Raw genomic sequence first — 57,671 nt, 5'->3', positions numbered from 1 at the left:
CCTCGACAAAGTATGCGCATTGCCCACATTATTCTTACGCATAAAAACCACAACCAGCTGTTAAGGTTAATTAAAACGTTACAGCATCCACAATTTGATTTTTACGTACATCTTGACGGCAAAGTTGACTTATCAGAATTGGAAGGTTTGAAGGAGTTTCCGAATGTTAAGCTGATAAAGAATAGAATTGCCTGTAATTGGGGCGGCTTTACCATATTACAGGCTGTTTTCAATTCGATAAAAGAGGTTCTGGATTCAGGTGTAAAATACGATTTCATTAATTTACTCAGCGGTCAGGATTATCCGGTCACAAGTCCTGCACAGATTTTTGAATTCCTTCAGCAAAACAAGGGTAAAAATTTCATTTCCTTTGATGCGAAACACAATTCAGAATGGTGGCAAACTGCATCGGACAGGTATGAAAAATATCACTTTACCGATTTTAATTTCAAGGGCCGTTTCTTTGTGGAAAAAGTGCTCAATATGGTCGCCCCGGTGAGGAAGTTTCCGGAGTACACAAAATTATATGGTGGTAATAAGTCGACATGGTGGACAATATCTACGGATTGCGCCGCATTTCTAACCGAAAAATTTAATGATAGTCCGAAAATGCTGCGTTTCCTGAAATACTGCTGGGGAACAGATGAATTTGTGATCCCAACAATGATTATGAATTCGCCATTCAGGGAACAGGTTGTTAATGATAACCTACGATATATTGACTGGTCTGAGGGGAACGCGAATCCTAAACTCTTTGGCCTGTCTGATTTTGAGGATATCCAAAGTTCGAATATGCTATTCGCAAGGAAGTTTGATGAATACCACGACAAGGATATCTTAAATAAGATTGACCAGACTATAGAAACCAGTAACAAATAGAACATTGGAATTTATTAAATCGATCTTCAGACAACAAGTGTTCAAATTCATCCTCGTTGGGGGATTCTGTGCAAGCATTGAGTTTATCACCTTCAATATCCTCATTAAATTCACGCAAATTGAATATCTTGTAGCTAATGTGATTTCAATTATCATTGCAATCATTATCAACTATGTGCTGTCCAGAGCCTTTGTCTTTGAAAAAAGTAAGCACACCAAGAGGAACGAATTTTTATCCTTTATTCTTTTTTCGGTTCTGGCTATTGCCCTCAATCAACTAATTTTATGGTTATTTTTTGAAGTGATCAGACTTGACATTCAACTTTGTAAAGCTTTGGCAATAATCATTGTAGCATTCTTCAACTATCTCACAAAAAAACATATTGTTTTTAAAGCCTGATTTCCGGTCTGGAAATATAATGTTACGACATTATTAAATCTTACACAAAGCCGTTTTGACAGCATTGTTTGAAACGGCCTAAAATGCTAGTTCAGCGACGAACAGCGACTTTAAAGCGACAAACACCTATTTTTTGCATCTGATTTATTACACTGATAAATGGTTTTAGAGTATTAATAAAGCACAGGACTTTCCAGGAAATAATTATATTTGTTTATAAATTAATCTAATCCTAATGGAAAAACTGCGCTCTTGCCTAAAACTCATAAGAATCCCGCAATGGACTAAAAATCTATTCATCTTCCTTCCGGCCTTCTTTGACCTTAAACTTGGTGAGCTAAGCGTAGCATATAACCTTGGGCTTACATTTCTGGGGTTTTCTTTTCTGGCGAGTGCAGTATATGTCTTTAATGACATGCTGGATATTGAAAGTGACAAAATTCACCTCACCAAAAGAAACAGGCCACTGGCAAGTGGTAAAGTAACCAAAAAAGAAGGCGTCTTTCTGATTATCCTTTTGCTGATTCTGGCAACAATAGTTTTTGTTTTGCTGCAGAACACAGTGGCAATGATTATAGCTGGTGTTTATCTTGTTCAGAACATCCTTTACACCATCAAGTTGAAACACATTTCCCTGCTGGACATCATGCTGATCGCTACAGGTTTTGTACTGAGAATTATGATTGGAGGAGAGGCATCAGATACGCATCTGTCCCATTGGATTATTGTAATGACATTGGTACTGGCACTGTTCCTTGCCCTGGCTAAACGCCGCGATGATGTGGCCAATTATGTAGAAACGGGTCAGAAAGCGAGAAAGAATATACAGGGATACAATCTCGAGTTTCTAAATGTTGCCATAACTATGATGGCCACCGCGGTAGTGGTATGTTACGTGATGTACTGTACTTCTCCTGAGATCGTTGCCACATTCGGTGACCATACCTATCTCACTTCATTTTTTGTTATCCTGGGCGTGTTAAGGTACCTGCAATTAACCTTTGTATGGCGGATCAGTGGGAGTCCAACCACTGTATTGCTTGAAAACAGGTTTTTACAAATTATTCTTGTTGGCTGGATTGTTTCCTTTTTCCTAATTATCTATTTAAAAGTCTGATATGAAAGAGGCAGAGAACAAAGTGAAGATTCTATTTTCCATTGGAGGTATTCTGGTCATGACTATCGCTATGACGCTTCTGATTGTAACAATAGGCTTCTTCATCGGTTTAACTGTCTCCAAATGGCAATTTCCGGCGGGATTCGTCCTTTCTGCGACCTTATACTACTTCTTTTGCAGGACATACTACAGAAATCCGGGTACTTACATCAAAGGGGTTGGTATAAGTCTCGCGATCATTCTCAGTTCGATAGTTATTGCAATTAACTTTTATGATGTCTCCTATGACGGGCAATCCTATCACATGGAGGAAATTTACCAGTTAAAAAACGGATGGAATCCCACTGAAGGAGAATTGTCTTCATCCATCAATATGGCTTTATATATTGATCATTATTCCAAAGGTGTAGAGATTCCACAAAGTGCATTATATAGCATCACAGATCGGATTGAGGCTGGAAAAGCCACGAACTTCATGTTATTGTCTGCCTCCTTCTGCCTGACGCTTGGTCTTCTGCTGAGTGGCAAAAGATTATCTGCAATTAAGTGCATCTTCATTAGTTTGTTTGCTACTTTAAATCCTATTGCCGTCAATCAGCTACTAACTACATACGTTGACGGACAACTGGCAATCATGCTATTATGCTTTCTGATTACAGCCACATGGGCCGTGAGAGAAGGAGACAAATTCAGTTTCCTGGTACTCGCCTCGATAATTATCATCACATCAAATATCAAGTTTACCGGTCTTGTATATATTGTGCTGTTCTCATTTGCCTTTCTTGCCTGGCTGGCACTGGTTAATTATCAGAAGGCATTCTTCCAGAAGGCATTTCTGATTACTCTTGTTGCAGGTTTGATCGGTGTATTCATTGTAGGGTACAGCACCTATGTAGAAAACACGATCGTTCATCATCATCCATTCTATCCGCTCATGGGTAAAAACAAGGTAGATATCATGCAGCATAATCTACCGCCCGGCTTTGAGCATTATAGTGCCTCCCACAAATTTTTCCTCTCCTTTTTTGGTCATACGGATAATGTAATGATCGGAAACACAAAAGAGATCCGTCTGAAAATTCCATTTGCCATCAACAAAGATGACATCGTGAACTCATATGCTATCGATACCCGTATTGCTGGTTTTGGTGGACTCTTTTCCGGATTGATGTTGCTTTCAGTCATTTTGCTGACCATCTTACTGACTAAATTTTCCGGACAATGGAGATACAGAAAAAACTGGTTGTACCTGGTCGTTTTAATTATCACATCCGTAATTATCATGCCGGAGTCGTGGTGGGCAAGATATGTCCCCCAGTTTTGGTATATTCCGATTATCATCCTGCTCATTGCTGAATTATATATGGATAATTTCAAAATCTTAAAATTATTTATGTATATATGTCTTACGATAAATATTGGTTTCACCCTACTATCTTTCAGGTTCAACATACTCATGACTCAGATGATCAATGCGCAGCTGAAGGAGATGAAAGATTCAGAACGAACGATATATGTTCAGTTTGACAGTTCGGAATCCAACAGGATACGATTTCAGGAGAAGGGAATTCCATATATTGAACGATACATTGAAAAAAATCCGGCAGCTAAAGCGATCGTCAGCTCAGATGCGATGTATATGATACCTGTAAACCCTGTGGAGTCTGCACAGCCAACTAAATTATAATAGATTTTATGAACGATAAACGAGTAATCGCAGTATTTGACTTTGATGGAACGATAACTACCAGAGATACTCTGCCAGTTTTTATTCGCTTTGCAGTTAGTTTCTCGCATTTATTGAGAGGCAGCCTTTATATGGCTCCTTTTGTGTTACTTTTCAAATTGAAAATCATCCCAAACTACACTGCAAAAGAAAGGCTCTTTAAAACTTTTTTCAAAGGCCTCAGCATAGAGAAGTTTAACGAGCTTTCTGAGAAATTCATTGTGAATATTGAAAAGATCGTAAATCCGGTTGCCTTAGAAAAAATAAGATGGCATCAGCAAATGGGACATGAAGTCATCATCATTAGTGCTTCTGTAGAGAACTGGATTCGTCCCTGGGCAAACAAGTATGGCATAGAAACTGTGCTGGCTACAGGATTACAATTGGATCATCAGATCATTACAGGGAATTTTCTGACTAAAAACTGCCATGGCCCCGAAAAAGTAATCCGCCTTCTGGCAGCATATGCTGATCGGGACAGCTATACATTATACGCCTACGGAGACAGCAATGGCGATCGGGAGCTGTTAGCTGCTGCAGATCATCCTTTCTATCGCAAGTTCTCATAATAAGGCTGACAAAATCACAGATTACCTTTCTTCAGTTCTTCAACTGCGAAGTCCACTGCACGTGCGGTTAAAGCCATATAGGTAAGAGAAGGATTCTGGCTGGCGGACGAAGTCATGCAACTCCCGTCAGTTATAAATACGTTTTTAGCCGCGTGCATTTGATTGTGCCTATTTAAAACGGAAGTTTTGGGATCATGTCCCATTCTGGCCGTTCCCATTTCATGAACTGTGGAGCCACCCGATTTATGATAGTTAAAAACATCAATATCTCTGAAACCTGCCTTTTCCAGCATCTCCGCCGAAGTGTTTTGAATGTCCTTCATCATTTCATGTTCATTATCATTAAATGAGAAATCTATTTTGATCACCGGCAGTCCCCATTTGTCCTTACTGGTCTGGTCGAGACTAATTTTATTATTGTAGTCGGGAAGACACTCGCCCCAGCCTGCCATCCACACCGTCCAGGGTCCGGGAGTAGTTAGCTGCGCTTTAAAGTCGGCACCAAATCCGTTGAGACCATAGACCTTATCGCTCCATTCCTGCCGCTCACCGTGTCCCTGGATGTTATATCCCCTTTTGAATTTCAGATTCTCTCCGTCGCGCAGATTGCGAAATCGTGGTATCAAAAAGCCACTGGGTCTTCTTCCTTTATAATAGAGACCAGTAAAACCATCATGCGCACCACCGGCACCTGCAGTAGAATGATGATCCATCAGGTTATGGCCAACCTGCCCGCTATCATTACCAAAACCATTCGGAAACCTGGAGGAGGTAGAATTTAACAGGATTCCGGCTGTTGCTATTGTCGAAGCATTGACAAAGACTATGTTGGAATAAAATTCATGCATTTCATTGGTCACAGCATCAATAATCCTTACACCCTTCGCACGCTGTTTCTGTTCATCATATAATATTTCTGACACGATAGAAAATGGCCTTAACGTAAGGTTTCCTGTAGCCATTGCTGCAGGAATTGTTGAGCTGTTGCTGCTGAAATATCCGCCAAAGGGACAACCCCGGCTGCAGAGGTTGCGGTACTGACATGGACCACGATTATCCCAGCCCCGGGTGAGGTTGGCAACACGTGCAATAGTAAGTAACCTATCGTGATTATTTTTCCTAATCGACTCCCCAAGATGCTTCTCAATGCAGTTCAATTCCATAGGGGAAAGAAATTCCCCATCCGGTAATTGCGGTAAACCCTCCTTGTTGCCACTGACACCAATAAAAGATTCTACATAGCTGTACCATGGGGCAATATCCTTGTAGCGGATTGGCCAGTCTACCGCTATCCCCTCTTTAGCGTTGGCATCAAAATCGAGATCGCTCAAACGATAGCACTGTCTTCCCCATGTGAGTGACCGGCCTCCTACCTGATACCCTCTAATCCAGGTAAAAGGTTTCTCCTGGATATATGGATGATTGATATCGTCAGCAAAAAAATGTTTATTGGAAGGATCAGAAGAGCTGCTTTGAATTGGATTACGTGTCTGCTCTTCCATAGTATGATTTGGACCATATTTGAAGTCCCAGGGGCTCAGGTTTGCAGTAGGGTAATCCACAATATGTTTTACATCTCTTCCCCGTTCCAGCAGCAGGGTTTTCAATCCTTTCCTGCAAAGTTCCATTGCAGCCCAGCCGCCACTGATGCCAGAACCGATGACAATGGCGTCATAGGTGGAAGATTCTTTGATTTTGTCAGTTATATATATCATTATTTGGTGGCCCAGGATTTTTGATGTAATTGGAGGGGAACACAAGCCTCGAATGAGCCCGGGATATAGTCATAGGCTAAAGCCTTTGTAGCCCCTACCCTTGAGAGACAATATCCTTCAACGGTGAGGCTTTTGATCTTCGAAAAAAAGGATTGTCCCAGAAACTTATTATTGATCTTGTTCAGGATTCTATTGGAGTAAGCGGCATGGTCTGCGAAATGCTGAAGGACAGCATGCTTTTGTTCAAGACTGCAAAACATAAACTCTTTATCATACTTACTGAGCGCGTAGTCTTCCAGATCTTCGAGGCCTTCATAGAATTTGTGCTGCTGCCTTACCGGGTTACAATTTATTAATACATCAATAATATAATGGTCGACACCGGCACTTCTGGCTCCAGGAGTATTCGTTTCCGGAATAATAAGCTCAGCTATCTCGGCGATAATTGCCCGTTTATCCCATATTTTCCCCGGATCTACACGTTTGTTAAGATCGAACCATTTAAATAATGAAAACGACGTGACGCTGATCACACCAAAAGATACTACAGTTTTTAAATATCCTCTTCTATCCACCGCTGCATTGTATTAATTTACCATAAATATATAGCAATATGTGTGAAAAAAAGACTGATCGTGGATTTTTTAACGATTATACCCACGTGAACGGGGATTATCTTTCACATTCATTAATATTTCATATTGCTCAATAAAATTTAGCGCCGAGCTTATGTAATTTTTGTAATACAAATGTCTCAAAATATGGATCACATGCGGCTTTAAGTGCTAATCAGAGAAACTTATGTCATTTTAATGTCATAACTAAAAATACATTGAAACAGCTTTGTGACACAAAGTGCGTGAAAAACATTCCCCAGAACGGGGAAACGTACTTTTTGGGGAATTTTTACTCTTTTCGGGGAATTCCACACATTTCCATGGTACTGATAATCAAGAATATTTGTCTATCCTTGCACTGTAGACACTTAGAAAACGCTTCAAGAACTTAAAATTATGGTAAAGAATAAAGCAATTTACGCAGTACTAATCGGGTCAGTGATGTTGATGTCAGCTTGTAAAAAAGATGGATTCAGAAGAAGAGGCCAGTGGAACCAAACTCCGGAAACTACAACACCGGTTACAACTGAGCCTATAACTACAACACCGGCACCGGCTTCAAGTTACGCTGTTCCCTCAGACGCTACAGTACTTGACCTGGGTACAGGATCGGGATATCTTGTAATTGACGGAAACACATTAAATATTGCCAGCAATACTTTTATCAGAATCAAAGCAGGAAGCTACAAAGGGATTACTATTAAAAACATCCTGGCTAGTACCGCAAAACCAGTGTATATCAAAAACGTAGGTCAGGTAAACATCTCCGAGTTTATGTCCACTGAGAATATTACTAACGTTATCATCGATGGCGACTATACTGCCGGATTAACTTACGGATTCCAGTTTGCCAACATCTCGTACAGAGCAATCACCATGAGTGGAAAAATGTCTGGAGTTGTTTTAAAAAGCATGAGCTTTACAAATGTTGCTGATTACACGATATCTGGTAACAACAATAATGGTTCAGGTTTCGCCTACAGAGGAACTGCTGAAACCAGAACTGATGGATTCAAAATTTTAAATTGCTCATTCACCAACGCAGGAAGCATTATCTTCGGTGGATCATTAAATAAAGACAACGGAGAAGACAGCGGATTTTTCAAAGATGTTGAAATTGCAAATAACCTGTTCCAGAACAGTGCTTATGTAGGTTCGGTTTGTTCATTCTCAAATGTACAGGATTATAATATTCACCACAACGTTGTTAATAACGTAAATACCTCAGCTACCAACCACAATGGTGTATTCATGATGCAGGGCAATGGCTTATTCCACGAGAACAAATTAACTAACTATCAGGGAAATGCAATCAGGATGTGGTTATACTCAAGAGGAACAAGTCCTGCAGTAAGCCAGATCTATAATAATATCTGCTATAACACAAAAAAATACAGCGGATTTGAGCTTCAAGGTTTCGAAAGATACATCATCTCTGGTAAAACAACTTATTCAAATGCTAAAGTTTACAACAATACTGTAGGAAAAATGAATACCAATAAAGACTGGGAAGGTCAGCTTCTGGATCTTTACAATACAGGTGGAACACTTGAGTATTACAACAACCTTGGTTATGAATTGAATACAAACAATTCGGGTATCACCAACATGATCAACAATATGAGTGATGTTAAAATCACTGAATCTAACAATAAATACAGTTCTCTTTACCAGAATGCAGTTGCTAACTTAAGTGCCTTTACCTCACTGTTAGCCGGAATTGGTTCAAGCTTACAATAAGATCTATACAAGACCCTAATCATATACAAAAAAGGCTGCATCATGTGATGCAGCCTTTTTTTTGGCCTGGCCAGGTTGCCTCAGATAAACAGTTTGAATCGCGACTGTATACATCGCATCTGTACTTATAGAAATAGCACAGCAACCGGTTAGTCCAGAGCACAAGGCCAACGCAGGAAAGAGTAGTATGGGGAGTATATCTCATGATCGCTATACAGTAGCTAACCAGTGTGGTTAATCTATTCGATTCCAGGTCTAGCGCTTATCTCTTGAATAGAGTAACTCTCATCTGCCTGATGAAAAGAATGACTTCTTTATAACCAATGACATACATGCTCCAGAAGCTAAACTTCTGATACTTATTCAATGGAGCATATGTAATAAGCACAGCAACAATAGTTGGGAATATACCTGCAATGGCAATGGAATAAACAGAAGGGTAAATCCACACCCCTATTACTATAGCAACTACGTTGACAATCAGCATCACCAGGATTTTGTAAAAGTTAATTTTGGGCAGATGTATCACGTCGAGTGCCAGGGCAAAGAATCGATCTGCAGGATATAATAACCCAAAGATCATAAACAAACGAAACAAATTGGGAGCTTCATTCTGAGAATGTGCAGTTCCGCCCAGAATACTGATGACAGGTTCAGCAAAGATGAGCGCCAGAATTGTAAATGGCAGGAGAACGATCGTCATCATACCTATCAACTTTTTCAGCGTATACATCATTTCACCGTGTTCACCTTTGTTATAGTGATTAGACAAAATGGGCATACCTGTAGATGCGAAACTTAACATCGGAATCTCAATTACCTGCATAAATTTACTACCCAGGTTAAAAATAGCCAAAGCAGCAGGACCGATGAAAAAGTTAATGGCAAAGGTATTTGTTACACTAAACAAATTAGAACCTATATTGGTCCCCATGCTATATTTTCCGAAATGGAAAAGTTCCCAAATCGTCTCACGGTCTGCATATTTTAATGAAAAAATCATGGTCCATTTAAGCATTAGCGTAATCACACTGGACAGTAAGTTAGAGATTCCAAACGCCAGAAGCACCGAAGTGAGGGTGATCCTATCAAAAAAAGCAAGAAGAAAGATCATCAGTGCGAAAGATCCCTGAGTCATGATTTTAAACCATAATAGCCTGCCAAACTGTTTCTCTGCCTGAACGATGCAGTTTGCCATAAAACATGGTAAAGTGACTACAGAAACTAGTGAAAAGTATTTGAGAAATAAGGACAAGCCCCTGTCAGACACATAGCCGGCAATAAAATAAGTTGGAATATTGATCAAGACTGAGGCCGCAGTAATGAAAAGGCCGATAAACCATGCGGATCCTGCTACCTGCCGAGCCCTCTCCATGGTTGTACCTGAATAAAATTTTACGATAGTAATGCTGAGAAACCCTGATCTCAATACATCAATCAAGCCCCAGATAGCCATAAAGAAAATATAAACTCCCATTTCAACCACTGGCAGGGTTCTGTAGAGTATTGCCAGTGTAACCATTCCAAAAACTGACATCAGTCCATTACCCAGAAGTGATAGGAAATGCAGGTTGTTAATGATTAGAAGAGCTTTCTTTTTGATATTAAACATGAAGAGATAGGGAAAGTAATTGGCTCGGGTTTGTATTAGTTACGCGTAATGAAATTGTATTTAAATCGTTTGAGATCTTCTTTGATTCTGGAGGCAACAATGTTGAAGAATGAACCATTTTGAGTGAGCGTTCTTACACCTGTCCAAACCCGGCCCTTTCTGGATTTCATTTGTTTAATTTTACCATATTTCATCAAATCCATGGCAAGCTGACCATCTTCGCCCCTCCTGTTAATGGTGATAAATCCGATCTTCAGTCCATATTCCCTGATGTAACCCATGCTAATTCCAAAGGTATTAAAATAAGGTTGTTTTATATGTCTCAAACTAGCCATAGTATCCTTGAGCTTTTCAAGGATTAATAATTTCCATCGTGGAAAGGTGGATTCTCCAATGAAGGAGTACCTACCGTAGATACAAACAACGTCTTTCTGCGTTAAGACTTTCATCATCTCATCCACCCAGCACGGTGGATAAAAACAATCTGCATCAGCGGTGAGAATATATTTTCCCAGGGCTTCTACCTGTCCTTTCTGACGGGCGGGACCTGCACCTTGTGTAAGCTCATTAAAAGATCTGACATGAAGCTGATCAATCGTATCTTGTGTACGGTCTTTCGAGTTATTGTTGACCACGATAATCTCAAAAGGTATATCTGTTTTCATTTTTGACAAAGTAGCTACACAGCGCAGGATATTGATTTCCTCATTCCAGGCGATCACTACGATACTCACCACCGGAGTTTTACTCTGTACCCTGTCGAGGTCACTATTAATAGCATCAAAAAGCGAGGATGGTACCTCCTCGAATTTTTCAAAAGGATAGAGAAACTGGCCAAGCCAGTCGGGGTTCTTTAAATAACTCATATGTTTATATCCTCTCCCATTTAGCAGTTTCAAAATTATATTGCTTTACTACCCTCGCCGGGTTACCCACAGATACAGAAAACGGTGGTACATCCTTGGTCACTACACTTCCTGCACCAATGACGGCGTGTTTACCTATAGTAACACCAGATGTCACCACACAGTTTGCGCCAATCCACACATCATCCATAATAGTAATGAGATTGGTGATCGTTTTTTGCTCACTTGGAGGTATATCAATAATTTCATAACCATGATTTAAGCCAGAAACAACAATATTCTGAGCCATGATCACATGATTACCAATATTCACCGGGCCAATGACTGTACAACCAATACCTACCACAGATTCATTCCCTATGTAAACATCACCTACACCATTATTGATGGTTGAAAAATCTTCAATAAGACTCTTTTCACCAAGTTGAAAGTTGTTGAATGGAAAAACATCAATTCTTGTCCGGCTCCTGACGATAGATCCTTTACCACGTTTATGCTTAAAAGGATTTACAAATAATCTTACCCAGAGCCTGGGCCTGAAATCATTTGCAGGGATCAGCATCTGATGTGCGATCTTCTTCAGGAATGGATTTGATTTTATTTTTTCAGCTAAGGACATCTTTAGTTTTTTATCACCTGGTTAATGGCTTTATATAATTCGCCGACACTATTTTCCCAGGAATGAGAACGTGCAAGAGCTATCCGTTTGTCAGACCGCTCAGCAGAATTTTCCTGCATTGCATTTTCAATGGCTGTTTGAAATTCATACTTATCAGCCGCAGCATAGACAGTCTCACCAAAAATGCCTACGGCAGGTGTTTTTGTGGCAACTACCGGTTTACCCATCGCAAGATATTCATCAATTTTCCTCGGATAATTGCCAATCGTCACCTGGTTAACCAGCTGAGGGTTGATACATACATCAAAAGCATTAATATACGCGGGCAGATCTTCAGGTTTCTGTGAGCCAAGGAAATGTACATTTGGAATCTGATGCAAAGCACTGTCCCTGAAAACTTCATCTTCAGGACCTACCAGGATCAAATTCCAGTCTGGTCTCTGCTTTGCAATATGAGCAAGCAAGTCAATATCCAGTCTTATACTTTGCAATGCCCCAACGTATCCTATTTTGGGGCCGCTAAGATTTGCAATTGCTGCTATTGGCGGGAAGCTCTCTGTACTGGTAAAAATATCCAGTTCACAGCCTTGTCCAATATAAAATGAACTGTTATTATATTTTTTACAATAATCAGTCAAATACGTTGAATTTGCTACGCAGAGGTCACTTTTACGGATTAGCTCCGGCTCAATTCTTTCCCCATGTTTCTTCCAGTAGTCTACGGCAAGCATATAATCCCTGGAATAATAAATGCTGACAGATGGCTTTAAAAACTCCTTCAGATAAAAGCTTTTGAACATATCGTTATCATTGAAAAGAATAACATCCCTAAAGTTTAATAACGAGATTGCTTTCAAAATAGATTTAGCAAAAAGCCGGTTATTCCTTTTATTGAGTAAATCGAAAATTCCCGGATTATTGATCCAGTTGACTGATTCTATCAACACATCCGGATAAAGTGTCCATAGATTATCTGAAACCGGCACAAGACCATTTTCCTGTCCCTTAATCACATTTCTCCGCCGTATTATAGCCTGAGCATTTCTGTTTCGCAATAAGGTGATTCGGTCTAAAGCAGAATTAACATATAGCACTCTGTTATATTTAGATAATTCAGCCGCAATATTTTTACAATTGCTCCCGATTGCAATGTCCCAGGGCTGCTGACCAACTATAACAATATCTCTTCCTTTTATTATTTCTGACACCGCTTATTTATATAATGCTTATGAATTTACATTGTGTTTTGTAGCTACAGACCTTTTGTTTGCCTGTCTGGCATGTACTAAAGATAATAACTGGAAAAATATAAACTTAGGAATATTGATTAAAGATTTATAAATCCTCGGATCAGTTGCATGATTTTTCAGTGCGATCACAAAACTTAAAATAAATAGTCCAAAAGCTATGATCCAAATTAGCGAATAAACAGGAAATATAAAAATATTCATCAGCGCGCAGAGTCCGGATAACAATATAAATATGAATAAGGGTGGTCTTAACAGGATAATTCCAAATAGAAACTGATTAAAATCGAATCTTTTGACTCCTCTGAGCAGAATATCAAAACCGTATCCAAAGTATTTAAACCAGGTATTGATCCATCGCGAACGTTGATTAACCAGCTGCGCAGAATCTGAAGTTTTCTCGTCATAAACTATCGCGTCTTTGGCAAAAGCGATACGTTTATTCATTCTCAGGATCTGAGCCTGTAATACCTTGTCGAAACCGGCACCAGTGATATCCAGATTATCGAAACAAGCCTTGTAAAGAGCAGTTTTAAACGCCATTCCGGAGCCTGACAGCGTGGCTGATGATCCCAGTTGAAAAAGTACTTCTCCATCATAGAAATGATAGTAAATATCTCTTGCAGCATCAAGGCAGGCATAGGTAGTATTTAAATTTTTTGCAGCCCTTACACCCTGTACAGCTTCATATCCTGCATCAAAGAAAACATTCAGCTCGTTCAGGTAATTTGGATCAGTAAGGTTGTCACTATCAATAATAGTCAGGATCTCATGATCTCTTCTAAAGTTGGCTATAGCATATAAATGTGAGCGCGTATTACTGGCAAGCACCTTCTCAGGCCTCAGCAAAATCACCCTTGGGTCAGTAAAATTTAGCGTGGAAATATCACAGTTGTCGGCAACGATATAAATCAGGTAATTACTGTACTTCACCTGCAGCAGGGAAGCAACAACGGCAGGAAGCAAGGCAGTTTGTTCATATGCTGTTACAATGATCGCATAGTCATATTCTTTATTCGACAGCGTTTTCGGTCTGCTTTTTTTTACAAGTTTGTAGAAAACAAACAGTAGAAAAGGAAGAACGAGATTATACCCGATAATGACCTGAAAAATAATCCAAATAGCTTTTCCCATAAATAACTTTATTATGAAGTTTCATTCTCCTTCGAAAATTCTTCTTTATATCTCTTATGACCTTTGAAGAACCCATAGACAAACAATATCAAACCAGGAAGGACAAATATTTCAAATGGCATAATCTGTATTATATAAGTTGAAGGTCGGTTGATGAAGCAGAGCGCTTCTTTTCATCGTCGGCAATTTCCCGGTCAAACTTTGGCCCCATATAGACCAACGCAAAAGTCAGGCAGGTAACCAATAGCGAGGGCATCGTGTTGATGACCTCATTACCATAGCTACAGAAAAAAATTCCGGCGGTAGTTGAAAATACTGCTATTAATTTTATCTGCAGCTTCTTATTCTGGATCATCCAAATAATTCCACAGCATTTACCGAGAATATACATCATCATACTGAACCAAAGTGTGAGACCGACAATCCCAGTCATGGCCCATATCTTTACCCAGTAACTGTCCGGCTGAATGATGGATAACCATTTATCCTGGTTATAAACCGAATTTACACCCAGTACACCTAGTCCACCTCCGAAAGGTCTTGAGCTCATGTACTCCCTCAGCATACGCTGTGTATTAAAACGTACCATCAAAGAAGGATCATTGGGATCTACAGAACTTCTGAATCGTTGGATCGAATAGATACCACTGCCTATATAAGTGTACTTCAGAACCACGAAGAACATCACCATAAACATTCCCCCAAAAAACAACACTTTGTAATTCTTAGTGAGAAATATGGCAAAGATAGCCGCTACAACAAGTGCGAAGAATGCGCCTCTTGTTCCTGAAACCAGCATGGCATAAACGTAAACTCCTGCGAGCATAAACAGTACCACTTTTTTCCACAGTGTTGAGGTTCCCAGAGCAAGCACAACTGCCATGACCACAAAACTGGCCTCGAAAGCACCAAACTGACCAGCGTCATAAAATGAGAAAGCCCTCATCTTTCCGAAGATCATGTGCGTAACGCCTCCCGGACCATCCAGAAAAGCCTGCTCACCTGGAAATAAACCAATATGAACTTGTTTAATTCCGTTTAATCCAGCGATGAGCACCATTGCAAGCATGATCTTGATGATTACATCAAAGTCTTTTCTGTTTTTTACAATGACAAATGTGAGTGGGATAATAAGAATTGGATATAGAGCTTCAGTACGAATTTCTGTGACCCAGCCTACAATACTCGCTCCTTCAGGATTGATTACTTCAAGTACACTAAAGATAAACCACAGCAGCCACAGAAGACACATATCATTTTTGATAGCCTGCCAATCGTCCTTTTTATAATAAACCAGTGAAGACAGCCAGGTAAGTATCAGGATAACTTCTATACCCATTCCGTATTGAATACCACCTATTTCCCTGCTGAAAAATCCAAGGAGGAAACAATAAGGGATGAGTGTATACAATCCAATTTTTGGATTTCTGAACACAAAAATCAGGTATACAATACCAATGGCAGCAAGTGCGATAATAATTGGTCCAAGGAAATTAAACTCATAGACTGCAACACTGCATAGTAAAGCAACTATAACCCCAAAAACCAAAAACAATATTTGTGATCTTTTCAAAGAAAGATACGTCGATTCCTGCTGCATATTAAATTGCTCTCCCCAATCAAGCCTGGATTTCGCTCAGTCTAACTTTATTGATCACCCAGCCGATAAATCCAGGATGATTTTTCAATAAGGTAACCATATCTTTATCACCGTCAGTCAATTTATTTCCTGCAGCAAATACTGCTATACTTTTCTCAGTAAACGATAGCCATTCCTTAGCTATATTGATGTCAGTCATGCTTTCAATATCAATAATAATGACATCAAACTGTTTTTTCAATACATCAAAACCAGATCTCAGGTTTCTTTCATTCTGAATTTCCAGCAACGATTTATGATGATCAACTTTACTTAATTTAGTAATCAGGTCTTCAACCTTAATCTCCCTGTTAACAAGAAAAGTTTCAAAGTTCTGCGCCCTGGTCAGTTGTTTTGAATCAGATAATACAGGAGCTGCCTGCTCACCACCAATCAACAGAATTTTTTTGCCGGTCATGGCGTATGCATAAGCCAGGTTACCAGCTAAAAACGTTTTTCCTTCACCACCAACAAGACTGGTAACTCCAAGAATTCTGCTATCATCTGCAGACATCAGATCACTGATCTCAAATCGCAGCGATCGGAGTAGCTCTTTATGAATATTATAGTTGTTGTTGGTATCAGTATTATTCCAGATGGTTCTGATTGTTGTATCACCTTCAGGTAGAAGATTTAAGCTACCAACAACTTTAGATTTTGTAGCGTTCGCCAATTGCTGGGTTGTATTGATTGATGAATCTGTAACAAACAGTGCAACTAATACAGATAAACAAACGAAGAACATTGCTATGCCAGAAAGGGCAGTGAAGATGATAACTTTCGAAGTCTCAGGTAATCCAGGTAATCCCAACTGTGCAATCTGCAGTTTTAAACTCATATTTTGCTGAGCCTGCGTGGTATTGATCCTGTTTAATGCTTCAAGGTAATCTTTCGTTGCCATATCTGCATCACGTGTGTAGTTAGAGATATTGGCATCAAAAGGCACCATTGCATTGTATTTTGCGCGTGCTGCTGCCAGCTCATTATCTATAGATCTGACACTTCCGGTTTGCTCTGCAACAGTAGTCTCCAAATTGTATTTCTGAGCCAGTAAAGCCTGTCTGGAAACCTGAGGATCTACCACATATTTATCAGAATTGTTAGCAGAAAGTGCGATCTGAATGTTTGATAACGAATCTACCCTTCTTTTATCCTCCGGCTTAAAATTACCATCAACATATCTTCTGTTTGCTATTTCCAGCTGACTTCTGATATTTACAATTGCCGCATTATCACGCACAACATTTTTTCCCATATTGGGATCATTGCTTCTCAATCTGCTTTCGATATTAGCAATTGCACTCTGGCTGGCTTGTACACTTCTCAACACCTGTGCTTTTCTATCTTCAGCCGCTGTGATCTGCGTAAAGACCAGTTGAGATTGCTTGTCCAGATTCAAAACTCCATTGCTCATTTTGAAATCTTTCAATGCCTGATTTTTCGCGTTCATGTCACGTTCTTTCACCTTCAGAACCGAGTCGAGAACCTCATTACTTTGGCCCTGATTAAAGTTTACATCCAAACCGTAATTACGGATAAACTCAGTACTTAGCGTATTTACCACGAAAGCTGACAATGAAGGATTATCAGAGACAAATTTAACATTGATAAAGTCACTGTTATCACCATGTGTAATTTCAAGGGATTTGTGTATGGCGGCTTCACCATAGCCCATTGAGTTAACGAGATCATAAAGTTTGAACTCGCCTTTGTTATCTGCAGGGCTAACCGGCGTTTTAGCTGCCAGGTTACGACGGAAGAGTTCTGCTACTTTTTTACGATCATCCGCAGAAAGTGAATCTAACTTTTCACTGTATGGCTTAAATGTTTCCTTAGGATTATCTAAATCGTGTAAGATCAGATTATAAGATAAAATAGACATGATCTTTCTCATCTTCATCTGCTCGATGATGTTATCAAATTCCTGACTCATTTTGAAATAATCCAAAGGAGCAGCACCAGCCACCTGTTTAGAAGGGTCGACGATACCTGTTGCTATTTTAGCTTCAGAACTGTATGTCTTTGGTAGCTGTTTAGCCAGGAAATATGTAGCAACGGCTGAGATTAATGGTACCAATATGAGTATCCATTTATAGCGATTCAGTAATTTTAGAAACGATTTTATATCCATTATTTTTTTATTCTTACTATTTAACTTCTGAAAGTTTTTTTCCAATAATTTCTTCCAGTGCGTCTTTGGCATTCATATAATTCACTTCAGCCTGAATCTGATCGGTAGAAGCAGTTGACACTAACATTCTGGAAGCATTATACAAATCCAGAGACAATTCACCTCTTTCAAATTTATGTCTGCTTGTCTCAGAAATATTCTTGTTATCCTGAGCGGTCTGAGTACGGATTTTTAACTGACTTACCGATTGTAAGTATGCATAGTAACGACGCTTAGTTTCAGAAACAGTTGTTAACTGCGTATCTTCATATTGATAACTGGCCACTCTGTAATCAGCTTTTGCTTTCTTCAGGATATAAGGTTTCTGCAGATAGGTACCTAAGTTGAAAGTGATACCAAACTGGAATCCGTTTACTGTGTAAGGATTATTAACATTTAACGCCTGGTTATCATCTGGTCTGTAGAAATAGGAAGCAGTAAATAAGTCCAGGAATGATATTTTGGACATGGCAATACTGGTTTTAACTGATTGCATTTGTGATTCCGAGATTTTCATTCTCGGAAAGTTTTGTTTTGCCAGCGCGATATATTTATCCAGCAAAGGATAATTAACGTCAGACATAATTGAACTCTGTGCAGAAGCCTGCATAGAGAACAGTACAGCGATTAAAAATGAGAGTGCTGATATTTTTTTCATTGATAGATTTATTAATTTGTTTGAGTGTTTTTTATACTTTTTCTTTTTGAAACAATGCAGGGAACGTTTTCAGCATAATACTGATATCAAACCATACCGAATAATTCTTAGCATAGAAGTTATCCAGTTTTTTTCTTTCTGTATCGGACATATCACCTTTTCCCCTTTTACTAATCTGCCATAGTCCTGTTAATCCCGAAGGTCCCAGAAAGCGCATCGACCATTCATTGGATGTTAACATCTCAGCCTCGTATAATGGCAGTGGTCTGTTACCAACCAGTGACATATCCCCTTTGAGCACGTTAAATAGTTGCGGAATCTCATCAAGACTGGAATTTCTAAGGAAATTACCCAACTTGGTAACCCTAGGATCATTCTTGATCTTAACGAAGGCATTTGCTCCACTGCCGTCATCCGCATACTGGTTCAGCGCCGATAGGTCTTTTAACTCCTTATCTGCCCCGGCCCTCATCGATCTGAATTTATAAAAATCGAAGATTTTATATCCTGTACCTACTCTTTTGCTTTTGTAAATCACCGGACCTTTAGAGTCCAGTTTGATACATAATGCAATTAATAATAGAATTGGTGAAGCAAATAATAATATTCCACCAGATGAAACAACATCAAAAATTCTCTTAGTGGTTGGTATCTTGTACTCTTTTTCTTTTTTTATGACCGCTAACTGTTCAATGTTAGGCTTGATCAGCTTAAATTTTATCAAAAAATTCAAACGATCTTTAAGATGATCCATCTCATAAGGATAAAAATACAAATCATGTATCTTTTCTTTGATGGCTCTCGACCTTAACCTAACATCTGGCATATGCCCTAGTAAGACAATAATCAGTCCACTTGTCAGTGGATTGTTTTTAATTTTAGCAATGATCGAAAAAACGAACTCTTCATCACTCACCTCGATCATGATCACGTCCGGAGTCGAGAAAAGAGAAAGCGTGCTTAGATAATTCTCCAGTTTTGAAGTATCTCCCACATGAACCACATTATATTCCTGTCCCAAGATTTCAGCAGATTCCTGCGATAACTCAGTTCCAGAATAAACTAATCTTATTCCTTTGTAGTTGTAATCCATTATTTATAAAAGATAGGGTTTGGTAGTGCAGCCAGAACTTTAACAATTTCGTCTTTTAAACTTTCAGGGTTAAAAGGCTTCGGAAAATAAGCCTCAACTTTAAAAGGCAAATTGGCTACAATATTTTCCAGATCCTCAGCGGCCGAGAGAATAATTACAGGTATCTCACGATAGTAACCGCTAATTTTGATGCTTTTCAAGAAAGACGTTCCGTCAAAATGAGGCATGTGCAGATCCAAAATAATGATATCAGGGAAATTGCCATCTTCAAGCCAAAGATGCGCTTTATATCCACTTTCCATGGCATGAATTTCGTATTGCTTTGATAGAATGAAATTTAGCAACTTTAAAATGCTAGGCTCATCATCAACTATCAAAACTTGCTTTCTCTTAAATGATGCACTTTCCATTATCAAGGTAGGTATTTATGTAAGCGATATTTTATTAAATATAGATATCGGTATAAGGTTTATTATAAATCATTCAACTATTGTAGCTATAAAAATACAATTTATAAATGATTTTCTACTTACGTATTTTCAATAATGTAAGATTTATCAATTCAAAATAGCTTAATCAAATTGCAAACCAGAATTCCGTACAAGGTAAAAATAGAGGAGATAATGGGACAAAAATCCCACAGTATAACATTCAGCAGAAACACCTGCAATCCTTATAAATTTGTACTAATTGGAAATTATATCAGGGAAGTTATTAAGAAGTTATCCACTACATCGGGATATGTACTAACTACTCAAATACGTGATCATTTGAGGGGAAATTTTTCAACTAATTGTAAAAATTAGTCCCCTGCCCCATATATAACTAATGTAATTCAATTCATTCCGTCATTTTATACACTGCCTCTATAATATCTTTATCTATATCAGCATCGAATTTTCTGGCAAACAAACTATCTGAGGTGGTCAATGCATCAAGATCACTTTTCAACAGCGTCTTTGGATGGGATGCATGCGGCTCCCAGGAGGTGTATCGTAAGTTTTCATTCACAAGATTGAGCGGCGAATTGAGCAGGATCGTCTGCAGCCAAATTTCATCTGCACAGTAGGTGTATCTAAAACTCTTCAGAAAAGCAGGATGCTCCGCCAAAAACTTCATCAGATATTGAGTTGCCGGTCTGTTCAGATTTACCCAGTTCCAGCCACCATAATATTTTATAGGATAGAGTTTACGCTTGATACCATACTTTAATTGCATCCTTTGGGTGAAGGAAAGGGCTTTCCTTCTTAGAATTCCCATCAAGTTATCCTTGAAGTCAATACCGAAATAGTACACCAGGCGATCAAACCCTCCCCCCTGTCCTGCCCATTCTTTTTTAGGCATGAGCTCGCTGTTCACAAAACTCAAATCAATATTTTTAGTGATGAAGTCCTTGATGAAAGCATTACTCTTAATTGGCAAATCATGGCCACTAATCAATAGATAGTAATCATAGTCATTCTGGTAAGCAGTTCTGAACAACTCGATCGTCGCTAGGATCTGGATATAACTCCCCCAATTCACGCTATGCCTTTTTACAAAAAAAACATTCTTATAATCATCAAATAAATTAGCATTGATATCCCATTTCACATCTGCATGTATATATACATCGAAATCCCGGCTTAGTCTTTGTACTAATTTCTCCAGTTGCCAAACGTTTTTATGTGCAAGTATCAGAACCGCTGCTTTCATTGATTAAAAAATTGTTATAAGTTGAATTGAAGCTTAATATAACTACGTTGCAATATGAATATTTTGATATCATGATCAGGCATAAGCTCTCATTTTTATTTTACTTTTTTATTTTTCTGGCTTTCTCTGGCTGTCAACGGAAACAAAAGCCTGCCTTGATTAATGGCAAAGAGAGATTATCCGTCAGAGATTATCTTTACCTTCGTAATGGGAAGCCTTTCGGTATTCTCCGCATAGAGTGCAACGACTGCCAAATGATCTATACTGTAAATCATAAAAAATTTACTGTAGATATTAGAGAAGGTAATGAAGACAGATTCATCTATCCAAAGAATAATTCATCTTTAAATACGCTGATCAAATCCAACGACAATCAGGTGATCAGAGTTCTGGCGATCAATGCCAATGGTAAGGTAGTTTCCAATGTACTGGACACATTCATCAGAGATCAGCAAAAATCTGTGACATATAATATGAAATATGTACATAACAAGAATACGTTTCTAGTGGATATATTGAAGAAAAAACACCGAGTTGCAGACTGAATCTGCATAAGGATAAACTTTTATCTTCACCTATGATAATAATTATTTTCTCATTATATTTAAATACTTATACAACTATTTTTCATATTACTAATCAACAGGTTAGAGATTTATTAAAATGACAATACAAGATTCTAATCAGCTCTCAAGGTTATGTTTTTATACCGGTTTTATCATGGTAGCAATACTAGCCGCAACATTTCTCACGACTTCAATATCTTTCTTTCTGAACATCACAATGAGTGGATGGCAATTTCCAATTGGAAGCTTACTGGCCGGATCAATAAGCTACTACTATCTCAAATATGAGGAGAAAGAAGTTCCCCTAAGGATCTATACTATTTTTGGAATCAGTGCGGGTCTTACCCTGCTTTTTGTTGCCTTATCATCCTATTTTTATGATACTTCGTTTGACGGCCAGGCTTACCATATGGAAGCAATGATACAAATGAAAAATGGATGGAATCCTTTTTATGAGTATCTGCCCGCATCAGTGAACCAGTCCATCTGGGTAAATCATTACGCCAAAGGAATGGAAATCGTAAGCGCCGCTATTAACTGCACTTTCGACAATATCGAAGCTGGTAAAGCCGCAAACTTTATGTTATGGGCTTCAAGTTTCTTTTTTACTTTATCATTTGTGATCCGCAATCATTGGGTTGCAATGAGTAAAGGCATCCTTCTGTCCTTGATTATTGCATGTAATCCCATTGTTTTAAATCAACTACTCACCTATTATGTAGATGGTCCAATGGGTGCATTATTGCTATCGCTGATCATCCTGGGTCTTTACATTCTTCAAACACCACGAAATATATACTTCCTGACACTCGCACTAATCATATTTTTTCTGGTCAATGTAAAGTTTACCGCCATTCTATACATTGCCCTGTTTGCTGGAGGATATCTAATCTGGGCATTATGGCACAAAAAAATTGTAATAGCCAAACGCCTTTGGTGGGCCTCATTTGTTGCCGGGCTAATCGCTATCATTTGTGGCTTTAATCCGTATATCACCAACACTGTAAATTTTGGACATCCCTTATACCCCCTGATGGGAAAGGATAAAGTAGACATCATCTACGCCATTAATCTGCCAGCCAGTTTCGAGCATAAAAACGGACTGGAAAGGTTTGTAATTTCATTGTTTTCCCGTACAGATAATATCTACCCCAAAAGTCCCTATCCAATTGATATTAAGATCCCTTTCACTTTTAACAAAGTGGATCTCGCACATGCATCAATGACAGATGCCCGACTCGGGGGCTTTGGTCCCATGTTCAGCGGAATACTATTATTATCATTAGTTTTGGTAATTATTCTATACAGAGTTGCAGGCAAAGAAAAGTTCATTAAGCAGATGAGTTGGCTGTTGGCATTTATCATTATCTCAGTGATTATTATGCCTGAATCCTGGTGGAGCCGCTATATCCCTCAGTTCTGGCTTTTCCCACTCATCATCTTACTGGCAGCAGAAGTACATCTTACAGAAAAGTATCAGATCATGAATAAAGTGCTGTATGCTGCGCTACTGGTTAATCTTATTTTCTGTATTTCCGGCTTTTTCTTCAATTTGCTACTGACTACTAAGATCAACTATCAGCTGGCAGTGATGAAATCTGCTTCACAAACCATCCTTGTGGATCTAGGTGAGTCAAAAAGTAACCGTACGAGGTTTTCTGAGCATAACATTCCATTTAAGGTGGTTAAATTTCATAACACCGGTGTGAACGAAGAATATATTGCGGGATCCCAGGCTTGTTTTATCAGGCCCTCCCAATCAGCTGGTCATCATATTGAAGAACCCTGGATTTTAAGAATAGCAGGAAAATTTCTGCCGTTTATGTGGCAGTATTACGGACGTTAGGACGATGAGCGGATTTTAGCAACCCAGATAGCTTTATACGGATGAAGCCATCCCTTTTGCTGCAGATAAAAGAACAACCCTTCATCAACCCTAAAAGTAAAGAAACCCCGTAAAAAGTTACTTGCATGAGTAGTAACATAGTTTTCCCTGTAGCCAACATCAGTAGTTAACAGTACTTCCTGAATACCGTCTTTTTCTGCCGTTGTAACGGTACAGGGGTCAAAAGCCATTGCATACCTGAAGTCCTTGTTACGGATAAAATTCCATCTGTTCCATTGGATATAACCTTTCCTTCTCAATTTTATTGCCCGTTGTATACTTGGAGATTTTAGAATAGACTGATCATGAAAAAACCGCTGTGCATCTTCTGTTGGAAACAATAAGTAATAATTCTGAGTTGCCGCCTCCGGAAAAGGAACGATCTCAAAAACAGTCATCATCAGCAAACATCCATAAACGCCAAGTTTTTCTTTGGTATTCAGTTCTCCTTTACGATTGATTCTGTTTTGTAAAGCTTCTGCACGGCGGTTATATTGCTTTAAATTAAATGGACTGAGCACACAAAAAAGAAACAATCCCAACAACAAAAACTTGATTGCCTGCCGCTTACTTTTATGGAGAAAATAAATAATGACGCAGGCAGAGAACGCTGCCACCAAAAGATAACAAACGAATAATGTATAGCAGAATGTCCAGACGATCAAAAAAAGATATACAAAAATCAGTAATACAGAAAAAAACCACAGGATAGATAACTTAAAATAGCGCTGCAGAGATTGAGAGTTCATATGGATTTCTTTCAGATCAAGGTATTTTCCTGATTTTACTATGTTTCAAATGTATAAAATTATCTCCAAATACTTCATTTTCATCGATGTACTTGGATAATATTTGAATATCAATAAAATAGCACATAATTTGCGCAATAATGCATAAACCTACATCTCAAATATAAATATGAAATCTCTTTTTTCACATCTGATCTTAATCATTGCCTTTAGCACCGCTGCCTATGCCCAGGACACTACTACACGTTCAGGCGAGCTGCCACCTCTCGTGATCCCTGCTGAACCTGTGCATAAATTTTCACAAACCCCGGCCTCATTGGGAATCTCAGCTAAAACTCAGGCCAGAGTCGCCGCCATCAAAAACCCACCTGTAAATATTGCACTGTTCGCGGTGGACAGGCGCAGTTCAGAACAGCAGGGAAATTCTGATGTCATCATGATTATCAGCATTGATCAGGTTACAAAATCTATAAAAATGTCTTCAATTATGAGAGACACCTATGTGAATATTGAGGGCAAAGGGATGGACAAAATTAATGCTGCCTATGCGATCGGAGGACCACAGCTGGCAATCAAGACTATAAATCAGAATTTCGCAATGGACATCAAAGATTATTTTAATGTTGATTTCTTTACTACGGCAAAAATGATTGATGCCTTAGGCGGAGTTGAGGTGACAGTGAAACCTGAAGAGATTCCCTACCTCAACAATTATTTAAAAGAAATATCAATCATAGACAACATTCCTCCGGATAATGTTGCTCAGCCGGGATATCAGAGACTAACAGGCAAACAAGCGGTAGCTTACACCAGAATCAGAGCTGTAGGACGCGGAGATTTCGAAAGGAATGAAAGACAGAGAACAGTATTGGTTGCCCTCTTCTATAAGATGCAGGGAGGAGGCTCAGCCATGCTGCCGGTATTGATGTCGCAGATTCTTCCTTTTCTGGAAACGAGTATGTCCAGCATGGAGTTATTCGCTATAGGTGGAACGATCTTAAACTCCAAAAGCAAATCTATTGAACAAGCAAGATTTCCATTGGATTCTTCAAGTAAGGGCGTTCGTATTAACAATACGTACTACCTTTCTGCAGATATGCCCAAGACTTCAGAAGCATTGCATAACTTTATCTACAAAGGGATCAAACCGGGAAAATAAAACCCCAGTCGGGAAAAAAGATCTCAACTTGTATGGTGTAACATCTTTAGCTTTCACAAAAACATGGCTGTCACATGCTATATGTGTCTTTTATTTCTAAAAACTTAAAATGGCACAGTGTTGGTCTATGATAAGATGTAACCTAATCTATCTCATCATGAACTCTCAACAACATTACAGCCCCTTCAGTCCTTCAGCAAGAAAATGGTTAATCACCATCGGAACTTTAGCAATTGCATTAACACTTTTTTATGCAATGACTACTGGAGTGGTCTCTAACTTGAACTACTAAATACTCTCCATATATTTTGCATACAGGTTCATTCCATTCGGAATGAACCTGTATGCAAAGATTATCTTAGTGTCTTGCCGGCCACAAAAAATAGTGACCGGAGCAAAAAATCATTTTGTGTCTTACTTGAAAAAGTCGAAGACAGATTCTTTGCACTATGATTTTCGTAATCCATATCATTATGTCCCATATTGATATAAACCATTCGATATTTTACATTCGTCCAGGCTACAGGATAATAACCGCTGTGCCAGATCTCAGATGATTTGGGTCCGGTACCCAGGGGAAAACTCGAGGAATCTATTGAAAGTAATATCCTAATATCCGGGTTAGTACGAAGATCTTCTGACCATCTGTACCATTCGTTAGGTGCAGATATAAAAGTTGCCGCAAGCTTACTGCTTACAGGGTGCTTCCTGTTCTCCACACGTAAAATAGCTGAAGTAGGTTTCCATGTGTTACTATCATAACTACCTGATCCCAGAAACTGTTGATGATACCAATCCCAATCCTGTGGAAAATCAGAAGGCGTTAAAGCAAAAGCCGCAAAATGAAAACCTATCCATCCGCCACCCTTTTCCATATATTGTCGGAATGCTGACCGCTGCGAAGGTTCCTCCGGTCTTGTGTCTAAAAACAGGACCACCTGATATTGTGAAAGAAATGTTGTATTCATATTCTTCCAGTCAGAAGTGGCGTCGTAACTAAACTTATACCTTTTACCCATCTCCGGGAACCAGCGGTTTGCTTCGTTCACATAGCTGATATGTGCCTGATCATTTTTGGCAGTGTAGAATGCAATAACCTTGAATTTTGGCCTGTCAGGCTGAGCATACAATCCAGAAAATAAGAAAGTAAGAAAAATGCCCAGGGCTAAGGAAAATGCAGATCTTTTAAGTCCCATTGCTGTTAGATTTTGTTTCACAAATCTAACAGCAATCTGCTAAAATTCTATTTCTTTTTTAATAGATCAAACAGCAGTTCAGGCTCATTAGTGGTTATAAAATCAGCTTTTTCATCAATCAGCCATTGCATATCCTCTTCTTTATTCACCGTCCAGGCATTGATAGTAATTCCCAGTTCTTTAGCTTTTTTAAACCAGTCGCCTTCTTTATAGATAGTATAAAAATAATCAGCCTGAGCGATATGATCTTCTTTCAATTTTTCAAGTGGAACATCTCCTTTAATATAAGCAAGAAATGCTGTTTTAGCCGACGGATCTAACTCCAGGACTCTCTGAACGGCAGGATAGCTGAAGCTGATGTATTCAACCCAGGCATCAGCTTTTAGTGCTTTTACCATTTTGACTGCTGCATCCGTCAGGGCGATGGTAGTTTCAGGAGTTTTGGCCATCTTGATTTCGAGAATGAGCTTTGTACCCTTTTGCTTCATTCCTTCCTTAAGATAACTCTCAAGAGTAGGGATCTGCTCTCCGTTAGTATGTAACTGTTTTTGAAGTTCGGCATAAGTTGAGGTACCGATTGTCAATCCTTTATATACATCATCATGGTTCACCACAATTACACTGTCTTTCGTAAAATGTACATCAAACTCAGAACCGTAACATTTTAATCTTACAGCCTCCTTTAATGCGGCAATAGAATTTTCAGGAATATTTTTTTTCTTCCAGGCACCGCGGTGAGCGATCACACTGTTATTGTTCCATTTCATTTTTTGTGCATTACTACTATAAGCGACACAAAGAAGCCCGATCAGAAAGAATAATTGTTTCATATCCGGCAAACATAAAGAAACTATATTATTTTTCTAGTGCTGTGAGGTTAACAAATAGCACATAGGCGCAAGAACTATACTAGCCAACATAGAACTTTTCCCTGTATTCACTTGGGGTCATACCTACTGTTTTTCTGAACACCTTCCTGAAAGCTTTCGGGTCATTATAACCCGACTTGTAGATCACCTCTGTCATCTGTTCTACAGTTTGTTCCAATAGTTTTTTTGCGGCTTCGATGCGAGTTTGCTGAAGATATTCAATAGGAGTAATTCCTGTAACCTGTTTAAACCGGCGTACAATATTTCTCCTGCTTGCAGGAATATCCTTGATCATTTCCTCAATGGTACCCGTATTGTGGTAAGCAGTTTCTATTTTTTGCTGTGCCATCGCTACCAGGTCGTCGCTGTGGTTTCTGGAAATATGAAATGTACTGAAATACGATTGCCGCTGCCTGTCCATATCAATAGCAAATAACTTGGCAATTCTTACTGCCACCTCTTTTCCGCAATGCAGCTGAATCAGGAACAGCATGAGGTGAAAACTTGACGTGGCTCCTCCGCTGGTATACAGTCTTCCGTCCTGTGTAACCGTTTTTTCGGCTTCCAGTTTTACCGCAGGAAAGATACTGCTGAAAGCCTTACACGCATCTACATGGGTAGTGGCAGCCTTTCCATTCAGCAAGCCCGTAGCACCAAGCAGGAAGGCCCCGGTACAAAAGCTTGCCAGACCAGCACCTGTCTGATACTGTTGACGCAGCCACATGATCGCCGCATGGTTATCATGAATAGCACCTGATATATCTTCATTCAGGAAAGAAGGAATCAGGATCAGGTCTTGCTTCTCTGCTATACTGATCTTCACAGGCTGGTAACCTGGAAAAGCTAAAGTATACTCAGCATTTTTAGCTGTATCATCGTAGAATAAGGTAATCTGAAAAGGTGCATCCTGACCTTCATCAAAATAGATCCCATTTACCGTTTCAAATACATCCAATATAGCTGCAACACTCAATAATCTATACCGATTTGTTAAAAGGAGCCCCAGGTTTATCATTTGGTTTGGTTTTAATACCTAAATTTGCAAAAAAAACAAATATCATATGCTATCTCACCACGTTTTATTTTGGTTAAAAGCCGATACAACCGAAGATCAGAAGGCCGCTTTCAGAAAAGGGCTTGAATCACTCGAGAAAATTGAAACCGTTACAAACTTCCATGTAGGAACTCCCGCGCCTATTGAAAGGGCAGTAGTGGATATTACTTATACTTTTTCATTGGTACTGTTCTTTGAAGATCTTGCCGGTCATGATGTGTACCAGGTTCATGAGCTGCACAAAGCCTTTTTAGAAGAGTTCAGAATTTTATTTGAAAAGGTAGTGATCTACGATGCACAATAATTAAAATGACGCAGGGTGAAGATAAAAACACCCTGCTTTATTTGGAACTATTCTAAATAATTAGATATTTGTAATTATATCTAACATTTAGACCCTATGTGCAAACCAACTGTCATCGCCCGAAAAGGAAATATTGCTGTCACGCAATGTGTAAATTGCAAAATGGTAAATATATGGAATAAGGCTGTGCTGATCAGCTTCACCTTCAGCCAGTTTAGTTCTTTTGTAGATCTCACGAATGATCTTGATTTTGACGACTATCTGGAGACTTCACCTGACGGACTGGAAATTGTTGTACTGGCTACCCCATATCCAGACATCAGCCTGGTCTTCACGAGGGTGGAATGGCACAACTTTTTTGCCGCACTTGCTGAAGCTACCTATATGCAGGAGATCTACCGCATGGTCCACTCTTAAACTTTTAGCAGCTGATAAGATTTTCCTTTCAGCGTCTTAAAAGACAGCACATAACCATCCGCTGTTTTGCTTGATACAACGGCTGTACCACTGAGTTTTAAAGGCAATGCTGAATGAATGACGCAGTCTGATCCCAGCAGTGATCTGATGAGGGCAGTATTGAGTTTCCCGTCTTTCCATTTTATATTTACCTCAAAGCCCCCTCTCGCCCTGAGACCTGTAATACTGCCATTAGTCCATACTTTTGGCAAAGCAGGAAGCAGATCAATATAACCCAGGTGGCTTTGCAAAAGCATTTCCGCCATTCCGGCTGTACCTGCAAAGTTGCCATCGATCTGGAAAGGTGGGTGTGCGTCAAAAAAGTTCGGGTATGTTCCGCCGACTCTCGATTTACCGCCATTCGGCTCCACGTAATTCATCAGGTCACGGATCAGTTTGTATGCATGATCACCATCTCTTAATCTTGCCCACCAGTTAATCTTCCAGGCTTTGCTCCAACCTGTGCCCTCGTCACCACGCAGCTCAAGCGTTTTTTTGGCAGCGTTAAAGAATTCAGGATTTAACGAAGAAATCTCCGTACCAGGATATAAGCCGTACATATGAGAAATATGCCGGTGATGCATATCAGTTTCCTCAAAGTCTTTATACCATTCCAGCAGCTGTCCTTTACTGCCAATCCTTAATGGAAACAGCTTTCCTCTTTTTGATGCTAAAGTATCCCTGAATGCTTTGTCAATACCCAGCTTCTCTGATGCTGCGATCACATTGCTGAACAAGTCCCGGATAATCGACATATCCATTGTTGTCGCTATTGAAACACCCTGCTCCTGCCCCTTGCTGTCTTTAAACAGGTTTTCAGGAGATGTAGATGGTGCCGTAACCAGATAACCATTTTTGTCTTCAACTAGCCAGTCAAGTGTAAACTCTGCTGCACCTTTCATCAATGGATAAGCTTTTTTCTCCAGGAATTGCTTGTCCCCGGTATAGAGGTAATGTTCGTAAAGATGCCTTGTCAGCCAATTACCACCCATTGCCCAGTTTGCCCACACCGGATCACCCTGTCCCTTATCCCCCACTGCATTACTGATTGCCCAGAGATCTGAATTATGATGCGCTACCCATCCGCCAGCCCCATAGAATTCCCTGGCTGTAACTTTACCAGTCTCAGACAGACCTTTCAGCCAGCTAAGCAGCGGTTCATGCATCTCGGAAAGATTAGTGACCTCTGCAGGCCAGTAATTCATCTGCGTGTTAATATTAATGGTATAGTTAGAACTCCATGGTGCACGAAGTTCTTTATTCCAGATGCCCTGCAAATTTGCCGGCGGACCTCCCGGACGCGAAGAGGAAATCAAGAGATATCTTCCATACTGGAAATACAAGGTTTCGAGCGAAGGGTCAGGTGCACCTTTAGCATATACTTTCAGACGCTCATCAGCAGGAATTAACTGCAGCGGGCTGTGATCTTTGCCATCGGTTACCTGGAAAGCAACGCGGTTAAAATATTTACGATAATCAAGTAGATGCGTGTTTAACAACTGGGGATATGTCTTCTTCAGCGCTTTGCTCATGAGGCTTGCTGCCAGCTTATTCTCATCTTTACCTTCCCTGTCGGGGCAGCGGTCATAACCATTGAAACTTGTAGCAGCTACCACGTATAATAAAACTTCACTGGCATTTTTAACCCGAATAAGGCTATCCTCTATTGAAATTGTTCCTCCGGTATGTTCTGCATGGACACGATATTGAAAGCGCATACCATTACAGCCCGTTGTATCTCCATAGGTAACAGGCTCAACTCCCTTGGGATTATAGTAGGTTGGGTTAACATTGACCGGAGCCTTCCCCGACAGGATGATTTCATTATTACCCGTAGATGATACTTTATATTGCAGCAAGCTTTTCGCAGCGATATTTAATGTTAATGCCCCCTTTTTGCTGGAACTGAGCCGCAGCAACATCACATTATCCGGAGCTGAAATAAAGATTTCACGCTTATAATTTACGCCATTTACAGTAAAACTGGTATGTGAAACTGCATCCTCAAGATTCAAGTCACGATAGTAAGCTGAGGGTTTTGCACCATTAAACTCCTGCCTGATGATAAGATCTCCCATTGGCAGATACGACTGCGAGTAAAGCCCCTGCATTTTCCTGGTCAACTGATTTGCCTCAGTAAAATTTTCATCCTGCAACAGCGCCTTGCGCACTAGGGGCAGGTATGAACTGGCTTCAGGGTTGACATTACCCTTCACCGGACCACCGCTCCATAGCGTACTCTCATTGAGCTGCAGCAATTCTTCTTCTACACCTCCAAAAACCATCGACCCCATCTTCCCATTTCCTAAAGGCAAGGCCTCCACCCATTCCGAAGAAGGTTTATTGTACCATAGTTTTAAAGCTGAATTCTGCTGAGAAAAAGAACAATAGCTCACAATCGTTAATAAGCCGGTTAAAAAAATCTTCATACTGATGCTGCGAATACTGATATTGGGTTAGGAGCATAGTTAGACAATATTTTCTTTAAACAGAAATAGATTCCTGATGCAATCAGCTATATATATCCTTTTTTTCGGTGACACAGTCTTCAGGGAGGAAATATCTGGGGGATAGATCAAAATACTCAGCCAGCCTGCTGATATGCTTCAGGTTATATTTGGCCGGGTTTCGTGCATTCTCCACATTTCCGACAAAAGAAGAACTGGTATTAAGGATCTTGGCCAGATCCTGCTGCCTCATTCTTTTATTCCTTCTTAATTTTCTAACAATATCGATCACATGTTGCTCAATAGGATCAATTCTTAAAGTCGCTTTCATTTCCAAATCAATAATGACGGTTATTATTCCTTACAAACAATAATACAACGTACAGGAGTATGATTTAAATATAAGCTATTTAAAAAAGAAATTATTTAGCAAGTTGTTTGCTTTCTCTGTTAGCCTTAAAGATGAAATACATAACCAGCAACGATAGGAAAATCAAAATGGAATAACTGTAGCTCAGGTTAAGTTCGTCCTTTGCAGGCACAAAATAGATAATACCATAACTGAGGAAAGATACAATTACATAATTGATTCCGCCTGTGAGACCACCTGCTATACCCGCGTTTTTGGGAAACTGACTGAGGCAAAAAGTAAAATAGTTATTGAAAGTAAATCCTGCTCCTACATGGATGATGAAAGCGAAAAAGATTAAGGTATATAAATTTTCAATAAAGCTGGTACTGATGATCATGGCGATTACAAACAAAACCTGAACACCTAGATTCACTGCTACTCTTTTAAAAAACGGCCTGTTAATGGTTGCCTTTCCGATAAAGCCACCTGTCATCCAGGCGAAGCCAAGCACAAGGGAACTGTAACCGGCAATTACAGGGCTCAGATGAAGCTGATGCTCAATAATAAAAGGACCTGTCATGTTATAAACCATAACCATGCAATAGGCTAGTCCGAGCATCACTATACCTAAGGTGAAATTGGCCGTTTTAACCATTGCAACATAGATCTTTGTGATAGAGGTCAAATTAAATTCTGTAGCATGTTTAAGCGTTTCGCCACTGAAGATAAATTCCAGCAAGGCCAGAACAAGTGCCAGTCCGGCCAAAAAATAAAAGCTGGATTCCCATCCAAAAGCATTTTGAAGGTAACCACCAATGAAAGGTGCTACGATTGGTCCTGTAGACCAGATAATCGAAAACAAACTCAGATAATGTTTCAGCTTATCGCCAGTAAAAAGATCTACAAAATAAGCCCTTTTAGCTACTACTATCGCCCCCACGGTAAAACCATGGATGATTCTCATCAGGTAGATCAGATAAATCTGATGGGTAACTGCAATCACCACACTTGCTGCAGCGAAGATAAGCAAGGAAACCAGACTTATCCTGTATCTGCCAAAGCTATCCAGGATACTGCCGACAAAAAGCTGAGAAACTCCGTAGCTGATCAGAAAAAACGTTAATGTCAGCTGAACCTGGATTTCACTAACCTGCATGACGGCCGACATGGTTGGTAAAGAGGGAATATAAATATCTGTGGCAAAGCCGGATAATGGGAGAAGTGCAAAGGCCAGAACAGTGGATATACCCTGATGTTTTTCCTGTACTGGTTTTGCGCGCTTAGAATAGGTAATCGTAGTCATTTTGCGCAAGGTACATAATATTCCCCCCTGTGATGGTCAGGCAGCAGGTTTAGGAGCAAAATATTACGCCCGCCAAACATTGAATTCTATTGATACCTGATATCGTCTTTGGTTGGAGAATGGGTTTTAATTTTATGAAGAGAACTATCACTAACCTTATTCAGCAGGATGACGGGCTTGCTTTCCGTTTTACCAATCTCCACATTCTTCATGTTCAGTTTTTTTACGTCATCAAAAATAACTGCAGTACGGAAATCACTATTCTGAGAACTCAGTTTGATGTTATTCATCGTGATCCCTACAGCATGACGGGTATAAAATCCCCAGGCCGGTAATTCGCCGAACATAGAGAACTCAGGATAATCTCTGATTTTCTCCGGCACCTGCTCCAGTGAGTCTATGCCAAAAGCAGCCCGCTTTGCCAAAGCCCCACCCTCATAAATAATTTCGATATTGTTCAGCGTTACATCTTCTACGGGATGTCCCGGAATACCGGTGATAGACGAAGGAAAGACATTATGGGGATAGCGTACTTCTGGTCCATCCCAGGAATAACCAGCATCAGGTTTTCCCGCCGGCACTTCTACCTTTACATCACTGATATAAACTCCCCTTAAATATCCTGGCGCAACGTTTTCACGACGTTTACCAAGGCGAATAAATATTGCGTTTCCGGTATTCCTGGCTACTACATTACGGATATCAATATTCTCAATATTGCCGCCGTCAACAGTTTCTATGGCAATCGCAGAACGGAACGTATCGTATATTTCAAGGTTACGCACTTTCACATTTTTGAAATATCCACGCGAAGCAGTACCCATTTTAAAGCCGCTGGCACTTGAGCGCAGCTTGCAATTGGCAATATAAATATTCTCGCATCCACTGCTGGCATCAGAAGATTTCAAACAAATACCATCATCTGCTACATTTACAGCGCAATTAGTAATCCTCACATTTTTACTATCTGTGATATCGATCCCGTCATTGTTGAGGAAGGTATTGCTTTCTACGGTGATACTGTCAATCACGATATCCGAACAGCCCCTGTAATCCTGTATCCAGCATAAACCATCCCTGATAGTGATATTTTTCACTACGATGTTTTGGCAACTGATCAGATCAATCAGATGTGGACGGTTGTGTTCTGCAGGCCGCATCTGGTGCCAGTCGTTATACTCTTTCCACTCTGCATCTTCAAGTGTGCCTGCATTTAACATGCGATAGATATCTTCGAGCAGGGGTTTGGCCTGACCATCAATCGTCCCCTTACCAGTGATCGAAATATGATGAACATTGTTACCAACAATCAGTGCTGAAGCCTTTTTGCCTCCATAATCTGATCTTTTTGTTGTTGCCATCAACCTTGCATTCAAGGCCAGGTTGAGGACTACATTTGATTTTAAATGAAGTACACCAGTCACGAAATCTCCTGCCGGTACGATCACAATACCCCCACCATTTTTTTCGGCCTCATCTATCGCTTTCTGAATGGCGGTGGTATTGTTCGTTTTTCCATCGGCTAATGCACCATATTGAACGATGGAGTATGTTTTTTTCTGAGCAAAAGTGCTGATATTAAAAATCAAAAGCAGAGCGAACAACCGTAAATGCATATCTTCAAATTATTTAAGGAAGATACAAAAATCTGTTACTCAAATACAACAGTTTTATTCTTGTAAACAAAGACACGGTCTTCAAACACCATCCTCAGGGCTTTGGCGAGTACAGAGGTTTCAATTTCCTTTCCTGCCTTCATCATATCTGCAGCCGTCAGTGAATGGTTTACGGGTATAATTTGCTGAGCAATAATCGGTCCTTCATCAAGGTCATTTGTGACGAAATGAGCAGTTGCGCCGATGAGCTTCACTCCCCTCTCAAACGCTTGTTTGTAGGGATTTGCCCCAATAAAAGCAGGTAAGAAAGAATGATGGATATTGATGATTTTTGTGGGGAACAGGGCAACAAAATCCGGCGATAGGATCCTCATAAATTTTGCCAGCACGATATAGTCGGGCTCATACGAACTGATAATACTGCTTATTTCCTGCTCAAAATCCGATTTGTTTTTTTGTTCATGTGATACCGCAAAGAAAGGAACATCAAAGCGTTTACAAATGTCGCCAAGATGACCGTGATTTCCGATTACACCTAAAACGGTTGCTCCAAGTGTTCCAAAGTAATTCCTGATCAGGATGTCGGTCAGGCAATGGTACTCCTTTGTTACCAGTACTACAATTCGCTTATGGGGAAGCGGGTTGATGGTAATCATCGCATCAGAGGGCAATACCCCCAGTAATTTTTCGTGCAGAATCTCTTCATCGGTAGTTTGGTCAACCTGTAATCGCACGTAAAAGCGATTCGATTGTACATCAACATGCTCCCGCATCGATACAATGTTGAGCTGGTGTGCCGATAAAACATTTGATATAGCGGCAACAAGCCCGATATCATCTTTACAATGGATAACGATAATCATGGACTGAAGTTAAATGTTTCAGCCGATTTTTTAAGCTGTATCTGCATTTACTTTTTCCCTGAACAATTCAAGATCCTCCTGCTCAGCTTCCGGTATATCATTTTTCGATATGGAACTGCGATCATATTGCAAATTAATACACATAGGAAAATGATCAGAGCCACAGCTATTCATTCTTTTAATTGATGTCAGCGTGAAATCAGCAGAACAGAACACATGATCCAGCGGAAAGCGTAAAAAGAAATATTTAGCATTGAAACTGTTGAAGAAACCTCTTCCCTTTCTGGGGTCAAGCAGTTCACTTATTTTAGAAAATAGTTCCGTCGTATAACTCCAGGCCACATCATTCAGATCGCCAATTACAATGGCAGGGTATCTACTTTCCTTTGCTTTTTTTGCAACCAGCAGGATCTCTTTGTCCCGTTCGGTTGATTGCGGACTTTCCTGTGGCACAGGTGGTCTGGGATGCAGGCAAAATAATTTTACCAGTTCACCAGAAGGCAACTTCACTTCCGTTTCAATAGAAGGTATATCATCTTCCACCAGGTACTTTACGCTGCCATCTACCAGTTCCAGTCTGGAATAAAGTAACATGCCATAAGTGTTTTCCAGCGGGATCTTTATCTGATGAGGATACTCAGCTCCGATACTGTCCATCTTATCCTGCCACCACTGGTTTGTCTCGACCATCAGTACTACATCGGGACTGCAGCTTTTGATCAGCTGATGATAATCTGCATATTTCTTATTGTCCTGAAAGACATTTGCAATCAGCAGTTGTATGTTATGTTTGCCGACTGGCCGGGTGCTTTGAACAATCTGTTTTTTAGCGAGAACAGTGAAAGGAAAAATCTGCCAGCCAAGGTAAACGAGGTTCAGGGAAAGAAGAGCAATCAGCGTAAAATCTGCAACACTTTGAATAGGAAAAAGAATTACATACAAAACGAGGATGAAAACGTTTAGCGTGAGCTTTTGTAATCTTGGATATTCAAATACTCTGAAAATCCAATAGTCATGCCTGATCAGGGGAATCAGTGAGGCTAAAATTATAAATAAACCTGAATAATAAAGAACGTTCTGAAAAGTTTCCATCGTTAGAAATACATAGCATTAAAGTAGCGGACTAAATAAGAGTCACAACATCTATTCAGTTGTTGCGTTGACAATAATCAAACCAAACTTAGATAAATAAAGACGTATTCGTTGATTTAACGATTAGTTGTTGCCGAATTCACTGATAAATGAGAGCAGACTTTTACTTAGGTCTGAAATCTGATCCTGACGCAATGTTTTGAGCCCATGCCCCTGTCCGGAATAAACAACCATATGATGGGGAATACTATGCCTCTTTAGCGCTTTATCAAGTATCAAGGCCTGCTTCAATGGCACAGTTTGATCCTGATCACCGTGAATCGTAAAAGTTGGCACAGCTTGCGCATCAATGTATTTCACAGGAGAATACAATTCTGTGAAACTAATCACTTCTTTTTTCTGGTTTTCAATATCCATACCTGAGAAAGTCGCGAGTCTGGATTGTCGCAGGTTGTATTTCCGTGTTAAAAATATTCTTGCCAATCCCAATTTAAAATTACCCAGATTGGGTTTAAAGAGCATATTGAGGTCTACCGGACCATAATTATTAAAAACATAGTTCACTTTTGAACTGTAAGCTTTCAACTCATCTGCACCATAAAAATCCTGATCTTCAGAATAAGCCAGTAACATCGCCATATGTGCACCTGCTGAAGTTCCCCATAGGCCTATCCTGTTAATATCAAAGCGATATAATTCTGAATTTTTATACACCCATCGCAATGCATCTTTGCAATCGATCACTGGTGACGGAAAATGGATGTGTTCGAGATCTGTCAGACGGTAATCGATACTTACCACCGCAAAACCTTTATCTAAGAGATCATTGAGTAAAGTAGCCCGGTAATCCTGATGAATTTCCGACTTATCGCCGGAAGCCCAGCCTCCGCCATGAATAAAGATCACAACCGGTGCTCTATTTTCCGTTCTGGACTGAGGCTGATAAATATCCAGCTTCAATTCCCTATTGACAAGACGCTTGTATGTAATATCTAAAAGCTTCACGGTTTGCATTTTGGTGTAAAAGACTTCAAAATTAAGTCCAACTCCGGCAATTTATCTGATCATGATCAGAAGTCTGGTAATATCTGTGTAATATAAATGGGGGCACCAAAAAAAAAGGAGGCCCTTCCAATTGGAAAGGCCTCCATAAATATTCACACACCGTTGTACTATAATCCAAAACCACCGTCAACGGCGATGGCCTGACCAGTAACGTGTACCGCCGAAGCAAGATAGACTACTAAAGCACCCATATCTTCCGGCGTCTGTGCTTCACCCTGCGGCAGAAGACTTTCCTGATTTCTTTCCCATGACTGCTCTTCGGTTTCTCCCTCTTTAGCAAATGCTTTAGCCAAGCCCTTGTCGCCTCTCCACATTCCTGTACCTACAATTCCCGGGCATAATGCATTTACTGTAATCCCCTCCTTGGCAACTTCTTTTGCCAGCGAATTTGTGAATCCAATTACGGCAAATTTTGATGCACTGTATGCAGAAACATCAGACATCCCTGTTTTGCCTAAAATTGATGAAACATTGATGATCGCTCCTGATTTTTTTGGCAACATCACTTCCAACTCAGCTTTACTGGCTAAAAATACGCCTTTGGCATTAACATCCATCACCTGATCCCACTGCTCAGGTGTCATATCGATTACTTTATGGATACCCAATACCCCTGCATTATTCACTGCGATATCAAGTGTTCCAAAGTCTGATGCAACTGCTTGTACCGTTCTTCTCACAGTATCAAATTGTGTCACATCAACCTGGTAGGTTTTCACTTTTACACCTTCCTGTTCCACAAGCTTTTTTGTTTCTTCCAATACATCAAGTGTGATGTCGGCCAATGCAACTTCAGCTCCGGCCTGTGCCAGACTGATTGCAATGCCCTGACCAATACCTCTCGATGCTCCTGTAACTAACGCAACTTTTCCTTGTAACTTCATGATATAATATTTAAATGTTTAAACTTATATACACTACCTTACCCGGTGTAATTTTGTTTCTCCTTCACTGCAATGTGACACAGGAATAGCATTTGGCCTACCTTCGTACAGGCTTTGCCTTTGTTTTTGCAGCAGTAACATCTGGCCAGTTGTCGGTACGGAAAGGTGATGCTGGCAATCCCTCTTCATTCACTAAATTAGACACCGGATTATCTGCCCAGGCATACCTTACAGCCACGGGATTTGGAACATCAGCGCTAGTAAGTATCACCTGCTTATCTTTGATAACACCCTGTGCCCAGTAGAATTTCTGGTCTGCACCAGCAAGAGCAAAACCTGCGACATTGCTGCCACTCCTGGTTTTTAGACCTCCATCTGCATATTTAAAGTTCAGTGTAACGATATTTCCGCTGATTTGCTGTGAAATTACAGCCGGGCCAGAGAAGGCCGTGTTCTCTTCATAGGTTTTAGCTAAAGCGATGAGCGCGAGACGGCGCCCTACCTCTTGTTTATTTTTAGGGTGAATATCTGTGCCTTCCCCAATGTCTATAGTTACTGCCATCCCTGTGTTGGGTAGTGCCAGCGTTTTCAGCTGTGCGTCTCTCAATTCTGCCCAATTGGAGGCTTCAGGCAGCTCGGAAGTTTTCATGAAGTTGGCAAGCTGCACAAAATAGAAAGGAAATTCTCCGGCGTTCCACTTCTTTCGCCAGTCAGTGATCATTGCCGGGAAAAGCGTACGATACTGATGCGCCCGGTCGGCATTACTTTCTCCCTGGTACCAGATCGCCCCCTTTATCGCAAACTGAATAAAGGGATGTATCATCGCATTATATAAAACCGTGGGCCGGTTGGGATCCTGGCTCGAAGCAGGTGCGGGAGAGATATCCTTAAAATTTAATCCCGGCTTATATTTCCAATCGCCCTCTAAAGCTATTTTTTCTCCCTCTGCCGACTCAAGTGAAAGCGCTTTACTTTCACCATAAATACCGCCACCACCGGTAAGATCGGACACTCTTACAGTGATTACAAAATCGCCGGCCTTTACATTAGCAGCAGGAACAGTATAGGAACGAGTTTCCCCGTAACCTTTTGTTTCTCCAATTTTCAATCCATCAAAATACGTGATATCATCGTCGTCGATGGTGCCCAGGTTCAGCTTCAGCTCCTTACCTGCCCAGCTTGCCGGAATGGTAACTTTTTTGCGAAACCAGACGATCCCATCAAAAGCAGGCAGTGCTGTTTCTTCCCATAATGCGGGCAATGTCATAGTTTTCCAGTCTGTGTCACTATAAGTCGTGGCAGTCCATAATGGTTTCCCTCCCGCAAGGCCGGCATCTTTCGCCAGCACAGTTTTCTGCCAGCTCTCCAAATCCTTTTGGTAATTACGGGTCATTTTATCCTGGTCGGTACGGGCGATTTTGTTTACTGCAGCTGTAAAATAAGGCATACTCTTCAGCGTGCTGCCACTCGTCCATGCTTCTGCAATGGTGCCTCCCCATGAAGTATGGATCAGCCCCACAGGAATACCATTTTTCCTGTAGAGTTCCCTTGCAAAAAAATAAGCAGTAGACGAGAAATCAGCAATGCTTTCAGGACTGCATTCATGCCATCCCCCTCCGGCCACCCTTGCATCAGCTTGTGGCTGGTTGGACGTTTGATGCTCTACCTGCAGCAACCTGATATGCGGATATTTTGCTTCCCCGATTTCCTTTTCATAATCTTTGATCTTTCCCCATCCTGCCAGAGGCATTTCCATATTCGACTGCCCTGAGCAAAGCCAGACCTCACCGATAAGCACATTGTTGAGAATTAACTCTTCGCCATCAGAAATAGTAATTGTATATGGGCCTCCGTACGCAGGCGTAGACATGATTATCTTCCACTTACCCTTCTGATCAGCATTCGCTGTATATTTTTCCGTACTCCATGTAGTGGCAAGTGTCACTGATTTTCCCGGCTCTGTCTGGCCCCATATGGCAGCTTTGGTTTTTTGCTGCAGCACCATATTGTCGCTAAAAACAGCAGGCAATTTTACTTTAGCCTGAACAGTATATCCTATACACATTGCCATGAGGAGCAACGCAGTTTTCAATTTTTCCATATGAATTGTATCTGATCAATTTTAATCAATGTAGACAGCATTAACAAATTTTTCAAAGGGATTATATCTCTCCGGAATCATTGCGCAGAGAGACTTCTTACCTTTCTGATAGCGCCAAAGGTGAAATACATCGCCAAAATTCCTGCCAGCGAGCCCATCAGAACAGACAATAGTCTTCCATCAAAATGATAATTTTCAGGCAGGCTGAGATGGACAGCTAACATACAGCATACTACTGCTGTAAGTGTAACAGTTCCATTGACAGCTGCAGCCCTAAAAATAAGCTTATACTTTGAAGAATCAGCTGGCAGTACCAAAACCTCTCCCCTTTCCTCTGCCAGCGCCATAGCTTTTTTCATGATATCAAAAGTGATCAGCAAGGGCAGCAAAAAAGCCATGGGCAGGATAAATCGTGCATAGCAAAAATTGCCATGGAAAAGAGAAACGGCATTAAGATCCCTGAAGTTAAAATAAGGATAACAGGTATTGAACACCAGGTTTACCAGGGCTGACAGCAACAGGTTTTTACGGGTGAATCTCCTCCAGGTTTCGTATTCCTCCTGATTAAATCGCTGCATAGACTTCTTCTGCCCCCTTCAGTAATAAGCCGAGCAGCGTATCGCGGATTTGTTCTGCTTCTTCCTGCCTCAAAAACCTATCATTTGAACAAAATGTGAAATCCATTCTGCCACGGAAAGTATGAATCAATGCCGTAGTGGGATTTTTCCAGGGAAATGCTACTGTAGGGCTATAGATTGTTTCCAGCTCAAAAGAATCATATTTTTCAGGAATAGTTAACCTGCCCATATTTGAAACTGTGATATCATGTGTGGCCCCGGCGGTTTTTAAATATTTCACAATTCTGTCCGCCGAAAGATATTCACTTAGCAGGAGCGACTCACGACCCTTCAGCGCATCTATTTTTACACGAAGCTGATTACTCAGTAGCTTTGCTTTGACCCAAAAACTTGCCTGACCCTGATCCAGGCTAACTTCTACGGTAGGAGCCATAGCGAACATCATATCATCTTTGATCTCCGGCACATATTTTCTGATATCTACCGGACTAACAGCATTGCCCCTGGCCTGCTCAGCTTTTACCAGCCGGAATGCTTCCAGAAAGGCCACACATAGAACTGCATGTACAGTTGTTCCTGTTCTTTTACATGCCGCAGCAATTGCGTCGGTGCTTTCCCTGGTCAGCTTCCAGTGCAACATATATGGATTTCCTCTGAGCGGTGTTTCGGGACGTGATTTTGTAAACAGAAACCATACTGCCAGCACAGAGAGCAGCCTCACTCTGATCAGTTTGCCAAAAGAATATTTTTCAGAAAGTAATTCCTGTACCGAGTTAAAGGGAGCATATGGCTCAAGTTCTTTTTCAGGATGATCGATCAGTAACAACAATTCTTCCATGAGTGTCAGTATGCTTCTTCCATCACATATACAATGCGGACAAACCAGCATCAGCTCGGAAACATCTTTTCCCTGCAACCAAACGACCCTGGCCATAGGAGCGTTGCGATCATTGAATAATTTAATCCATTCTGTCTTCGATTCTGCTTCCCAGTGATTGTCGCCCTTTCTTACCACTACACGTACGGGAATTGGAAGGATGTCTTTCGCAGAAACAAAATATGGCCCTCCTCTTCCTGAATCTTTGATCAGGGAACGTAACAATGGATGTTTCTTCTGGATTTTGCCCAATGCTGTATGTAAACTATCGGCCAAGATCGATCCGCGGATTTTAGCGGTAAAGACGCAATTGAGAGAGGTAGATGCATTGATATACATGATCCTTTCCCCGGTTATCATTTTCCTTTTCATCTTTGGACAGGATTAATTGCTGAGAGGACCATAATGTATAGCTTCAATGATTTTTTCTATTCTATCTTTAATGGCCAGCGCTTCTTCATAGGGAAGAAAGCCTTCGCTTCCGATAAACGTTAAATCCATTTGTCCTCTGAAGGTTGAGGCTACAAATCCGGTGGTTTTACCCAGTGGTCCTACTGCCGAAGGACTGTAAATTGTTTCCAGTTCAAAATTTTCATATTGGTGCCTGATGCTGATCTTTCCCAGGTTAGAAAAAAGACAATCGTTGGCAGGCTTACTGTATTTGAGAAAATCACTGAGGTTCTCCAGTGAAGAGTGAGATTCTTCCATCTGCATGATCATTTCGTAAGGTTTAAGTTCCGCGGTTTTTTTAGTTATATCTTCCTGCATTCTTTTTGCATCGACAATAAAATCGGGTTCATCGCTTGCAGAAATAATCACCATGGTTACAAAAGCGAAGATATTCTCCTCTTTGATCTGGGGAATGTACTTCCTGATATCTACAGGACAAACAATTTTATTGTGAAACTCTTTATTGCCCCTGATTTCTTTAAAGGCAGTTAATACGGCTTTACATAAAAGCGTGTTGATCGTTGCCCCACTCCTTTTAGAAACCTTCAGCAAATGGTCACTCAGCTTCTGATCCAGCTTCCAGTTGATCATGTAATCACGTTTGCGCTCAGTCAGTCTTTTCCGCAGAGGCATCAGCCAGAGTACCAGCGAAGTGAGTTTCCCGCTAAGTTTTGCTTTCAGCTTTTTCCTGGTATCCCCCAGTACTTCTGAGGGTATAATATCGCTTACACTCAGGATTGGAATTTCTTTCCCGATCTGTGCATCCCCGTCTTCCAGGAGCAGCAGCAGGTCTTCGAGCACAGACATTGCCGAGCGTCCATCACAAACACAATGATGCATCACCAGGATCAGTTCAGAGCATACTGTTCCTCTGATCCACACCACCCTCATGAGTGGTCCTTTGTCCATATCAAAGACGGTCGACCATTCGCGGGTAACCTCAGTCAGCCAGTCATTATCGCTGAATCGGGGCACAATCCTTACAGGGATTGGGTTTGCTTCATCCTCATTTACTACAAACCAGGGCATCTTTTTTTTGTCCCGTTCTATAAAAGCTTTTAAGAAAGGATGCTTTTCCTGTATCCTCTGAAGTGCATGAGTCAGATTGCCAACGGGGATTGTTCCTTTGATCTTAACCGGTACAACGGCATTGAAAGCAGTATCTCCCTTTCCATAGATCATTCTTTCTAAAAAAAACAGTTTCCTTTTCATCAGTTAATGTTGTTATTGATTGCACAGCATTGCTCAAGTAGTTCCACAGCTTTATCATTTCCTCCGGCGGCAATAAAGGTTTCTCTGATCCTTGCCGAAGCTTCTCTGTAAGTGCTGTTTTCCAGCAGTTCAAAAACCGCCTTCCTCATGTCATCAATCTTTAGTCTCTTGTAACGTATTTTAATTCCACAACCTGCGTCTTCTATAAGTTTTGCGGTATGAAAGTGATCGTACGTGATAGGGATGATCAGCATTGGCAGTCCATTCAGGAATGTATCGTTCACTGTATTGAAGCCTCCATGGCAGATAACAGCATCCATCTTTGGCATGAGTGCTGCCTGCGGAACAAAGCCGCTGACAATGAAGTTATCCGGCCATTCTTCAAAAATAGCAGGATCCGTGGCTGCCACAATAGTCAGGGGAGCATCTGCAAAAGCCTGAATGAGTTTGCCGAAAAAATCCTTCCTGATGTCTATCAGCAGCGTACCGAGGGAGACAAACACCAGTGGACCTCGGGCTTTTTCAAGCCGCTGCCAGTCGAATTCCGTATGGTTGGGCCTGCCTTTCACCGGGCCCACAAATCTCATATGAGGTTCAGGATTTTTAACACCGGCAAACTCCGAGGAGGTAAACACCATATTCATCTGCTTTGAATGAACAAGAAGCTGATCATGATACAGCCCAAACTCTTCCTGCAGTCCCCTGAATAACTTCTCATGCCAGGCAAATATTTTTGGGGCAGTCTCCGCCGTGTTACCCATAACCTCGGGTGGTACCGGCGTAGTGGTCACGCAGGGGATACCCTTCATATGGGCACAAAGTGCACCGGCAAAGGTCACGCAGTCGTTGATGATCAGGTCGGGTTTCCAACGGTCCACCGTTCTGCTCAGGCCCCCCATCATGATCCGCGCCATCGGCACATAGGTTTCTTCGAAAGCGATTTTCATTACCTCAGGTGCCGAGCATCCCGGCCCATCATCCTGACGCCGCAGGATCTGCTGCAATTCTTCCAGATGCGGCTGGAGGTCCTCTGCGGGATAAATGTATTCTCCCCCTTCAGGGATATGATGATCGGCAAGCGAAGTAATGCCCAGCCATTTTACCTGGTGTCCTTTTTCAAGTAAACTCGCACCAACACTCAGCGTAGGACTGATATGTCCAAAAAACGGGGGTACAACAAATAGAAATTTATACATATCTGTGAGTGGAAAGTAGAGGTTCATGATGAGATCCGGCAGCCTTTATCAGCAGGTTCGCTGCGGTAGCCGTTCCGCCGGCTGCAACAAAAGATTGACTCAAAGCAGCTGCAGCAGCGCTGTAACCTGGTTGTGTCAAGACCTCATATACGGCTTCTCTGAGGTGTTTTGCCTTAAAACGATTGAAATTTAGACGCATTCCTGCGCCGGTATCCACTACTCTGCCTGCTACATGCGACTGATCATAGGCGATCGGGATCACTACCAGCGGTTTTCCATGGCTGATACTTTCACACACCGTATTGTGCCCGCCATGGCAAACTACTGCATCCAGGTATGGCAATACTTCAAGCTGCGGAATATTGAGCTGCACCAAAAAGTTCTCCGGCCATTGCTCAACTAAAGTAGGTTCACAAATCACCACCACCGTAACCGGAGCTTCTGCAAAAGCTTCAGTAACTTTTTCAAAGAAGGCCTTCTTATGCTCATGGTTAAAAGTTGTTCCAATACTCACAAGAATTCTGGGGCGATCAGTAATCTCATGAAAACGTTGCCAGTCAAAGCCAGTTGTTCCCTCTCTTTTATATATTACGGGGCCGACAAATTTGTAATGCTCAGGCATTTTCGGCTTTCCAAAAAACTCCTGCGAGGTGAAAACGAGATTCAGTAAATCTGAAGATGCAATTGATTTTTCTGCCCTGAGTCCAAGTTCCTTTTGAAGAGCAACGATCTGGTTCTGCTCCCATTCATATACTTTGGGCAGTTCATCCATAATCTGGATAGCGGCGGGGGCTGTTACAGAGGTAACGTAGGGAATACCTAGTTGTACTGCAGCAATGGCCCCAGCAAAAAGTTCATGATCGGTGATCACCAGATCGGGCTTATACTCCCGCAGCCATTCCGAAATTCCCCTATAACAATGCCGGTTGAGGGGGATCAGCACTTCCTCATACAGGAACTTGATACTATCTACGCCATAGACGACTTTCTTAGTAATCACATCCAGATACTGCAGACTTTGCTGCGCTTCACGATCGTCTTCTGTATAACTGATAAGCAGGAGCTGAGCCCCTTTGGGTAACCGGTCTTTCAATGATTCATCTAAACTGATCCAGGCTACTTCATGCCCGGCTTCCAGCAGAGCTGCCCCCACACCCAGTGTAGGGTTTACATGTCCAGTAAGTGGTGGCACAATACAAATAAATCTTGCCATATCTTTGAAATTAAGCTTGTGCCATTTGATTTCTGAAAAATGATTCCATCATGTTCCCTATTTTTTCGGGTTCCTGCAGCGGGATATCATGATCGCCGTTTAAGGCAACCAATGCTGCGTTGCTAATTTTGCCTTTCAGGCTTTCACCTGCCTCCAGGCAGGGTGAATAACATCCGTAAAGAAGCAGCGTCTCCTGTTTAACCTGTGCAATCTCAGCAGCGCTAAAGAAATCTCTTTCGCCCATCACATCCCTTTTAATTGTAGTTTCATGAAACAAGTGTTCATATAACCTGTGCTTGCGGTCAATCAACCTTTTACCCGGTTTGGTTTTGTTTGGGCCGTTGAGATAATTCTCCAGTGATTCCCTGTTATAGGCATCCATCATCATCCGGGTTTTATCATCATTTGGATTCGGCGCATCGATCAGTACCAGTTTTTTAACCCTATGCGGGAAACGCACCGCCATCTTTAAAGATATTAATCCGCCAAAACTGTAGCCGGCCAGATAGGCCGAGGAGATGCTCAGTCTTTCCATCAGATGAGCCACATCATCAGTGAGGCTGTTCAGGTCATAGCCAGTAGTGATCTTTTCGCTCATCCCATGGCTTTTCAGGTCATACATCACCACGTGGAAATGTTTTGCTAAGATCGGGGCGATCCTAAAGTAGTAGACGGAAAGATTGCCCAGCATACCGTGCACAAGCAATATGGTTTCGGATGCGGCAGTATTCAGCTCCTGAATATGCACGTCCCTGTTATTGACACTGATTATTGGCATGTCTCAATAAATTTCACAATCATTCCCAGCTTCAGAGCAATCAGCTGATCGATATCCATGTCTGACAACCAACCGGTAAAATCTATCTTGTCACCAAAGTGTGCTTTGATTTTTTCTGAAAATGCGACGATTTCTATACTATCCATTTCCAGATCTTTATTAAAAGAACTTTCCATTGAAATATCCATTTCTTCAGCAAACTCTTCGCCTATAACCTCTGTAATAAATTGTTTCAGGAGATTAAAAATCTCTTCGTTGTTCAGTTTTCCTGCAGTTACTATTGTGTCCATCCGATGATATAGTTTTTATGTTTGATTGTTTGTATGAAAATGTCGTTGATTCTCAGTTCTTCACCACGAATTTCAGCGATGATATAGGCCTTGGGATTACCTTGCAGACCTTTGCCCAGAAATTTCCCATAAGCTTCCTTTGCCACCCAAAATCGTGTAGCCCATTCATCCTTATCATATTCCTGCAGCAGCTGGCGCTCTTCTTCGGAAAATACCAGCTCATAGAATCCTGGACTCCGTTCTTCGATACGTTCGATGTCGATTCCAACAGCATTACCGTACCGGGCAATTGCCACAGCATCAGTACTTTTATGAGCAATTGAAATATGGATATCATCTGTCATTTTACCACTGAGGTATGGCCGGTGCAATTCATCAGACAGCACATCAAATTGGATCGGATATAAGGATTCCTTTCTCGTCCTGATCAGTAGATTTCTTACCGCATCTTTCACTGCGATCCTGCTGATCATCCATTCCTTTTTCCTGTTAGGCATCAGGGAGTCATAATGCGTTTTCTCCCTCTGCCCGAAATATCGCTTTAAAACAAAATTCCATGAAACTACTCTGCTATAGGCATGATGGAACATAAAGATGCCAGGCGCAATCTCTTCTGAGAGGTAGTTATTTAAGGGTGACATAGATACGCGCCACAGCGGCTCATCAATGCCCATGCGCCTGTTCTGCCAACCGGTAATGACTGCCCAGACCTGCCCCCTCCGTTTCAGCAGGAAATTTGCCGTCGCATATTCCTCGTTTAGTTCGGTCAGCTCACAGGTACATTCAAAATCGCCCTGTTGATCTTTAAGATCAGCATAAAATGCGATTTCCTGGATTTTAACCGGAAAGGCAATGCGGTCAGATGGGAGACTTAGCTGTAGCCACAGACCAAAGAGCTGGCCGGCGTTATCCATTAGTGATCCTTTTCCTGCACCGCCGCTGATGATACCCCTGATGCCTTTGTCTGCCACACTGATCAGCTCTTTTATGCCCTGATAGGCTGGCCCATGAAACATATGCTCTTCATATATCTGTTTCCGGCTGCGCTGTATATTCATTGGCTTTCCGATATCAAAATTCAGTACAGGCGAAGCCGCAACTGAGGTTGCCAGAGTGACTTCTGCTTCGGCATACCGATCCAGGGTGAGGCGCAGTGTCTGCTGATCTTTCCATTCTCCATTAATCGTCTCCCTGAATGGACCTGTTACGTTCATCCATTGAAAAACCTTGATATTCTTTATTTGATGAACACTCTCCCCCGGGGCCTGAGTAGCGGCGGCTTCGGCGAAAAGTTCAAAGATCATAGTCATCGGTATAACTGGGTCCATGTCGTCTATGCAGGTCCATCCTTCAGGTTGTCTCATCAGGCAATGATCAATGAGATAAGGACTGTTTGCCAATGATATATCCAACTTTTTGCTGAAAGAATATCTCACTACTGATGGCTGTACTGCTATAGTGCCGGCTGGTTTCGGAATGCTTACTCTATTTTGAAATGCCTGTAGTAGCTCTGACTGTATTTCTGCCATTTCGGCGATATTCCTGTTAAATACCTGCATCAGAGAATTGCCTGAGTCCTGCAATTCTTTATTTTTATCCGATAAGGCGGGCAATCCTAATTTTTTAAGCTCCGGAAAATCATGAATTAAGGGAAGGCCAAGCTGCAGTTTGACACCCTGACGGTTTATGCCCGCAGGATTTCCGTATCCCATCAGCTTCATATCAACTGCTCTCCCTTCGATAAATAATGCTGCCAGCACACGCTGCAACTGTGCAAGACCTGGACGCAGTGCCGTGCCCGAAGAAACTGTGCTGATATTATAGCCCCGTAAAGTATCATCAATAAATCCAAGTACGCTACCTGTGCCAACTTGTATAAATACTCTTGCTCCTTCTGCATACAGCCTTTCTGTAAGCTCACGAAAACGTACAGGCTTCATCAGATGTGCTACATTGAGTTCTAAAATTGCCTCCGGATCTTCTGGATAAGCTTCAACAGTAGTAGCGGACCATAACGGAATTTCTGCCCTGTTAAACTTGAGACGGCTCATCCCCTTCATGATATCATCCAGCCTGTCCACAATAAAAGGCGAGTGAAAACCGGATTGAAATGGGAGAACCTGATGAAAAATCTGTTGCTTCTTTAAGATGGGCAGCAGCTGATCAAGTGCTGCAGAACTGCCGCAAAGAATAATCTGCTGCGGACAATTATCATTACTCAGGTATAAGTCTTCTATATCTGCAATTATTGGCTGCAGTTCCTTGAGACCTGCACTAATAGCAATAAATTTTGAATCCTTCAACTCATAAGATTCTGGATCAAGGCTATTGAAGAGCTGCATCACAGATGCATTTTCCACCAGTCCGGATGACCTTGAAGCCAGCCATTCGCCCAGACTGTGACCAGCCAGCATATCAGGTTTGATACCTAACTTTTTTAGAGCCTCATCAAGAATGCCACTTTTGTGAAATACTTTTAAAGCATCATTCAGCAATCCATCAGATTTAACAATATTTTCCTGCTGAATATTAAAATATCTGGCTACACTATCTGCTTCCGCAGCTACGAGGCCGTCCAGTCCTGGAAAAATAAATGCAACTTTTCCATCTCCCTGCAAAAGCGGGGCATTGGTAAACCATATATCCTGTTTGTTGCGCCAGGGTTTATCTTTAGCAGCAATCTTAATGGCCTTTATGATCCGGTCCGGAGTTGGATCAAATATGGCAATCCTGTAATTACCTTCGCCCGGAGGCTGATGAATATGTCCGTCAGCATTTTCCAGTGCTTCTAGTAATGCTGCCAGATGAGGCCGGGCCAGTAGCAACAAATGATCAGTTTTAAGATCCTCCTGCGGAGCTGGTGCTATTTCTTCGTGGCCTTCAAGAACTACATGTGCATTGATGCCCCCAAAGCCAAAAGCATTTACCCCCGCCAGTCTGGGTAAACCAGAGTTATGCCAGTCGCGAGCCCGCTGAACTAAGGCAAAGCGGCTTGCGTCCATTTGAGCCAGTGGCACTTCGCAATTTATTGTCGGAGGAATGACCTCATGGTGCAATGCGAGTGCCGTTTTGATTAATCCTGCAATCCCACTTGCGGGCATAGCATGGCCGATATTTGATTTTACTGTTCCAAGTCCTGCTTTAGGCAGAAGGGTATCATTTCCAAAAAATTGCGATAAAGTTTCCAGTTCAGTTTTATCACCCAGAGGCGTCCCTGTACCATGAGCCTCGATATAACCTATGTCAGCGCGATTGGTCCCTGCTTTTTCCCAGGCAAGCTGCATAGCTTTAAGCTGTCCTTTTACTGAGGGGCTCATGACACTTGTACCACTGCCGTCGCTGCTTACCCCGGTACCTTTGATAACCGCATATATCCTGTCGGCCGATGCAATGGCATCTTCCAGCCTCTTTAGCACTACAAAACCACAACCTTCACCGATCAGTAAGCCATCGGCTTGTTCATCAAAAGGTGCAATCTTTCCCTTACGCGACAAAGCACCGAGTTGATTGAAGATACTCCAGAAGGCCGCATTCTGGCCAATATGAACACCGCCGGCTACAACCATATCACAGCGCCCGCTGTTCAGTTCCTGTACAGCATGGTCTACTGCGATCAGCGAACTGGCACAGGCTGCATCCAGGGTGTAGGCTACCCCGCCTAAGTTGAGACGGTTGGCAACCAGAGAAGCAACCAGATTTGGGATGAGACCCATCGCCGTATCAGGTCCAAAACGACCTTTGCGCTGCTGAAACTCTTTCTTCACCTTATCAAGATCAGCGGCATTAAGATCCGGGAGAAGATCTTTCAAAAGATTTACGATCTGCTCTCCTGTCCTCACAATTTCTATGGCTCGTGTTGCACCGGGACCGGCATAGTTACCCTTCCCTATGATGATTCCTGTTTTTTGCAGTGAAAGATTTTTTTCAAAGACCCCTGCATCTTCCAGCGCCCGCTGTACCAAGCTAAGGGTGATCAGGTGATCCGGTTCTGTACCTTCAACTGCCAGTGGCAAGATTCCAAAACGGGCCGCATTGAATTCTATTTCAGGTATAAAGCCACCCCTGTTACAATAAAAACGGTCTACCCCAACAGAAGCGGTATCAAAATGAATCGGGTCGATTCTGTTGTCGGGTACAGTTTGGGTAGAATCTACCTGATTAATAATATTTTGCCAGAAAGTTTCTATATCCCTGGCACCGGGAAAAACGCAGGACATGCCCACTATGGCGACATCGGTCTTTTTCATCCTACCACTTATTACCGGCCATGATCAACACCTGACTTTCATTACCGTACTTCAATTCATCCAGGAAGATGTCCATGCCTTCGTTTAAAGGGATGAGTGCTATGCCACGGCGTTCATATTCTTTTTCCAACGTAGGAGACACCATTCCTGCCCCTTTCCAGGGCCCCCAATTGATAGACATGACCTTTCCCCTGATTTTTTCTTTCAACGCCCAGGCATACCTGTCCATCACGCTATTGGCTGCGGCATAGTCAGTCTGACCGCGGTTTCCGTAGACCGATGCTATGCTGGAGAAAAATATCAAAAATTGGGTGTCAGCACGAAGCTGCTCCGCCAATACCCGCAATGGAGTAACTTTGGTATCAAACACCCGTTGGAATGAATCCAGACTTTTAGCCTCAAACAATTTATCTTCAAGAAGTCCGGCACCATGGATTATTCCGTCAATCCTGCCATGTTCTTCGTAAACCCTGGCGATCAACCTTGAAAGTTCTTCCTCATTTCTCAGATCAAGAGAGACGTAGGATACTACAGATCCATTTTTCTCAAGCGAGAGAATGGTTTCCAGGATCTGGTTATTTTTATCAATCTTCGTAGTTTCCCTTTCTATTTCCATTGGAGTTTTGAGCTCTCCCTTCCTGATCAGATGGCTTCGGATCTCTTCCCGGGTTTTTAAATGGAAAAACTCATTTAAATCTGTATCACGGGGATCGGCCGAACGGCCTAGCAAAATATACCGGCATGGATAATCTTTTGCAATATGCATCAGGAGATTGGACGTTATCCCCTGTCCTCCGCCTAATACCAGTACAACCGCATTTTTGTCCAACTTAACAGGAGTTCCTGTTGTACTTAATTCTGATGGCACCAGCGCCACTGTATGCCTCACATTCCCCCGGTAAATCACCTCTGCCGACAGGTCTGAGTTCAGCACTTCATTTAAGGTAACTGCGGCAACCTCTGGGGGCGTTAGTTTTTCTGTTAAACTGATGATCCTGCATTTGGTATGATCATACTCTTTATCCAAACTTTTGAACAGCCCCGCGTATCCCTGAAACCTTCTCAGACCGCCGGGATCAGAGGTTGCATCCACTGTACTTTGTGTATCAGAGATAAAATACAGCCACTTGAGTTCAGCAAAATTAAACCCTTTGATCATCTGGATATAATCCGTGATCATACGCTGCTGTTGCCCTTCATACAGGTTCAGGATAATCAATCCCTGGTAATCTGTCAGCGGCTCAGTCCCCGAAACGAAATCAGCGTTTCCGCCATATTCCCGAAAAAGATTTTTCAATGCTGTAGCTGCTGGTCCGGGATCTCCGCTAATTGCGAAACGCATATCTTTGAGGTCTGATATGTCGTTCAGCGTGCCTGCCGATTCTATTAGTTCGAAGCGGAGTCTGTTAAGCCGTTCCTTGACCACTGGATGCCCGCTATTTTGCTCGCCGAACTTTTTTGCTGTCGTTACCGGTTCAACACTATCCGATTCTAACTGAGTAAAGAGATTCACCAGTCCGTTTAATGTTTTTATTCCAGCCATATTTTCCAAGATCCTATCCGCTTCATCATCCGCAACATGGAACCCGATCTTCTCTCTCATTTCTGAAATTATTTCCATCCGTTTGATAGAATCAATACTCAGATCTGCCTCAAGGTCAAGATCCATACCCAACATCTCCTGCGGATATCCGGTTTTCTCACTGACACTATGCAGCAGTGCAGAATGAATATCTGCGGTACTGAAGCGATGTGGATCTACCTGCACAGTAATTTCTGTTTGAACAGGGTTGGCTACACCGCCGGCAGCAACTGCATTCTCATTGATCCAGGCAATTAATCCACTCAGTGTTTTTATCCCTGAAAGCTCCTCCGTTGCAGCATCTTCACTTTTATTATTTTGGCTGAAGCCCCCCAATGCTGTACGCAGGGTACCAATAATTTCCATGCGCTTGATCGAATCTATACTTAAATCAGCCTCCAGGTCCATCTCCATTCCCAGCATCTCCTGTGGATACCCTGTTTTATCACTCACAATCTGGAGCAGTATCTCGTTCACATCCATATGATTTACCATGGGCTCCAAATCCATTTCGCTATGATTTGCGAGCGGCTCTTTGTGGACAGGAGTGTGCGCAAGAGGCAAGTGATGATTGACCGCGCCAAACTGCTCATGAATTACCAGTGGGTGGTCTGGCGGGATTTGCTGGCCCAGAAATTTCAGCATGACATCTCTCTGTGCCTGGATCATCATCTTCATACTATTTAGATATTCCTGCATCATCAGTTCGGCGCCATGTGCGGCAACCATAACCGGTTCAGTTTTCTGATCGTTGATTTTCATTTTTAATGGTTCTATAATAGGCGAAGCACCATACAAGGGCAATTCTCCAACAGAAGGATAAGCATGCTGCCCGTTGACGCGCCATATGGCAGCACTCTTTTTATATTTAGCAATATCTTTCAGGTCGAGCAGCTCACAATCCCTGCCTTCATAAAGTTTCTCCAATTTTACCCGACGGCTAGAGGCCAGATAGGCAGCGATGGTACAGAGTAAGTGCGACATCTTATGACTGCCCTGATCTTCAGTATGAAGTATTAATTCGTCTTTACCCAGACACGCCTTGGTCAGCGTGCTCAGTACTTTTCCAGGTCCTACTTCAATGAATACTCTCGTACCCTCGGCATACATCTGCCGGATTTGATCAGCAAATTTCACTGGTTGTACTAAATGATCACAAAGTCTCTTCCGGATTTCGTCAGCCTGGTTGGGATATAAGGATGCGGTTGTATTAGACCATACGGGCAAGGAAAGGTCATTAAATTGCACTTCCCGCAGCACTTGCGCGTAGAGCTCACTTGAACGTTCTACCAGAGGGCTGTGAAAGGCACAGGCTACTTCAAGGGGCCGGAAAGAAATCCTGGAGCTCTTTAAGAGGGCGGAAAGTTTTTGAATGGCAACGGTAGTTCCGGCAAATACAATCTGGGATGGAGAATTATAATTTACGGCATATACATCCTCCCAGCCGTCAATCAACTGAAATACATCTTCCTTCGGACAGTTCACGGCAAGCATGGCTCCGGGATCTTCTCCCACCACCGCAGCCAGAATCGCGGCCGCCCTCTTCTCACTCAGCGGCACGAGCTGATCTTCAGCAAATGCTCCGGCAAAACATAGCGCAGGCAATTCTCCATAGCTGTGCCCAGCTACCATATCAGGCTCAATGCCAAGCTCCCTGAGAAAATTAGCGAGCGCCAGATCAACTATACCCAGCAGAGGTTGTGCCATTCTGGTATCTTTAATTTTTTCTTTCTGTGATTTGATGGCGGATTCATCAAAGACTGTCTCAGGGAAAAGTATGTGGAGATAGTTGGGATTTTGGCTTAGCAGTTTACGCATGGCCGGGAAGATCACAAATAGGTCTCTACCCATATTGATACGCTGGCTTCCCTGTCCGGGAAACAAAAAAGCGACCTTACCTGCTTTTTTTTTGGTAATGAATGTATCATGGCTTTCAACACCGGATAATGCCAGATCAATCTTCATACTCAGATCCTCGGCACTGCTGGCTACGATAGTCAGTTGTATTTCTGCATTGCTTCCCACAGCTAAGCTGTAAGCAATATTTTTCAGATCTATACTGTCATTCTCTTCCAGCAAACCCTTCACCCGGCCTAAGCTTAACCTGGCCTCCTCATAGGTATCTCCCCTAAAGACGAATAGTTCTGCAGGCCAGGATTTAATAATTGAATGCTGCTCCGGAGCCTGATGGCTGCTTTCGATCACCGCATGAAAATTTGTTCCCCCGAAACCAAAGGCACTGATTCCTGCGCGGCGTTTTTCTTCGAGCCATAGTCCTGCTGTCGTATGAAATGAAAAAGGACTATTGGCAGGATTATAATAGTCATTAGGTGTTTTCAGATGAATTGTCGGTGGCTTAATACCGTAATGAGCCGATAATGCGGCCTTGATCAGCCCGGCCATTCCTGCCGCACATTTGGTATGTCCGATTTGGGTTTTTACAGAACCGAGGTGGATCTGACCAGCGATTGCCCCTGAATGGTTCATCATATCCGTGAGCGCACTGAGTTCTGTCTTATCCCCTACTACAGTTCCTGTTCCGTGAGCTTCAACCAGCCCCAGTAAGGAAGGCGAAATTCCTGCCTGCTCATAAGCGCGTTCCAGCGCCTTAACCTGTCCGGATTTCCGCGGGGCTGTTAAGCCCAGGCTCTTGCCATCACTGGAACCACCGATACCCCTAATCACCGAGTATATCGTATCCCCATCCTTCAGGGCATCCTTATATCTTTTGAGCACTAATATTGCTATTCCCTCACCCAATGCAATCCCGTCAGCACCGGCATCGAAAGTAGCACACCTTCCTATACGCGATAAAGCATGAGTACTGGAAAACATCAGGTAATCATTGATGCCATTGTGAAGGTCTGCACCACCGGCAAGTACCATATCCGATTTTCCGCTTACCAATTCCTGGCAGGCCAGATCGAGTGCCGCCAGCGATGACGCACAAGCAGCATCCACCGTATAGTTGCGACCGCCCAGGTTTAGCCTGTTAGTAATCCTTCCCGAAATCACGTTAGCCAGAATACCCGGAAAAGAATCTTCTGTCATTTTCGGCAATGCCTGATCCAGTTCTACCGGCATCTCACCAAATACCTGTTTGGTGTAACAGCGGTAACTGTAGCTGTTTGCCAAATCATTGCCCCCTTCGGCACCCAGGATTACCGATACATTCTCTGTATTGTAGTTCCCATCCCGATAGCCCGCCTTTTCCAGTGCTTTTTTTGCAACCAGCAGACTCAATAGTTGTGTTGGCTCTATTGCTGCCAGTGATTTGGGTGGGATACCATACTCCAGCGGATCAAAATCAATGACAGGTATAAATCCTCCCCACTTGGAATGAGACATATCCGCTTCTGCGGAGTCCGGATTATAGTACATTGCTTTATTCCAGCGTTCCTCAGGAACTTCTGTAACAGAATCTGTCCCCAGCACAATGTTTCTCCAGTATTCATCAATATTTTTTGCTCCGGGAAAGATACACTCCATTCCCACAATGGCTATATTTAAAGAATGGTCGTCATTTTCCTCCGGACCCTTTAAGATTGCGTTTTGGATATAGCGGTAATTACCTACAGCTACATCACTGTGCAAATCAGCAATGGAAATTACTTTGCTACAAATCGCGGCCACCTGACCAATCATATACATCCCCAGCTGAAGCTGGTCCTGAGTATTGATATGAAGCAACTGGTTGCCCCGGCGTTCTAGTCCCTTTGCTGCGATGCGCAACCTGCCTACATTTAATGTTTCCAGCTGCCCCCAGATCTCTTTCTTATCTATCCCCTGCT

Annotated in this window: 46 protein-coding genes (1 of these 46 running past the window's edge); 11 read left to right on the top strand and 35 right to left on the bottom strand. The window is 41.7% G+C overall.

Features of this window, described 5'->3' with window-relative positions:
* The first annotated feature begins 12 nt into the window (after positions 1 to 12).
* The 5 genes from OQY15_RS10455 (at position 13) to OQY15_RS10435 (ending at position 4,691) form a co-directional block, all read left to right on the top strand.
* Positions 13 to 879, top strand: coding sequence for a beta-1,6-N-acetylglucosaminyltransferase (locus tag OQY15_RS10455; protein ID WP_265791258.1), 867 nt, complete (start codon positions 13 to 15; stop codon positions 877 to 879).
* Positions 880 to 883: 4 nt separating this feature from the next.
* Positions 884 to 1,279 (top strand): GtrA family protein, encoded by a 396-nt coding sequence (locus OQY15_RS10450; protein ID WP_265791255.1) that lies wholly within the window; start codon positions 884 to 886, stop codon positions 1,277 to 1,279.
* Between the two features lie 235 nt (positions 1,280 to 1,514).
* Positions 1,515 to 2,396, top strand: a complete 882-nt coding sequence (locus OQY15_RS10445; protein ID WP_265791253.1) for a UbiA prenyltransferase family protein — start codon at positions 1,515 to 1,517, stop codon at positions 2,394 to 2,396.
* A 1-nt stretch (position 2,397) separates the two neighbouring features.
* Entirely contained in the window at positions 2,398 to 4,083 is a 1,686-nt protein-coding gene (locus OQY15_RS10440; RefSeq protein WP_265791251.1) for a hypothetical protein, read from the top strand.
* A gap of 8 nt (positions 4,084 to 4,091) precedes the next feature.
* Positions 4,092 to 4,691, top strand: a complete 600-nt coding sequence (locus OQY15_RS10435; RefSeq protein WP_265791249.1) for an HAD family hydrolase — start codon at positions 4,092 to 4,094, stop codon at positions 4,689 to 4,691.
* 14 nt (positions 4,692 to 4,705) lie between these two features.
* On the opposite strand, the gene OQY15_RS10430 is transcribed toward OQY15_RS10435, so the two are convergent.
* Both OQY15_RS10430 and OQY15_RS10425 read right to left on the bottom strand, forming a co-directional pair.
* Positions 4,706 to 6,406 carry a GMC family oxidoreductase gene (locus OQY15_RS10430; protein ID WP_265791246.1) on the bottom strand — a complete coding sequence of 567 codons (1,701 nt, stop codon included), beginning with the start codon at positions 6,404 to 6,406 and terminating at the stop codon, positions 4,706 to 4,708.
* The gene (locus OQY15_RS10425) at positions 6,406 to 6,981 is read right to left on the bottom strand and encodes a gluconate 2-dehydrogenase subunit 3 family protein (protein WP_265791244.1); all 576 of its coding nucleotides are present in this window, start codon (positions 6,979 to 6,981) and stop codon (positions 6,406 to 6,408) included. Before OQY15_RS10425 ends, OQY15_RS10430 begins: the two co-directional genes overlap by 1 nt.
* Before the next feature lie 438 nt (positions 6,982 to 7,419).
* On the opposite strand from OQY15_RS10425, the gene OQY15_RS10420 reads away from it, so the two are divergent.
* On the top strand, positions 7,420 to 8,763 hold the full coding sequence (locus tag OQY15_RS10420) for a hypothetical protein (protein ID WP_265791241.1): 1,344 nt from the start codon (positions 7,420 to 7,422) through the stop codon (positions 8,761 to 8,763).
* Positions 8,764 to 9,025: 262 nt separating this feature from the next.
* Here OQY15_RS10420 and OQY15_RS10415 read toward each other — a convergent pair whose 3' ends face one another.
* From OQY15_RS10415 to OQY15_RS10365, 11 genes are all read right to left on the bottom strand, one after another.
* Positions 9,026 to 10,375: an oligosaccharide flippase family protein gene (locus tag OQY15_RS10415; RefSeq protein WP_265791238.1), complete on the bottom strand. Its 1,350-nt coding sequence runs from the start codon at positions 10,373 to 10,375 to the stop codon at positions 9,026 to 9,028.
* A gap of 35 nt (positions 10,376 to 10,410) precedes the next feature.
* A complete protein-coding gene (locus OQY15_RS10410; protein ID WP_265791236.1) occupies positions 10,411 to 11,241 on the bottom strand; it encodes a glycosyltransferase family 2 protein in 831 nt (276 codons plus the stop codon).
* A gap of 4 nt (positions 11,242 to 11,245) precedes the next feature.
* Positions 11,246 to 11,860 carry an acyltransferase gene (locus OQY15_RS10405; RefSeq protein ID WP_265791233.1) on the bottom strand — a complete coding sequence of 205 codons (615 nt, stop codon included), beginning with the start codon at positions 11,858 to 11,860 and terminating at the stop codon, positions 11,246 to 11,248.
* A gap of 2 nt (positions 11,861 to 11,862) precedes the next feature.
* Positions 11,863 to 12,873: a glycosyltransferase gene (locus OQY15_RS10400; protein WP_265791205.1), complete on the bottom strand. Its 1,011-nt coding sequence runs from the start codon at positions 12,871 to 12,873 to the stop codon at positions 11,863 to 11,865.
* A 213-nt stretch (positions 12,874 to 13,086) separates the two neighbouring features.
* The gene (locus OQY15_RS10395) at positions 13,087 to 14,241 is read right to left on the bottom strand and encodes a glycosyltransferase (protein WP_265791202.1); all 1,155 of its coding nucleotides are present in this window, start codon (positions 14,239 to 14,241) and stop codon (positions 13,087 to 13,089) included.
* A gap of 130 nt (positions 14,242 to 14,371) precedes the next feature.
* Positions 14,372 to 15,814, bottom strand: coding sequence for an O-antigen ligase family protein (locus OQY15_RS10390; protein ID WP_265791200.1), 1,443 nt, complete (start codon positions 15,812 to 15,814; stop codon positions 14,372 to 14,374).
* A 46-nt stretch (positions 15,815 to 15,860) separates the two neighbouring features.
* Positions 15,861 to 17,957 (bottom strand): lipopolysaccharide biosynthesis protein, encoded by a 2,097-nt coding sequence (locus tag OQY15_RS10385; RefSeq protein WP_265791198.1) that lies wholly within the window; start codon positions 17,955 to 17,957, stop codon positions 15,861 to 15,863.
* A gap of 70 nt (positions 17,958 to 18,027) precedes the next feature.
* Entirely contained in the window at positions 18,028 to 18,708 is a 681-nt protein-coding gene (locus tag OQY15_RS10380) for a TolC family protein (protein WP_265791197.1), read from the bottom strand.
* 31 nt (positions 18,709 to 18,739) lie between these two features.
* The gene (locus OQY15_RS10375) at positions 18,740 to 19,801 is read right to left on the bottom strand and encodes a sugar transferase (protein WP_265791196.1); all 1,062 of its coding nucleotides are present in this window, start codon (positions 19,799 to 19,801) and stop codon (positions 18,740 to 18,742) included.
* Entirely contained in the window at positions 19,801 to 20,211 is a 411-nt protein-coding gene (locus tag OQY15_RS10370; RefSeq protein WP_265791195.1) for a response regulator, read from the bottom strand. Before OQY15_RS10370 ends, OQY15_RS10375 begins: the two co-directional genes overlap by 1 nt.
* A gap of 430 nt (positions 20,212 to 20,641) precedes the next feature.
* Positions 20,642 to 21,496, bottom strand: a complete 855-nt coding sequence (locus OQY15_RS10365; RefSeq protein WP_265791194.1) for a beta-1,6-N-acetylglucosaminyltransferase — start codon at positions 21,494 to 21,496, stop codon at positions 20,642 to 20,644.
* 254 nt (positions 21,497 to 21,750) lie between these two features.
* Here OQY15_RS10365 and OQY15_RS10360 point away from each other — a divergent pair, with 254 nt between their 5' ends.
* Positions 21,751 to 22,041: a hypothetical protein gene (locus OQY15_RS10360; protein ID WP_265791193.1), complete on the top strand. Its 291-nt coding sequence runs from the start codon at positions 21,751 to 21,753 to the stop codon at positions 22,039 to 22,041.
* 175 nt (positions 22,042 to 22,216) lie between these two features.
* Positions 22,217 to 23,908, top strand: a complete 1,692-nt coding sequence (locus tag OQY15_RS10355) for a hypothetical protein (RefSeq protein ID WP_265791192.1) — start codon at positions 22,217 to 22,219, stop codon at positions 23,906 to 23,908.
* Here OQY15_RS10355 and OQY15_RS10350 read toward each other — a convergent pair.
* A complete protein-coding gene (locus OQY15_RS10350; protein WP_265791191.1) occupies positions 23,905 to 24,696 on the bottom strand; it encodes a hypothetical protein in 792 nt (263 codons plus the stop codon). The genes OQY15_RS10355 and OQY15_RS10350 overlap by 4 nt on opposite strands.
* Positions 24,697 to 24,865: 169 nt before the next feature.
* On the opposite strand from OQY15_RS10350, the gene OQY15_RS10345 reads away from it, so the two are divergent.
* Positions 24,866 to 25,855 (top strand): LCP family protein, encoded by a 990-nt coding sequence (locus OQY15_RS10345; protein WP_265791179.1) that lies wholly within the window; start codon positions 24,866 to 24,868, stop codon positions 25,853 to 25,855.
* 353 nt (positions 25,856 to 26,208) lie between these two features.
* Here OQY15_RS10345 and OQY15_RS10340 read toward each other — a convergent pair whose 3' ends face one another.
* The 3 genes from OQY15_RS10340 to OQY15_RS10330 all read right to left on the bottom strand — a co-directional run bounded on the left by OQY15_RS10340 (position 26,209) and on the right by OQY15_RS10330 (position 28,893).
* The gene (locus OQY15_RS10340) at positions 26,209 to 27,051 is read right to left on the bottom strand and encodes a ThuA domain-containing protein (protein WP_265791175.1); all 843 of its coding nucleotides are present in this window, start codon (positions 27,049 to 27,051) and stop codon (positions 26,209 to 26,211) included.
* 47 nt (positions 27,052 to 27,098) lie between these two features.
* The gene (locus tag OQY15_RS10335) at positions 27,099 to 27,881 is read right to left on the bottom strand and encodes a glycerophosphodiester phosphodiesterase family protein (RefSeq protein WP_265791172.1); all 783 of its coding nucleotides are present in this window, start codon (positions 27,879 to 27,881) and stop codon (positions 27,099 to 27,101) included.
* Between the two features lie 79 nt (positions 27,882 to 27,960).
* A complete protein-coding gene (locus OQY15_RS10330; protein WP_265791169.1) occupies positions 27,961 to 28,893 on the bottom strand; it encodes a helix-turn-helix domain-containing protein in 933 nt (310 codons plus the stop codon).
* 88 nt (positions 28,894 to 28,981) lie between these two features.
* On the opposite strand from OQY15_RS10330, the gene OQY15_RS10325 reads away from it, so the two are divergent.
* Both OQY15_RS10325 and OQY15_RS10320 read left to right on the top strand, forming a co-directional pair.
* Complete coding sequence (locus OQY15_RS10325) at positions 28,982 to 29,278, top strand: Dabb family protein (protein WP_265791162.1); 297 nt, start codon at positions 28,982 to 28,984, stop codon at positions 29,276 to 29,278.
* Between the two features lie 96 nt (positions 29,279 to 29,374).
* The gene (locus tag OQY15_RS10320; RefSeq protein WP_265791160.1) at positions 29,375 to 29,695 is read left to right on the top strand and encodes a hypothetical protein; all 321 of its coding nucleotides are present in this window, start codon (positions 29,375 to 29,377) and stop codon (positions 29,693 to 29,695) included.
* On the opposite strand, the gene OQY15_RS10315 is transcribed toward OQY15_RS10320, so the two are convergent.
* From OQY15_RS10315 to OQY15_RS10230, 18 genes are all read right to left on the bottom strand, one after another.
* Positions 29,692 to 32,163 (bottom strand): glycoside hydrolase family 95 protein, encoded by a 2,472-nt coding sequence (locus OQY15_RS10315; protein ID WP_265791159.1) that lies wholly within the window; start codon positions 32,161 to 32,163, stop codon positions 29,692 to 29,694. The genes OQY15_RS10320 and OQY15_RS10315 overlap by 4 nt on opposite strands.
* 82 nt (positions 32,164 to 32,245) lie before the next feature.
* Positions 32,246 to 32,512: a helix-turn-helix transcriptional regulator gene (locus OQY15_RS10310; RefSeq protein WP_265791156.1), complete on the bottom strand. Its 267-nt coding sequence runs from the start codon at positions 32,510 to 32,512 to the stop codon at positions 32,246 to 32,248.
* Between the two features lie 91 nt (positions 32,513 to 32,603).
* A complete protein-coding gene (locus OQY15_RS10305; protein ID WP_265791153.1) occupies positions 32,604 to 33,836 on the bottom strand; it encodes an MFS transporter in 1,233 nt (410 codons plus the stop codon).
* Positions 33,837 to 33,922: 86 nt separating this feature from the next.
* Positions 33,923 to 35,452 carry a glycosyl hydrolase family 28 protein gene (locus OQY15_RS10300; RefSeq protein WP_265791150.1) on the bottom strand — a complete coding sequence of 510 codons (1,530 nt, stop codon included), beginning with the start codon at positions 35,450 to 35,452 and terminating at the stop codon, positions 33,923 to 33,925.
* Positions 35,453 to 35,487: 35 nt separating this feature from the next.
* The gene (gene purU, locus OQY15_RS10295) at positions 35,488 to 36,315 is read right to left on the bottom strand and encodes a formyltetrahydrofolate deformylase (RefSeq protein ID WP_265791148.1); all 828 of its coding nucleotides are present in this window, start codon (positions 36,313 to 36,315) and stop codon (positions 35,488 to 35,490) included.
* Between the two features lie 30 nt (positions 36,316 to 36,345).
* Positions 36,346 to 37,407 (bottom strand): endonuclease/exonuclease/phosphatase family protein, encoded by a 1,062-nt coding sequence (locus tag OQY15_RS10290; RefSeq protein ID WP_265791142.1) that lies wholly within the window; start codon positions 37,405 to 37,407, stop codon positions 36,346 to 36,348.
* Between the two features lie 123 nt (positions 37,408 to 37,530).
* Entirely contained in the window at positions 37,531 to 38,412 is an 882-nt protein-coding gene (locus OQY15_RS10285) for an alpha/beta hydrolase (RefSeq protein WP_265791138.1), read from the bottom strand.
* 167 nt (positions 38,413 to 38,579) lie between these two features.
* Complete coding sequence (locus OQY15_RS10280; RefSeq protein WP_265791135.1) at positions 38,580 to 39,356, bottom strand: SDR family NAD(P)-dependent oxidoreductase; 777 nt, start codon at positions 39,354 to 39,356, stop codon at positions 38,580 to 38,582.
* Between the two features lie 97 nt (positions 39,357 to 39,453).
* On the bottom strand, positions 39,454 to 41,457 hold the full coding sequence (locus OQY15_RS10275; RefSeq protein WP_265791133.1) for a sialate O-acetylesterase: 2,004 nt from the start codon (positions 41,455 to 41,457) through the stop codon (positions 39,454 to 39,456).
* Between the two features lie 77 nt (positions 41,458 to 41,534).
* On the bottom strand, positions 41,535 to 42,035 hold the full coding sequence (locus OQY15_RS10270; protein ID WP_265791131.1) for a hypothetical protein: 501 nt from the start codon (positions 42,033 to 42,035) through the stop codon (positions 41,535 to 41,537).
* Positions 42,022 to 43,284 (bottom strand): hypothetical protein, encoded by a 1,263-nt coding sequence (locus OQY15_RS10265; protein WP_265791129.1) that lies wholly within the window; start codon positions 43,282 to 43,284, stop codon positions 42,022 to 42,024. The genes OQY15_RS10270 and OQY15_RS10265 overlap by 14 nt, the downstream gene beginning before the upstream one ends.
* A gap of 12 nt (positions 43,285 to 43,296) precedes the next feature.
* Positions 43,297 to 44,574: a condensation domain-containing protein gene (locus tag OQY15_RS10260; RefSeq protein ID WP_265791126.1), complete on the bottom strand. Its 1,278-nt coding sequence runs from the start codon at positions 44,572 to 44,574 to the stop codon at positions 43,297 to 43,299.
* The gene (locus tag OQY15_RS10255; protein WP_265791123.1) at positions 44,574 to 45,770 is read right to left on the bottom strand and encodes a nucleotide disphospho-sugar-binding domain-containing protein; all 1,197 of its coding nucleotides are present in this window, start codon (positions 45,768 to 45,770) and stop codon (positions 44,574 to 44,576) included. Before OQY15_RS10255 ends, OQY15_RS10260 begins: the two co-directional genes overlap by 1 nt.
* Entirely contained in the window at positions 45,763 to 46,983 is a 1,221-nt protein-coding gene (locus OQY15_RS10250) for a nucleotide disphospho-sugar-binding domain-containing protein (protein WP_265791121.1), read from the bottom strand. Before OQY15_RS10250 ends, OQY15_RS10255 begins: the two co-directional genes overlap by 8 nt.
* Before the next feature lie 10 nt (positions 46,984 to 46,993).
* Positions 46,994 to 47,761 (bottom strand): alpha/beta hydrolase, encoded by a 768-nt coding sequence (locus OQY15_RS10245; RefSeq protein WP_265791109.1) that lies wholly within the window; start codon positions 47,759 to 47,761, stop codon positions 46,994 to 46,996.
* Entirely contained in the window at positions 47,752 to 48,051 is a 300-nt protein-coding gene (locus OQY15_RS10240) for an acyl carrier protein (RefSeq protein WP_265791104.1), read from the bottom strand. The genes OQY15_RS10245 and OQY15_RS10240 overlap by 10 nt, the downstream gene beginning before the upstream one ends.
* Complete coding sequence (locus OQY15_RS10235; protein ID WP_265791101.1) at positions 48,039 to 52,298, bottom strand: beta-ketoacyl synthase N-terminal-like domain-containing protein; 4,260 nt, start codon at positions 52,296 to 52,298, stop codon at positions 48,039 to 48,041. The genes OQY15_RS10240 and OQY15_RS10235 overlap by 13 nt, the downstream gene beginning before the upstream one ends.
* 1 nt (position 52,299) lies before the next feature.
* Positions 52,300 to 57,671 carry the 3' portion of a type I polyketide synthase gene (locus OQY15_RS10230; protein ID WP_265791030.1) on the bottom strand. Its footprint extends 1,645 nt past the window's final position, so 5,372 of the gene's 7,017 nt are visible here — the last part of the coding sequence; its start codon lies off the right edge, out of view; it ends in the stop codon at positions 52,300 to 52,302.

It is taken from the genome of Pedobacter sp. MC2016-15, assembly GCF_026239695.1.
Classification (GTDB): Bacteria; Bacteroidota; Bacteroidia; order Sphingobacteriales; family Sphingobacteriaceae; genus Pedobacter.
Note: the sequence above shows the minus strand (reverse complement) of the source record. Positions and strands in the feature narration are given on the sequence as shown.

Excerpts from the sequence above, each read along its gene's own strand:
- OQY15_RS10455 (WP_265791258.1), top strand. The coding sequence starts at position 13 with ATGCGCATTGCCCACATTATTCTTACGCATAAAAACCACAACCAGCTG.
- OQY15_RS10445 (WP_265791253.1), top strand. The coding sequence starts at position 1,515 with ATGGAAAAACTGCGCTCTTGCCTAAAACTCATAAGAATCCCGCAATGG.
- OQY15_RS10440 (WP_265791251.1), top strand. The coding sequence starts at position 2,398 with ATGAAAGAGGCAGAGAACAAAGTGAAGATTCTATTTTCCATTGGAGGT.
- OQY15_RS10435 (WP_265791249.1), top strand. The coding sequence starts at position 4,092 with ATGAACGATAAACGAGTAATCGCAGTATTTGACTTTGATGGAACGATA.
- OQY15_RS10430 (WP_265791246.1), bottom strand. The coding sequence starts at position 6,406 with ATGATATATATAACTGACAAAATCAAAGAATCTTCCACCTATGACGCC.
- OQY15_RS10420 (WP_265791241.1), top strand. The coding sequence starts at position 7,420 with ATGGTAAAGAATAAAGCAATTTACGCAGTACTAATCGGGTCAGTGATG.
- OQY15_RS10415 (WP_265791238.1), bottom strand. The coding sequence starts at position 10,375 with ATGTTTAATATCAAAAAGAAAGCTCTTCTAATCATTAACAACCTGCAT.
- OQY15_RS10410 (WP_265791236.1), bottom strand. The coding sequence starts at position 11,241 with ATGAGTTATTTAAAGAACCCCGACTGGCTTGGCCAGTTTCTCTATCCT.
- OQY15_RS10405 (WP_265791233.1), bottom strand. The coding sequence starts at position 11,860 with ATGTCCTTAGCTGAAAAAATAAAATCAAATCCATTCCTGAAGAAGATC.
- OQY15_RS10395 (WP_265791202.1), bottom strand. The coding sequence starts at position 14,241 with ATGGGAAAAGCTATTTGGATTATTTTTCAGGTCATTATCGGGTATAAT.
- OQY15_RS10380 (WP_265791197.1), bottom strand. The coding sequence starts at position 18,708 with ATGAAAAAAATATCAGCACTCTCATTTTTAATCGCTGTACTGTTCTCT.
- OQY15_RS10375 (WP_265791196.1), bottom strand. The coding sequence starts at position 19,801 with ATGGATTACAACTACAAAGGAATAAGATTAGTTTATTCTGGAACTGAG.
- OQY15_RS10370 (WP_265791195.1), bottom strand. The coding sequence starts at position 20,211 with ATGGAAAGTGCATCATTTAAGAGAAAGCAAGTTTTGATAGTTGATGAT.
- OQY15_RS10365 (WP_265791194.1), bottom strand. The coding sequence starts at position 21,496 with ATGAAAGCAGCGGTTCTGATACTTGCACATAAAAACGTTTGGCAACTG.
- OQY15_RS10360 (WP_265791193.1), top strand. The coding sequence starts at position 21,751 with ATGATCTATACTGTAAATCATAAAAAATTTACTGTAGATATTAGAGAA.
- OQY15_RS10355 (WP_265791192.1), top strand. The coding sequence starts at position 22,217 with ATGGTAGCAATACTAGCCGCAACATTTCTCACGACTTCAATATCTTTC.
- OQY15_RS10350 (WP_265791191.1), bottom strand. The coding sequence starts at position 24,696 with ATGAACTCTCAATCTCTGCAGCGCTATTTTAAGTTATCTATCCTGTGG.
- OQY15_RS10345 (WP_265791179.1), top strand. The coding sequence starts at position 24,866 with ATGAAATCTCTTTTTTCACATCTGATCTTAATCATTGCCTTTAGCACC.
- OQY15_RS10340 (WP_265791175.1), bottom strand. The coding sequence starts at position 27,051 with ATGGGACTTAAAAGATCTGCATTTTCCTTAGCCCTGGGCATTTTTCTT.
- OQY15_RS10335 (WP_265791172.1), bottom strand. The coding sequence starts at position 27,881 with ATGAAACAATTATTCTTTCTGATCGGGCTTCTTTGTGTCGCTTATAGT.
- OQY15_RS10325 (WP_265791162.1), top strand. The coding sequence starts at position 28,982 with ATGCTATCTCACCACGTTTTATTTTGGTTAAAAGCCGATACAACCGAA.
- OQY15_RS10320 (WP_265791160.1), top strand. The coding sequence starts at position 29,375 with ATGTGCAAACCAACTGTCATCGCCCGAAAAGGAAATATTGCTGTCACG.
- OQY15_RS10315 (WP_265791159.1), bottom strand. The coding sequence starts at position 32,163 with ATGAAGATTTTTTTAACCGGCTTATTAACGATTGTGAGCTATTGTTCT.
- OQY15_RS10310 (WP_265791156.1), bottom strand. The coding sequence starts at position 32,512 with ATGAAAGCGACTTTAAGAATTGATCCTATTGAGCAACATGTGATCGAT.
- OQY15_RS10305 (WP_265791153.1), bottom strand. The coding sequence starts at position 33,836 with ATGACTACGATTACCTATTCTAAGCGCGCAAAACCAGTACAGGAAAAA.
- OQY15_RS10300 (WP_265791150.1), bottom strand. The coding sequence starts at position 35,452 with ATGCATTTACGGTTGTTCGCTCTGCTTTTGATTTTTAATATCAGCACT.
- purU (WP_265791148.1), bottom strand. The coding sequence starts at position 36,315 with ATGATTATCGTTATCCATTGTAAAGATGATATCGGGCTTGTTGCCGCT.
- OQY15_RS10290 (WP_265791142.1), bottom strand. The coding sequence starts at position 37,407 with ATGGAAACTTTTCAGAACGTTCTTTATTATTCAGGTTTATTTATAATT.
- OQY15_RS10280 (WP_265791135.1), bottom strand. The coding sequence starts at position 39,356 with ATGAAGTTACAAGGAAAAGTTGCGTTAGTTACAGGAGCATCGAGAGGT.
- OQY15_RS10275 (WP_265791133.1), bottom strand. The coding sequence starts at position 41,457 with ATGGAAAAATTGAAAACTGCGTTGCTCCTCATGGCAATGTGTATAGGA.
- OQY15_RS10270 (WP_265791131.1), bottom strand. The coding sequence starts at position 42,035 with ATGCAGCGATTTAATCAGGAGGAATACGAAACCTGGAGGAGATTCACC.
- OQY15_RS10265 (WP_265791129.1), bottom strand. The coding sequence starts at position 43,284 with ATGAAAAGGAAAATGATAACCGGGGAAAGGATCATGTATATCAATGCA.
- OQY15_RS10260 (WP_265791126.1), bottom strand. The coding sequence starts at position 44,574 with ATGAAAAGGAAACTGTTTTTTTTAGAAAGAATGATCTATGGAAAGGGA.
- OQY15_RS10255 (WP_265791123.1), bottom strand. The coding sequence starts at position 45,770 with ATGTATAAATTTCTATTTGTTGTACCCCCGTTTTTTGGACATATCAGT.
- OQY15_RS10250 (WP_265791121.1), bottom strand. The coding sequence starts at position 46,983 with ATGGCAAGATTTATTTGTATTGTGCCACCACTTACTGGACATGTAAAC.
- OQY15_RS10245 (WP_265791109.1), bottom strand. The coding sequence starts at position 47,761 with ATGCCAATAATCAGTGTCAATAACAGGGACGTGCATATTCAGGAGCTG.
- OQY15_RS10240 (WP_265791104.1), bottom strand. The coding sequence starts at position 48,051 with ATGGACACAATAGTAACTGCAGGAAAACTGAACAACGAAGAGATTTTT.
- OQY15_RS10235 (WP_265791101.1), bottom strand. The coding sequence starts at position 52,298 with ATGAAAAAGACCGATGTCGCCATAGTGGGCATGTCCTGCGTTTTTCCC.